Raw genomic sequence first — 57,671 nt, 5'->3', positions numbered from 1 at the left:
GCGTTTGTCTGTAAAGCGTAGCATCTCGTCGGAAATGATCCAGTCGCCACCCTTTATAAATATCTTTTGCCCGTTAACATTGATCTGCCTGCTTTCGGTGCGCTCGTTCCATTCACTGGTTAACTGGCGTACCCCGACTTCAATATTGTTTTGATCGGACACTTTACCCGCAGCAACAAACTGCAGGTTTAAGCTATACAAGTTTTGTGGGCCGTACCCATTTGGCCACCATAATTTGGGGTTCTTCAGGCTATAATCATCCAATTGTACCGTTTGTGTTGAATTAGCTTTCAGTGTGATGGTTTTACTTACTGCTTTACCATCCAGGTTGTACTGTAATGTGCCGGTAACAAGGGTGCTGGCTGCATTTTGCAGTTCTGCTGATACTTGTATAATAGCCGGCTGTTGTGGTCCTTCAGGCTGTCTTACACCCGACACCAAAGTGATCACATGCGGATCATTGATCTTTACTGCACCGGTCTTTTCAATGGTTACCTTATCCCAAATGCCTGTGTTGCGATCTTTGATAGGTTGTATCCAGTCCCAGCCTGCAGTATATTGTATGCTAACGTTACGGGCAATGGTACCATCGCCACCCTGACCGCCATTGGGGTTGCCCGCCACATCAGCCGGGTAAACTATAACGGCTACACGGTTATTGCCATCATTTGCCAGCCATTTGCTCACGTTGTAGCTCTGGCGCAAAAACATGCCCGAATGCAGTTTGGCATTGAGCTTATGCCCGTTTAAAAACACATCGCAGCTGTAATTTACCCCACGAAAATTTAAATAAACCTGGTTGTTGCCCTGTGGTTGTGCTTCTTTAAAATCTTTCACAAACCAGTAGGTATAATAGTCGCGACCGGTTTTGTAAATATCAGGAATGCGTTCATTATTCATCCCATAAAAAGGATCGGGAATTTGTTTGTTATTTAATTGGGTGGTAAGTACCGTTCCGGGTACGGTGGCGTTTTGCCATGTATTTATGGGGAAATTATTTTTTGATATCGACGCGCCATCGGTATGAATATCAGTCGCTTTTCCGCATTTCCAGCCGGTGTTTAATTCGTACTGTGATTGGGCAATTGCTTTGGTTTGAGATAGGAATGTTAAGAGTAAAACTGCTACAGAAGAAGCGAGGATATTTTTAATAGACATGGTGGTATCAGTAATGATATAATTAAAAGGATGGGAATATAGATATTCTAAAGAATAAATCAAAAATTAGCTTGCTAAAACCTTTTTCGTAATGGCGAAATTATAAGGGAATTATCAGTAAAATGTCAGTCTATGGCCCTTAAAACATCGTTTTGTCACGATTGAATGTTTGAACATTTATATCCGATAAATCATTATATTTTTGTGTCACAAAAGCATTAAAATATATGATCAAAATTTACAAAACCAATATTGAGAATGCGAAGAAAAAGAATCGCATTGCCGATATCCTGAATAACATCACAGGCCCTAAATTCTGGAACATTGATCTGGAAGACAGCGACAAGATTTTGAGGGTTGATGCTACCAGGCAGAAAGTTAAACAGGTGGAAAGCTTACTGAGAATGGCGGGCTTTTACTACGAGGAATTACCCTATCAACTATAATTTGAAAAAACACTACTAATAATAAATATCATGAGCATCCACAGCCTTATCCCCGAAAAAGTAATTGTAAAAGCAGTATTTGCTTTGGGCTGGTTATCGCAAACCATATTTGCGGCTGCACTGCCCGATATTTATCAATCAATGCCCAAGCAAATGGTCATAGTTTTCCTGGGATTAACGCCTGAAAGCTTAAGCCGTTTAAAATACTTTACCCCGGCATTGGTAGCCACATTAGTATGTTATCTGCAACAAAAATTTAGCTGGGTTAATACAAGTACACTGTACAGACAGCGGGAATTTAAATGCTGTCCAGGTAACTGATCCATTCTTTAGTGCCAGGTAATTTTTTTGTTATACTGATGATACATTTAACAGGCCATCAGTATCTTTATAGCATGAAAAGACTGCTTATTTTAACCTCATTTATAGCGCTGTTTGCATTTAAGGCATCAGCACAAACCACAATACCTGCAAAAGATGCCGCAAAGCATATTGGCGAAACTGTTACAATTTGCGATAAAGTTTACGGCACCAAATTGCTTGATGGCCCAAACATTACCTTTTTAGATCTTGGTGGAGCTCACCCTAACCAGGAGCTTACGCTTGTAATAAAAGGGGAGGACAGGAGCAAATTTACAGGTAAGCCCGAAGTTGATTATAAAGACAAAAATATTTGCGTTACCGGCGTACTGGTTGATTTTAAAGGCAAGCCTGAGATTGTTGTAAGCGATCCATCGCAAATAAAACTAGCTGCAGACGATTCAAAAAAGTAATCCCTTATTAAAAATATAAAGCTCCCGGGATATGAATATCCGGGAGCTTTTTTATGCAGATCAGTTTTCTATTTAAAGATGCCTGTTTGATGATTGGCCAATGAGGCGGCCTCGCTCAGCGTGATGCCAAAATGATCGGCAATTAATTGTGGCGGGTTTGAGTTTAGCCAGTCGTTCAATGATAGCTCCTGGTAAACAGGGCTGTTAAAAAGTACAATTAGTTTTAATGTTTCTGTCCCGGTGTTTTCAATATAGTGGCCATAACCTTGTTTGATAAAGGCTACCATCCCTTTGCTGTAAGGCATAGTTTTTACACGGCCATGCGAGCCGAAAATGCTCAGATTGCCGTTGCCGCTCATTACGTATTGCCATTCATCAGCATTGGGGTGCCAGTGCAATTCGCGGATAGCTCCCGGCTCAATGTTCATGCGCATGGAGGTTATGGTAGTCTGGATGGGAAATTCAAGCGATGAAACCAGTTTTACCGATCCGCCTTTAAATTGCTGGTACACGCCATCAGCTTCCATCCGGAATTTATGTGATGAATTGCTGTACGGGATGCCTGCATTTATATTCTGCGGTCTTGGTTCAACTGCAATTTTTCCTGTGCCTATGTAGAGTTCTTTTTTAGGCAGCGCTGTAAATACACGCTCAGGCAAGCCGGTATTGCGCGCCAATATTTCAGATGATGTATGGCTGATCCAATCTGTTATACTGAATGTGCCGAATTCAGAGAAATGCCCGTTATCAAAACCTAATAAAAAATGACAAGGTTTATCACCCAGGCATTGCAGCATATGGCCGTGCCCTTTCGGGAAATACCATATATCGCCCTTTTCAAAATCATCTGTTGAGGTTGTGCCGTCAGGCGTAATAACGGTTGTGCGGACCTGTCCCTCCAATATATAGGCCCACTCAGCCGCTATAGAATGCCAGTGTAGCTCCCGGAAACTACCCGGATTTAAGTGCATGGAAACACCCGCAATGCTTTGCGAGATAGGGAACTCTTCTACAGTAGCTTCTTTAGCTGTGCCACCCGGGCTCTCATAGCCTGTACTGCCATTTTCTATGTCGTAAACAAAGTCTTCCAGTTCTGCCTGTACTTTGTTAGCGGTTGATTTAGTGGTTTCTTTTGTGCCTGCTTTTGCTTTTTCAGGAATTAATGATCCAACGGTTGAAGCGGCTGCAACCAGGCCCAGTGATGACACTGATGCTGTAGATAAAAACTTGCGTCTTGTAGTTTCCATAATCTGTTTGATGAATAATATGGAACAAATCTAAATAACATATTTTGCAAATCCTAACAAAACATCATATGTTTTATTTAAACATATGATGTTTAAATATTCTGAATAGACCACTATTTATCTATTTTGCACTATAATTGAATGATTTATAGCGGCTTGCCATAATTAAAAGACCGAGAATACAGTTTTGGTTATTTGAATAGATATGAAAAACAAATTAAAAACATCGTATGTTTGTAATTAAACATCAGTGTAGCTTATGAAACTTTACGATAGGATAGTAACCCAGATAAAGGAAGATATTACCAGTGGTAAATATAAAGCAGGCGAAAAAATACCCGCCGAGCCTGAACTGATGCAATTGTATGGCGTAGGCAGGTCAACCATCCGTGAGGCCATAAAAACGCTGGCTATATCCGGGATTTTGAAGGTACAGCAGGGTTCCGGAACATTTGTAAATAATAGTTTTCAAGGGGTGAGCATGGAGCAGCGGCTTCGCCGGGCTGATTTTGATGAGATAAACGCAGTAAGGGCATTCCTTGAAAAAGAGATTGTAAAGCTGGCCACCGTAAACCATACCGATGAGCAGTTAGCCGAGATAGAACAAGCATTAGAAAGCCGTAAGTTGGCTATCCAATCAGAAAAACCACAGGAATGTGCTGATGCCGATATTGCCTTCCACATGGCTATAGCCAATGCTTCGGGCAATACCGTATTATCTGATCTGTATTACAGCTTTACCTTAATTATGCGCAATTTTTTTTCAGCAAGAGATCAGCAGGGCATAAGTCATTTTGCAATGAACCATCATTTGCATGAGCAATTGTTTAAGGCGATAAAAAGCAAAAAGACTAACCAATCGCAGCAGGTGCTGCAAAAGATTCTGGATAATAACTATTAACTAGTGTCGTGTCAATCATAAAATGTCGCTAATCGTAAGCCTAAGTCTTGAGTCAAAATTCAAAAAGAACGAAATATGTCTTTAGACTTACGACTAAAGACTGTTGACTTGACACTAGCTATTCACATAGCTCACCATCCACTGTATGCCGAACTTATCGGTAAACATCCCAAAAAACGAACCCCAGAATTGGTCGGCCATTGGCATCATTACTGTACCACCAACTGATAGTCCGTCAAATATTTTTGTAGCTTCTTCTTTGCTGCTGGTATCAAGCGTTACCATAAAGTTATTTCCCTGGTTAACCGTTCCACGACCTGCAGGCATATCCATCCCCATTAATATCGCGCCGCCTATTGGGAACGACATATGCAATATTTTTTCGCTTTCTTCGGCCGACATAGGGGGAGCGCCTGGTATATCTTTCATCCGCTGTAAATTGCTGAACTCACCGCCGAATACTGATTTATAAAAGTTAAATGCAGCCTCTGTTTGCCCATTATACACCAATGTAATGTTGATTGCTTTCATAATTATAATTGATTATTGATAAACAAACATACTCAAATGCATGCATTTGAATGGGGTATATTTAAGCCCTTTTATGGGGTATTTCGGGACAAAGTTTAAATATAAAATTCCGGCTTAAATCTTTTCGCCAGCAAACCGGTAGCCTTATCCAGGTCTATATCAGCCACAATAACACCGGCTTTTCCATAAGCTTGATTTGCCAAACATTTACCATCCGGTGCTATAATGGCGCTGCCTGATTCAGGGTATTGCATGGTGTAATTGGAACTGGCAAAATAGATAGTGTTTTCCATGGCCCGCATTATCATTGCCTTTTCGTAATAGGGATTATCCTTGTGACCCCACTCGGTAATTTGCCGCCCAATGGTGTCATTGCCTGTACAATGCGGATGAAAAACAATTTTTGCATCCCGTCTGGCAGCCCATCGGGTTGCTTCGGGGTAACGGAACCCTTCATGGCAGATTACAATGCCAAACTTTACGTCGTTTACTTCAAAAAGAGTTCGCTTATTGCCCGGGATGAACATATTATCTTCACTGGGGTCCAGTTGGTTTTTTGTTTGATAACCCATGATCTTGCCTTTGTTTGATATTACATAGGCCACATTGAGAATGCCTTCGGGATGGTCCCAGTCCATCGGTAAAATAACAGCAATAGCATATTCCTTTGCTATCGTGCATACTTCATGCAATGCTGCTTTCAATTTTTCAGGCGAGTGTTCCCCAACTTCCAACCGGTAACCGGGAATATACGACTCCGGGAAACATACAATCTCCGCCTGCTGCTCCGCGGCATCTTTTACCAGCTTTTCAATCCAGTACAATCCATCATCTATAGATTTTGGGAACGGGGGAGAGGCGATGGCAACTTTCATAGTTAAAGTTACAAATTATAGGCTAAGAATAGTATTTAAAGCAAAACAGCCCGGTAAATTCTTACCGGGCTGTTACCATTATATCTAAACCAGCTTAAACTGTTTTATCATCATTATTACTAACCGGCTTTTCCGCAGCTGCTTCATTTGCAGTTTGCAGCTTCTTAAACATTTCGCTGCCAATTAGGGCATCTATCATGCCGTTACCACCGCCGTCTTTACCGCTCACTAAAATATCAGGCACTAATTTAATGCCGTGACTGGCCAACGCCTCGGCAACACGTACTATGGCATACTGCTCGGTACCCATGGCCTGTGTTTTTTGCTTGGTTACTTCGGCCTCTGATAAACCTATCGCCTTGATCTTGGCGGCTTCGGCAATACCATTTACCTCAGTAGCGTTGGCATCGGCTTTAGCGTTAACAATCTTGGCTTCGGCATCAGCTTTGGCTATGGTTATCCTTACTTCGGCATCAGCCTTGGCATTAATAGTTTTGGCCTCAGCCTCACCCTTAGATGCGGCAACCTTTGAAGCAGCCATCTGCGTATTGATCTCTACCTGACGGGTTGATTTTACAACCTCCGGCTGCATATCGGCACCGGCTTTGGCGCTTTCAAATTCTTTACGCTCAATTTGCGCGTTGCGCTGTGTTTCATAAGTAACCTTTTCCTGCTCGGCTATTTTGCGGTCGGTTAAGGTTTTCATTAAGGCTGCAGGCGGTACAATGTCACCTATCAGGGTATCCACGCCAACTACGTTATAGTTATCCAATACCTTGCTGATGTGTTGTTTGGCATCATCCTGTCTTTGTATACGGTTTGCCAAAAATTCTATCACATCACTCTTTTGCGCCGAGTTACGGAAATAGTTGGCAATAGTCGGCTCCAGTACCTGCGATACCAGGTTTTTCATATTACCGAAACGGGCAATAACCTTTGGTGCCTCGTTGCGCGGTATGTGGATGATCTGCGATACGTCCAGATTAAATGTAAAGCCATCAGATGAACGCACGGTAATGGTACATAAATTCTTATCCAACTCATGCGCCTCTGTGCGACTATCAGCCCAGTTAAGTACAATGTTGGTTGTGGGTACTATTTCAACCGCATGGGTGTAAATATTCACCGGGTGCTTACCTGGGTCGAGGGGTTGGTCCCATACACCCTTTTCATTACGCTTAACAATGTTGCCATGTTTAAAGCCATCGCCGCTGGTGTCCTTACCCTCAGGGCCAACAAAGGAGTTAACCACACCCACATAACCGATAGGGATATAGATCATATCTACCTGCTCCACAATTACAAACCATGGGTTAAGGTAATAAGTACCTGCCAGTATCACATCCTCCTGCAAACCCTTATGGCCTCCGGCATTAATGAATGCAATCGGATCCTGGTAGTTTTTATGGCCAGCTACGGAGCCGCCTGCAATCTCGCCTTTTTCCAAAGGCTCACCATCAAGCGTGGTAACTATACCCACTTTGTTTTCGTGTATCTGTGTTATAGGCACCATCTCAATCTCAAACAAAAAGTTATTGATACGATAGCTACCCGGAGTCAGGAATGCTGCCTGCGGGCCTTTTTGGCCATTATTGTTCAGGAAAGCCATTGCATCCTGAAACTTGTCGCAGTCCACAGGTTTACCTAATACACGTCCGGTATCCATTGGTGCACCATCTTTAGCCTTTACCAGCCCCAGCTTACCCTGTTCAATAATAGTGAACGGCGCCATGGTAATGCCGTATTGCCACGGCCACATGCCCCAGTATAAACCCGGTGCAAGTGCCCGGCCCTGCATACCCGCTTCGCCATCAATAGCGATGATACGGCCATCGGGCAAACGCTTGCTGCCTGATAGGGTATACTTTTTAACCACTAAACCAATACGGTCGTCTGGTACGATGATCATACCAAAAAACACGCGCAAAACGAACTTGTACACCACAAGAACAACTATGATAGGCACAACCCACCATAGTGAAAAAATTAAATTAGCCATTTTTTATTTGATTGTTATATCCGGAACCCTTAAGGTGCGGGCCCTCACAATAACTTACAGCTTTAATCTGAAGTACCTTAGCTGTATAGTGATTATAAGATGGCAAGGGTTAGGGTTTGTTACAGTAATTTGTGAAAAAGTTTACCAAATATGGTTGATGGATTTTGGTTTTGCAAGGGTGTTAGGAAATAATAATTAAACAATTGTTGGGGATCAAAAAAAGTGTTTTCATCCTCTTTACGCGCAGCGGAGAGAGGGTCGACCAGCGTAGCGTAGTCTGGGTGAGTTGGCGGAGCGCGCAAAAGTTTGCGTTATATTGGTCGACCAATTGTCTGAACCGGAATTTTATGAATTTTTCGAATGAACAGAATTTCATAAATTCCTTAATTCTTAAAATTCGGGTTCTGATATTTTGGGCGTTGCCTGCGGCCCGTGCTGTTCAGGGCTTCGCTTCGCTCCGGCCCTCCTTCGTCGGGCTAAACCCTTACTATCACTAACGCGGAGCTTCGACGCGCTCCGTTTACCCCCTCCGTCTCCTTCGTCGACCCCCCCCCAAGTTTAGGGGGAGGCAGGGTGGAACTTCGACGCGCTCCGCCGACTCACCCGGTCATCGCTCAGCCGCTCGACCTGCCCTCTCTTCCGCAAGCGGTAAAGAGGGCAAGCAGCATTTTTTACCCTCTTTCCGCGCAGCGAAGAGAGGGTCGGCCAGCGTAGCGTAGCCGGGGTGAGTCAAACGGAGCGCGCAAAAATTCATCTTTCACCCACTTTTCGCAGTTTCCGGTTTATTAATTATCTTCGCAGCCCATAACGAATTTGTAGACTTCATGAAATTATTAGAAGGAAAGATCGCGCTGATCACAGGCGCGTCAAAAGGCATAGGCCGCAAAATAGCTGAAAAATTTGCAGAACATGGCGCTGATGTTGCATTTACCTATTTATCTTCTGTTGAAAAAGGACAGGCTTTAGAGCAGGAACTGCAAAAATTTGGAACTAAAGTAAAAGGCTATCGCTCCGATGCTTCTAAATTTGATGAAGCCGAAAAACTCATTACCGATATTGTTGCCGATTTCGGCACTCTGCATATCGTAGTTAACAACGCCGGTATCACTAAGGACGGTTTGCTTATGCGCATGACCGAAGAGAACTGGGACGAGGTATTGGATGTGAACCTGAAATCAGTATTCAACGTAACCAAAGCGGCATCAAAAATTATGATGAAGAACCGTAATGGTGTGTTCATTAACATGAGCTCGGTAGTAGGTGTACAGGGTAATGCAGGGCAGGCCAATTACGCGGCATCAAAGGCTGGTATTATTGGTTTCTCAAAATCTATAGCTAAAGAATTAGGCTCACGTAACATACGCGCAAACGTAATTGCACCGGGCTTTATTCGTACCGAAATGACTGAAGTGCTCGACTCTAAAGTTGTTGAAGGCTGGGCACAGGCCATCCCGCTTAAACGCGCCGGCGAAACTGAAGATGTGGCTAATGCCTGCGTTTTCCTGGCATCAGATATGGCAACTTACATTACAGGACAGGTAATTCCTGTTGATGGCGGGATGTTATAGGTAGAAATTATATACCACTGTCATGCTGAGGAACGAAGCATCTATTCTATAAGCGACAGAGAAATGTTTTTCCCGCTGTTTGTGTCCTCACAAACAGCTACCAGTAACAAGTTAACGGATTGTTTGTGAGGACACAAACAATGGGGTGAAATTATATGGAAGTTGATTTTAGTAATATAGCGGATCATATAATTCCAATAGCAGGGCATTCTTTAAATTGGCGTTTCACTGAGATACCAACAGAGCATTTAAATGAATTAAAGCCATTAGATAATCACGCGTCTAAATTTTTATCTGATTATATTATTGGTACAGGACTGCATAGTGATATACCTTTTAAAGACGGGTTCTTTAAAAGGATAGATAGTATCAATGTACAGAATGTAAAAAAAGAAGAAGTCGGAAAATGGCTTTTCGATCTTGATTTTCCAATAAATGATGAGATTTTTCTCTCATGGAGCCCAACAGAAGCAATGATTGTTCCCTGGAAGTCGTTGATTCAATATTTTGATTGTTTTTATCACCTCGTCAGCGATGATTTAACTGTATTCGATCAAACTTTGAATTGGTCGTTACTTTTCTTTCATGAGGGTGAAATCTATTACGGTACAAAATAAAATTTATAATATGTTGCACGTTTTCCCACTGTTTGTGTCCCTACCATAGGTGTTCGGAAGATTTGATTTCTTACAAATATTGAGCATAGGGTCACCCTGAGGCACTCGAAGGGTAAGCGTAAAGGCCTTTGCCCACATGCTTCGAGTGCCTCAGCATGACACTCTTTTTTAATCTTCCGAACACTTATAGTGTCCTCACATACAGTTGCCAATTAATATAATGTTTGTGAGGGCGCAAATAATAGGGCGAGGTTCTATCCACCTTGTCATGCTGAGGTACGAAGTATCTATTCTGCAAGCACCAGAGAAACGCGGATAGTTTCTTTGCTACCGCTCAGAATGACAATTTTTATTAAGGTCAACATAAAAAACAGCATATTTGGATACAGATATGCTGTTTTTATTTTCAATAACATGGGGAGCGGTTTCGGGATGGTGGGCATTGGCCTGCTTGTTGCTTGGCGTTTTGTATGCCTGGCTCATGTATCGGCAGCCGATAAACCTGGCCAATAAATTCAGGTATGTATTATCAGTTGTACGGGCTTTAACGGTAGCTATCATAGCACTGCTTTTGCTGGCGCCGATGTTAAAGTCGGTAGGTTATAAGTCTGAAAAACCGCTGGTTTTAATTTTGCAGGATAATTCGGAATCCATAAAATTATTCAACCCAAAGGGCTCGCAGTCATATAACGTATACAATCTCGCAATTGATTTAGACAAGGTTAAATCCACTCTCGGCGATAACTACGAAGTACACGAATTCAATTTCGATAAAACGCTTCATAACGGGTTATCTACTAAATTCAATGGCAAGCAAACCGATATATCCGCCGCACTTAAGCAAGTGAATGAGCAGTACGTAAACCAAAATATCGGTGCAATAGTATTGGCAACCGATGGCCTCTACAACCAGGGCAGCGATCCGCAATATGAGGCGCGTAATTTTAAAACTGCTATCTATACGGTTGCATTGGGCGATACTACGCCTAAACACGATCTGCTGATAGCTAACGTAAACTACAACAAAACCGCTTTCTTAGGTAACGACTTTGAGATAGAAGTTTTAGCCGAAGCCTACCAAAGTAAAGGCGAAACCATGCGTTTGTCAGTTACCGAGGATGGTAAACAGGTAGCTGCGCAAAATATCCCGGTAAATTCAGCTGCTTTTCAAAAACTGGTGCCTTTAAAGTTAAATGCTGATAGAAAAGGTGTCCGTAAGTTTAATATCAGTATTGCACCTGTTAGTAATGAGCTATCGACCCAAAACAACAGCGAGACTATTTATGTAGATGTACTGGATGCCAAACAGAAAGTATTGCTGGTTTATAACGGCCCGCATCCTGATGTAAGTGTGATAAAAAAAGGCATTGAAAGCAACCGTAACTTTGAGGTGAAAACAACGTTATTATCCGATCTATCAACCTTAAAGATCGGCGATTATAGTTTAGTTATTCTTTACCAGTTAACACCCGGTAATTCTGGCTTGTTGCAAAGTCTGGCAAAAACAAAAATGCCGGTTTGGTATATGCTGGGCGGGCAATCGGATCTGCAGGATTTTAACAATCAGCAACAGGCTATTAAAATAAGCAGTGGCAGGGCCGAAATGCAGGAGGTATTCGCGCAGCCGGTGCCAGAGTTTTCGGCTTTTACACTCACCGATTCAACCCGACAAAAGATAAGTACCTTTCCGCCATTGATGGCGCCTTTTGGCAGCTATACATCATCGCCGACTAACCAGATCTTACTCAAACAAAAGATAGGCAACGTTTTAACCACCTATCCGCTGTTGTCATTCAGCGATGAAGCAGGCAGGCGCACAGGTATCCTTACAGGCGAAGGCCTGTGGCGCTGGCAACTGGCCGAATATAAAGCTAATAGCAATCATCATGCTGTGGAAGAACTATTAAGCCAAAGTGTGCAATACCTTACCGCTAATGCAAACCGGCAGCAATTCAGGGTTTATCCGGCTAAAAACGTGTTTGATGAAGGCGAAAATGTGATCCTGAATGCAGAGTTATACAATGACGCATTCGAACTGATTAATACGCCAGATGTTAAGATCGACCTGAAAAGTGTTGATGGTAAAAACTATAGCTTCCTGTTCACCCGGAGCGGGCAAAGCTACCAGCTGGATGCTGGCGCATTGCCGGTAGGGGAGTATACCTATTCTGCCACAACAAAAGTGGGACCCCGTTCATTTACCGCAAACGGACAACTAACCGTAAAAGCCCTGAACCTTGAAACACGCCAAAGTGCTGCCAATCACCAGTTGTTAAACAACATCGCCAAACAATCCGGCGGACAAATGCTATTGCCGTCACAAATAAACCGGCTGGCCGATCTGATCCGCAAAAATGATAACATTAAAACCGTTGTTTACCAGGATAAACATTATAGCGATATGATAGATGTGAAATGGATTTTTATCGTAATTCTTGCCTTGTTAAGTACTGAATGGTTTATAAGAAAACGCGAAGGAGAGATTTAACGCTTTTTTTAAATTCCCTCCCTTGGGAGGGGTGCGCAGGATAGTGCAGTGGCAGGGAGGCGTTTCTACACCAGATGCGATTGCATAAACCCCTACCTTCCCTTCCCCTGGGAAGGAATCGCACAATCCACCTCACTTAAAAAAACAAAGAAATCTACTCCAGTTTATATCAAAAAAATTACCTGTGTACCAGCAACATTGGCTGGCAATTTGATAGATTTGTGTAGCGATTATTTTATTAAAAAATATTTAATTTAGTGGTTAAACCTTTTACAATAAAGTTGTCTAACCATATATAATTCAACGAGGGCTACGAACCATGAAAAGATCGATCTATTTAGGGCTGTTATTTTTAATCCTGTCGGGATTATCAGCCTGTACCAGTTACAACTACTACACCGCCGGCCTTAACAAAACAAATATGAGCGGTTACCGCACTTTTGCATGGATACCTGCAGGTACCGCAAAGGTTAATAATGTGGTTAGCCTTAACAGCACGGCAGATGCAAATATTAAAGATGCAACAACACTGGCACTGCAAAGCAAAGGTTTAAGCTTGCAGCAAAAACAGCCCGATCTGCTGGTTAGCTATACTACTACTGTTGGCCGAGGGTCAAGAACAACTTATTATACCAATTATGGCTTTTACGGTCCGTATGCCGGTTGGGGATTAGGCTGGGGTGGCTATTATGGTTGGCGCGGTGGTTTTGGTGGTTACTATGGTGGCTGGGGATATGGATACCGTCCGTATTACTATGCTTTCGGAGCTCCGTTCGCATACTCTGGAGGTATAACTTATGCCGATCAGGAACATTATAAAGAAGGTACTTTAATTATAGATCTGATAGATAGAAGAACAAGAAAAGTAGTATGGCGTGGCTTTGGCGTTGGCGAAGTGCATAGCGACCCTAAAAAGAATGTTGACGACCTCCCTAAGGTTGTTGATGGTATACTCAAACAATTACAAACTGCTCCACCAAGCAACGGTAATTATATGTACCATACCATGAGCTCTTAACTATTGATAAGCGACTCTACAGCAATTGGTAGCCCGGCCTGACGCCGGGCTATTTTTTTGCCCGGATTTTCTCTTTTTTGTAGAGACGCAATACTTTGCGTCTCTTTTTAGTTGCGGGAGACGCAAAATATTGCGTCTCTACAGAGAATGCTATTCACTAAAATACTTCATCGCCTCTTTCGCCGCCACTTGTCCCGATATTAATGCCGGTGGCACACCCGGCCCGGGTACGGTTAACTGTCCGGTATACAACAAATTTTTAATGTGCTTTGCCCGCATGGATGGTTTAAAGAACGCCGTTTGGCCTAATGTATTCGCTAGCCCATATGCATTGCCTTTAAAGGAGTGATAGTCGGCTTTAAAATCATTCATTGCATAGCTGCGCTTAACTACAATGTTGTGCTTTATACTTTCGCCGACGGTTTTTTCAAAGCGATTTACTATCAGATTAAAATATTGTTCGCGCAGGGTTTCACTATCTTCCAGTCCGGGTGCTAAGGGGATCAGGAAAAATAGGTTTTCGCAGCCTTCAGGTGCTACGCTATCATCAGTTTTTGATGGACAGCAAACATAAAACAGCGGTTTCTCGGGCCATTTGGGTGCGGTATAGATCTCTTTGGCATGCTGCTCAAAATCCTCATCAAAAAACAAATTGTGGTGCTTAATATCGCCCAGTTTTTTATTTATGCCGATGTAAAACAACAGTGCCGACGGTGACATAGTGCGGCTATCCCAATATCTACGATCATAATTGCGGTTGGGCTTTGCTATTAGCTGTTGATCTACATGCTCATAATCAGCGGCCGCTATTACAAAATCAGCATTAAAAATACCTTTGCTAGTTTGAATTTGGTTAACCAGTTTATCGGTTACATCGATCTTAGTAACCTCAGTATTTAGTTGAATATCAACACCCAATTCTTCGGCAAGCTTAACCATTGCTTTTACAATTTCATGCATACCACCCATGGGGTACCAGGTGCCCAAAACCAGGTCGGCGTAATTCATCATGCTGTACATGGCCGGGGTATCCTGTGGTTTTGCACCGAGGAAGAGTACTGGAAATTCCAATAGTTTTATCAACCTTGGATCCTTAAAATATTTGCGCACATGTTTGCTCATGCTGGTGAGCAATTGCATACTAAAGCTTTTGCGAATGAGGTTAAGATCAATAAACTCTCCGAGCGTGTGCGACGGGCGAAAAACATATTCACCCATGCCTACTTCATATTTGTACCGGGCCTGGACTAAAAACGCTTTTAAGTTATTGCTGCTGCCGGGTTCTATACTTTCAAAAAGTGTTTCCAGTTCAGGTATACCGGCGGGTATGTCCACTGCTTCATCTTTATCAAAATAAACACGGTAGGCTGGGTCGAGTCTTTTTAGCTCGTAGAAATCCTGCGGTTTTTTACCAAACAGAGCGAAGAAGTTTTCGAAAACATCGGGCATCCAGTACCAGCTTGGCCCCATATCAAACTTAAACCCATCCTGCTGCCACACCCTTGCACGGCCACCGGGCTGATCATTCTTTTCCAGTACTGTAACCCTAAAACCCGCTTTTGCCAGCACACATGCAGCCGATAATCCGGCGAAACCCGCGCCGATCACTATAACGTGTTTACCCTTATCCATTTGTTTTCAGCGCCTAAGGTAGTAAATAGTTTTGGGGCACTTTAAAAACAAATTCCCGCGTATTTTTGTAATATTGTATATAATGTGCATGCGAGAAAATGAACCTGTATAATGAAACCTGCTTTGAATGCAGCAAGTTGGTAACCAGCAAATACAGCACTTCATTCAGCACGGGAATAAAAGCTTTTGATAAAAAATTCAGGAACCCGGTTTACGCCATTTACGGCTTTGTGCGGCTTGCTGATGAAATAGTTGATACTTTCCACTATTACGATAAGCAACAGCTCATTAAAGATTTCAGGTTGGAAACCTTTAAGGCCATTGAAGAAAGGATCAGCTTGAACCCCATCTTAAATTCCTTTCAGATCGTAGTAAATGATTACGAAATAGCTCCGGAACTGATAGACGCCTTCCTGCTATCCATGGAAATGGATTTGGATAAAAAGACCTATAACACCGAGGCTTACAAAACTTACATTTTTGGTTCGGCTGAGGTGGTTGGACTGATGTGCCTTAAGGTTTTTTGTGGTGATGATGAGCAATTATACCGTAAGTTATTGCCTAACGCCTGCAGCCTGGGTTCGGCATTTCAAAAGGTTAATTTTTTGCGGGACGTAAAAGCCGACCTTGAAGAACGAGGCCGCACCTATTTCCCGGGTATCGATTTTAAGAATTTTACCGAAGCAGATAAACACCGCATTGAAGCCGATATAAAAAAGGATTTTGACGATGGTTTTGAAGGGATAAAAAGATTGCCGCATGGCTGCCGCCTGGGAGTTTATATCGCTTACTGTTATTATTTGCAGTTATTTAAAAAAATAGCCAGCATATCCGCTGTTACTTTGATGCAAAAACGCATACGTATTTCTGATACCCGCAAAATGTCTATCTATTGCACGGCGCTTATCAAGCAAAAGCTAAACACTATTTGATAAATTAGCATTTACAGCACCTAATGCTGTAAAATTTCCAAAAAATGCCTATATTAAGCTGTTAACCGTTTTTAATGAAGTTTACCTATTTACTGATTAATTTCTTTACACTACTTTTTCCAGTTGCTTTATCATTCGATAAGCGGGTACAATTTCACAAAAGCTGGAAATTCATCTGGCCGGGTATGGCCATTACGGGCCTCGTTTTCTTATTCTGGGATGTGCTTTTTACACTCAAAGGTGTATGGAGCTTCAATAGCAGTTATGTAACAGGTCCGGCTGTTTTAGGCCTGCCCATTGAAGAGATCCTATTCTTTTTAACCGTACCGTTTGCCTGTATATTCATTTACGCCTGCTTAAATTATTATGTAAAGCGGGAAATGGAAATGCGCCTTACCCGCGTCATATCAAACCTGATCATTATATTCTCTATACTGATACTTATATTTTATCATCATCGCATGTATACCAGGGTTGCTTTTACGTTGGTTGCTTTTTTGGTGATATTATTCCAGTTTATTTATAAGGTGCGCTGGCTTAGCCGTTTTTATGTAACGTATGCGGTAGCGCTTATACCGTTTTATATTATTAATGGAATACTTACCGGTTTGCCTGTGGTTATATACAATAACACTGAAATGTTAGGCAGGCGTATAGGTACAATACCTATTGAGGATCATTTTTATATGATGGCGCTGTTGCTCATGAACATTGGTTTTTTTGAGTATTTTAGAAAGAGGGCTATAAAAGTACATTATGACAAATTTGCCGGAGTACACTAAATCGCAACTGGCCCTGCGCAACGGGCAGGATAAGCCCGAAATATGGGTGGCGTATAAGGGTATAATTTACGATGTTACTGAAAGCCGCCTGTGGCGCAATGGCAAGCACTATGAGCACTGGGCAGGGCAGGACCTTACCGATGAGCTCATAGATGCTCCACACACGCATGAAGTTTTTGAAAAATTTAAAGCCGTAGCGAAGCTAAAATAATCCTATTTATTAACCATACTCATCGCGGCCTCAGTATATCGGGGGCCGGTGTTTGGATATTTCTTTACCACCGTTTCGATTGCTTTAAAATCAGTATCACCCAAAGTAATATCTACCGAGGCTGCATTTTCCTTTAAATATTTTGTCTTTTTTGTACCGGGGATAGGGATGATATCATCACCCTGGGCTAGAACCCATGCCAGCGCCAATTGTGCTGGCGTACAGCCCTTATCGTGAGCTATGCTCGCGAAATCTGCGGCCAGTTTGGTGTTGTTTTCATAATACTCACCGCTAAAACGTGGTATACTGTGCCTGAAATCATCGGCCTTAAACTCATTAGTATCCGTTGGCAAAGTAGCGCTGAATAATCCACGTGAAAGCGGGCTGAATGGCACAAAACCGATCCCTAATTTACGGCAAGCCGGGATGATCTGCGATTCAGCATCACGGGTTAACAGCGAATATTCGCTTTGCAGTGCGGCTATGGGGTGAATTTTACAGGCATGTTCCAGTGTTTCAGCAGATGCTTCGGAAAGGCCAAGATAGCGCACTTTACCTTCTTTAACCAGATCAGCCATGCCGCCTATCATTTCTTCAAGTGGTATAGTTGGGTCGATACGATGCGCGTAATACAGATCGATCACATCAACCTTAAGCCGTTTTAAACTTGCCTCAACAGCCTTTTTAGCATAAGCCGGAGAAGCGTCAAAACTACGTTCACCATCTTTTTGGGCAAGGAAACCAAATTTAGTGGCTATAAAAATCTTATCGCGGTTTGGTGCCAATACTTTTGATATCAGCTCCTCATTGGTATGCGGACCGTAAATATCGGCAGTATCCCAAAAGTTTATGCCCAGGTCGAGCGCCAGTTCCAGTACTTTTATTGATTCTGCATCATCGCGGTCGCCGTAGGCGTGGGTCATACCCATACAGCCTAAGCCAATAGCCGATAATTTTTCACCTGTGTTGCCAAGTTCCCTGTATTTCATAATTGTTTGCTATTATATAATCAGGAAACGGCTATATCTGCTGCTTGTTTTATAGTAATTGTAAGAATTACGCTATAATGGCAAACTGCGATAAGGTAACAAACTCATTTACCCTTGCTGCAATTTCTTCCTGTGAAAGGTTTCTGATCTTTTCGGTACCAAATTTCTCCACACAGAATGATGCCAGCGCCGAGCCGAATATGATAGCGTTTTTCATGTTGTTGAAGTTAATGGTGCCCACATTGGCTAGATAGCCAATGAAACCGCCTGCAAAGGTATCACCTGCGCCGGTTGGGTCGAACACATCAGCCAATGGCAATGCCGGTGCTGAGAATACCAGATCATCACTAAACAGCAATGCGCCATGTTCACCTTTTTTAATGATGAGGTATTTAGGGCCCATCTGTAATATTTTACGGGCGGCCTTTACCAATGAAAATTCGCCTGACAATTGGCGTGCCTCTGCATCATTAATGGTTAATACATCAACAAGCTTTATGGTTTCTAGCAGGTCGTCCATGGCAATGTCCATCCAAAAGTTCATGGTGTCCATTACAATAAGCTTAGGGCGGTTTTTAAGGCGTTTAATAACGGTTTGCTGTACCTGCGGGGTAAGGTTACCCAGCATCAGGTATTCGCAATCCTGGTAGCTTTCAGGTATGATAGGGTCAAAATCAGCCAATACGTTCAGTTCGGTTATCAGCGTATCACGACTGTTCATATCGTTATGGTATTTGCCCGACCAAAAGAAAGATTTTTCGCCTTCTTTTACTTGCAAGCCTTCGGTGCTGATATTGTGATTATGAAAATCCTCAATCTCGCTTTGCGGAAAATCATCGCCTACAACGGCTACAATTTTAACCTCATCATAAAAATATGATGCGGCTAAGCTGGCATAAGTGGCAGCGCCACCAACAATTTTATCCATTTTACCAAAGGGTGTTTCAATAGCATCAAATGCTACGGTACCAATAACAACTAAACTCATACTGAATGTGTAATTTTTTTCCGGGGGCAAATATTGTGAAATTACCGTAGAAATTAGCTGATGGCCTTAATTTATATTGACTAAATGTTAGTTTAAAATACAAACAGATAAAATTAAATGCCTGAATATTAATTGATATTAATTTTTTATGATTTTTTTTTGGAGAAATATTGTGAAATTTCAACAGAAATCCTACTTTTGCACACTCCAAACCGGAAAATGATTCCTGAGTAGCTCAGCTGGTTAGAGCATCTGACTGTTAATCAGAGGGTCGCTGGTTCGAGCCCAGCCTCAGGAGCCTGAAAATCAATAATTTAACCCAACTCTGGCGAGTTGGGTTTTTTATTTGCAGAAAATTTGCAGAAAAAATATCAGAACAGATGCAAACACCTTTTTGCGTAACTTTGTTCTACTTCCATTCTTTAGGCTAATTAAAGGCTGTTCTTAACGTATTTGCCTGTAGTTTTAATTTTTTCATTACAGAATAAGAACCCCTGACTATAGTTAAAGACTTAATTTAATTGCTCCGATTATGCAGCATCTCAAAGAATTTTTGACCCGCATTCAAACTTTTGATCTACGAATTATCGAGGATGATATTCACATGGAATGGGGAACGAATGAAAAGAAGCATGTTCAGGTCTATGACCTAAGTCATCAGACCCAATACTATGACAGTTTTTCTTATCGGAGCGAATTACGGGTATTAAAAGATATGGCCTTTATCGATCTTATGGCATTAGATAAAGAGCGCATCAAGTTACAATTGGAAGAACTCTCCAAAGTCCGGGAACGGTTTAAGGAATTTTGGAGAAATTACCACGACCACCATTCGGAAATGACACAGGTCTATGAACGCCACTTTATTTTTTCCGTCAACCTGGAGTATTTATTTATTGTTAACGGCCTGCAATCCACCAATGCAGAAATCGAAGTAAGTAGCAAATTTGCAGAAGACCTTGGCGAATCAGTCAAGCTGCGGGAGAAGTTTTTAAGAGAACTGATCTATGCTACTGAAACAGCCATTAAGCCAAAGCGGTCTGAAGCCGAATTTAAAGAATGGCTGGATGCCGAAAGAGCGAGACAGGAAGTGGCAACGGCTGAAACTACTAACAAGACTTTAATAACTCCTAAATCCGAAACAGCCGAGGCACCGGAAACAGCGGCGGTGCAGGAAGCACACACCGAGCCTGAACTAAGTGAAGAACAATTGGCTGCTGCTAAATTAGTGGGATACTATCCGACCTTTAAGGAGGGGGCAGCCCGGCAACTATTTGACTTATTGAAAACTTATTTTGTTCCTGAAGAACATTTTTCGCTGGAAAAATTGTTATTAGATGACGAGGCCCCTGCCAGTCCTTTGTTATTCCGTGGTTCCGCCACCCAACTGGCCGATGCATTTAAACAACTCAAAGAAGCCAACCTGATTGTAGGCTGCCGTATGAGCGACCTTGAAAGATGGATAGCCCCAAAATTCCTATATCTATCCCCGCAGTCCCAACCCAGGGAACTACCCGAGGACTATCTCAATGGATTAATGTCAACTAAAGGTCGTCCCTGTAAGTCCCCCATCCTGACAATTGAACAAAAGGAAGACAAGTTTTTTATTTTGCCCGCTCCCGCAGCAAAAAATAACAAAAAAATGAGGGGGTAGGCGCAGGGTTGCCGCTTACCTACTTGTAACCCTGCAAAACAGGCCCATACCATTGCAGCATTAAACAAAATTAATGCGCAATGAAAGATACACTCACCTTTGACCAGTTACCCGAAGCGGTAACTAAGATGCAAGAAAAGCTGGACATCATAGAACAGCTTTTACTTCAGCGACAAGTACAGTCGCCGGAGCAAGACGAAATTATGCCCGTTGCCAAGGCTGCAATATTTTTAGATCTTGCTGTTCCAACCGTTTACAGTAAAGTATGCCGAAAAGAAATCCCTGTTAATAAGCGCGGGAAACGCCTGTATTTCTATCGTTCGGAACTCACCGAATGGATCAAGTCTGGCCGGAAGAAAACGGCGGATGAAATACAGGAAGATGCGTTAAAGCATCTGACAACCGGAAGTAAAAAATCCAAAGCGTTTTAAGTCCAATGGAGCGCTTGGAAACTACTATCCTTATCATTAGCGGTAATATTAAGTTAACGGCATTATAGGGCGATCCTAAGTGCGTCAAAAAGTAAACGGCCTTTTGAACGCAGCCCGACACACCCGCCCTGATTGGGTAGCGTACCGATGAGGCACCAATGGCGCCCATCGGTAAAAGGATCGGCGGATCAGCGATACCGCGAGCGGTATGCTGAAAGCCCGACACCCGCAGGCGGGTGTAAAATAGACGCGGCGGCAAGCCGCCGGAGAGAATGGGCGGCACCTTTGGTGCCACCGTTTGAACAGACCGATAATCGCAATAGCGATTATCGAAGAACCGCGAAAGCGGCAAGCCGCTTTTGGCTGGGCAGCACCAAGGTGCTGCCCAAACAGCCTCTGTATATATGGCGATAGCCATATATACAGATAGCGGAACAGGCCTTTGGCCTGTAAGCGGAGCCAGCTATGTTTCGGCCCTGCCAAAACTCGCTGGCCCCCTTCATGCTATCGCATTTGGGGGGATTAGGAAAGAATTTATTAAGACAGATTGATGCTTTATCAGCCTTGATTTTAAAGTAAGTCAAATGGAGAAGGAAACACAGAAACTAAGAGTGGTAAACAAGGGTGGCCGCCCGAAGGCGCAAATAAAAAGAGATTGCCAATTGACGGTGATGTGTAATATTATCGAGAAAAAGATGATACAGTCCAATGCCAAACGCGCCAGGACAAACGTATCAATTTATCTCCGTCAAATAGGATTAAATGGCCGGATAACGGCGAAGACTTTGCCGAGGGAAGTGTTGAAATTTACCGGCACCTTAAATCACATGGCGGCCAATTTAAATCAAATCGCCAGGAAGCGGAACAAGGGTGAAGATTTAAATACACTTGACAGAGCATTGCTGAACCAGGAAGTCAGAAGCTTGCAGAGTGTAGTAAAAGAGGTTAAGAATTATTTGGCATGATCGGGAAAATCACTACAGGTAAAAGTTTTCGCGGCTGCATGAGCTACCTGCATGAAGGCCGGTTGCAGGAGAATGAGGAACTGCAAAAGCTGGAAATGGAAAAGAAGCAGTCGGAGGTCATTTACTATAACCAGTGCTTTGGCAACAAGAAAGAATTGATCCGGCAATTTGTAGAGGTAGCGCAATTGAACCCGAATGTCAGCAAGCGGGTGTTCCACGCCAGTATCAGTTTTGACCTGGCCGACAATGGAAAACTCAGCACACAGGACAAGATCGATATCGCTCAGAAGTTGGCCAAAGAGTTTGATTTTGCAGATAGACAATACGTAGTGATTACCCATGCCGATACCGAGCATGAACACCTGCATATTGTTGCCAACCGGATCGGTTTAGAGGGGCCGACCGGGAGCGACAGTAACAGCTATCGGCGCATGGCTGAATATTGCAGACGGATGGAGCAAGCTTACAAATTGACCAAAGTGCTGAGCCCTAACAAATTCCTGAAACCAGAGCAGAGGGTAGCGCAAAGCCAGCGGGTGGATCAGCGCAAGGAACACTTAAAAGCACATTTGGCTAAGGCGGTTAAGCAATGCAAAAGCGTAAAGGAAGTCAAAAGCTATATGGAGCAGAAAGGCTATCAGGTGGAACTTGGGCGAGGTATCGCTTTTACCGATCAGCAGCATGTCAGGTTCAAAGGCAGCCAGGTGGGTTACAGCCTGGCCGACATCGAAAAGAAAATTCGGCAGGAGCAGACACAGCGGCAGGTACAGCAAATGCAGGCTAAAAACCAGGCCCGCGATCAACGTCAAGCGTATGAGCAGGAACAACCCAAAAGTTTGGCCGATCAGTTACGGGAAGTGATTAGCGAGAATGAGCAAAAAGAGCAGAAAATCTATTTGAAGCGGGAACCGGAAACGCATTATTTAAGTGCAGCGCTGGCAACTGGCGGCGAATTGTTTGCTGGCCTGCTTCAAACCATGCCGGAAGAAGAACCGGAAACGCCAAGTAAAAAGAAGAAGAAAAAGTTAGGCCAGGATCAAAGCTACCACATAAGCAGGTAGGGAAATTGAATTGTAAAACCATTAATTAATGATAATATGAAGAATGAAGCAACAGTAATCGATGAAGTGACTATGACGGATATGCTCAAAAATATTTTCGAGCATGAAGAAAAAATGCAGAAATACATGGAAACTCAGGCAGTAGCGATTAAGGAAAAAGACACCGTGATCGAACGATTGCTCACCGAAAGCAAGAAGCAAAAAGAAGAATTTGCAACCAAGCTGGCCAATATGAAAGTGACTGCGCCAGCTCCTGATCTGTCCGTGGTAAAGGAAGCCATTACTGCCGGGCTTGCAGGCATCACTAAAAATATGGCTACAGACTTTGTTGCCATCAGAGAGATGATCAACAGAGGCCCGGCCCCGATCACACGGAAACTTCAGCTATTCACAGATGCCAAAACGCCTGAGCAATACAAAGCGGTGCTTTCATGGATCGTCTTTGGATTGATAGGTTTGGTAACATCGGTCGGCACCATTATGCTGATCTGGCACTATATGAATTTAACCCACGTCCGCTAATTCAATTCTGCCATGAACCCATTAAATATAGGGCAGCGGTTTTGGCGGCTGCCCTATCAAACAACCAAAAAAATTAGTAAATTTGATTAACGATGGATAAGAGTATGGAAACACAAATTTTGACAGACGAAAGCGGTGAACCGACAAGAGTGGTGATGGATTACCAAACCTACGTTGAAATGTACCGGCAATTAAACCTGCCGTTACCCCCTGCTAAAACCGTACAGGCGCGCAATCCGCTCGACTGGTATACCAGAACTGAAAGCGCTAACTCTATATTAAACGGATTGGTAGCACTGGCCTCGCGGGAAAAAATGAAAGAATCTGAAAAGGCCAATCCTGATCAGCAGCGCATCGAGGAATTGCTGGCTTTACGCAAAGAGGCTATTGAGGCGGTAAACAACAATGATAATTTTTCCAGCCTGGAGCGGATGGATCAGGTCATTGAAAAATACGGTCCTATCTTATTAGCGGAGAAAAAAAAAATCCCGATTTAAGTTCAGAGTATGGGGTAGACCGAACCGAGTCCTTAAAGAACTTGTACACGCTCTCTGAACAACGGTTTGACAAAATTCAACAGATCATTATTGAAGATAACACGGCTATTGCTAAAGCATCCGATAGCCCCGTGGTCATTATCTTAGGTGCCCAGCCTGGTGCGGGCAAAACAGAGTTAGAAAGAATCGCCAGGGCCGAATTAGGTGGTAATATTATTAATTGTAATGCAGACTTGTTCAGAGATTATCACCCTGACGCCCATGAGATCAAATCCCGCTTTGAATCCTACTATCCTTCACTTACTGCCAAATACGCGCAGGATTGGAATAATGGTTTGAGGGCTTACTGCGAAGACAACCGGCTTAACTATATACTGGAAACAACGTTTTCGTCCGGCCCAGAGATGAATAAGACCATAGATGAACTTCAACAAAAGGGCTACCGTGTAGAGATTAAGCTGCTGGCTATCCATCCCCGGCTGAGTTTGTTGGGCACCCACCTGCGCTTTGAGGACATGAAGTCCCAGGAGAAAGGTGGCAGAATGGTCGGCAAGGAAGTGCATGACCAAAAATATGAGATGGTTGTGCCCACCCTTTATACTGTACAATCTGCCGCATTGTACAACAAACTGCAAATGTATGGCCGTAGCGTTGAACCCGTTGAAGGTTCCTTTAAGTTAGGGGTTTATCTGATCGCTACCAATCCGCCTAATCCCTTGCAGTTGTTCCAGGATGAAATTGACCGGAAATGGTCGCCGGAGCTTTCAGCAAGTTTTAACCAGGGTGTTCAACATGCGGTTCATTTAATGCAGGCCAGGAACGCCGCTGAGCAGGAGATTAAAGGTTTCCTGAAAGACATGCAGAGTGAATATCCCACCCAAAAACAATTGCAGTTGCAAATGGAGCAACAAATAAAGGAGCAGGAATTTGCGGAGCAGCTTAATAAGCGCCTGGTGGGTGAATTGCCACATATTGACATTAATGGAACAGATTTTACCATAGACCTGCGGTTGGGCGAGTTACGTGAAACAAAAGCACCGGGAAACAGCATCCAATTGCACCAGATGCAGGCCGGGCGTGCAGGCGAAGCCTATCTCTTTTTCTATCATACGCAAAAACATACCGTTTACGATCCCCCGGCCAATATCAAATCACTGCCGAAAAATGTTGTTGTAGTCGAAATCCCCATTGAAGCAAAGCTCGATCCGGTAGCTACGGCAGAAATACTTGGGGTTGATATTAAAGAATTTGTCGAAGCCCACCCTATTCAAAACGAGTTGATTGCTGTGGTTAAACAGCTTTTTCAATCTGCCTTACCAGAACTGATCCAGCAAAATTTGAGGAAGGAGGAACAAAAAAGGCAAGAACAAGATCAAAAAAAAGGCAGGAACCCCGGCGAAGATTTAGACCAGGGACTTGACCGGGCTCCTAAAATAGGCCGGTGAAATAAGCTCACTATAACACGAAAGGGTTAATGGCTATTTCAATGAAATGAAGCAAATCACAACACGCGAAGCGCGTTCTGATTTGCTTTCATTCTTTGAACAACTGATATTTGCAACAACGGCGTTGATCTGGCTTCGATATGACTTTACCAATAATTGGTCTTTTATGCCTTTGGTAGGATTGCGTCATTTACCAGCTTGCTGTCGACAAACTGTTCAAACCTTATTATTTTTCCATCTTCCAATTTCCAGACATGGGCTACCCTGGCTTCAAAATATTTGCCGGTGATTTTGTAAGTGCCTGTGTAGGTACCGTAGGCAGCAACCTTATCATCACTTGCAACATAGTCTTCCGGTGTAAACTTATAATCCACCCATTCGCTTCCTAAGCGGCTAAAAACGTTTTTTGTAACGCTTTGCAAACCTATGTAAGTGCCTGCATAAGGAAAACCTTTGGCTTCGGTCCAGGAGATATCTTCGGCAGCATATTTGATTAAATTTTTGCCGTTTTCTTCTGAAGTCTTTCCTTCATAAGTGCTTTTTATAATTTCAAGATTTGTCATTTGCTTTTAATTTAAGGAACAACCTGGCAGCGCAATAAGCATTGCCAGGTTGAACAATATTTTCAATTTTACCATTTCATTTCTCCTGTGTTTACTTTTGCACCTATTTGTAAGGCTATATCAAAAGTAAGTGCAGGGTATTTTTCTTTTACTGCTGCAACCAGCGCTGCTGAAGTTTTGTTAGTTTTTAAAGCCTCTTCGTAAAATTCGATATAGGTTTTAGTATGTTTTACAGCACTAATGTCAAATGGACTTGCGTTATTGGCGTGGGCTGGAATCACGATAGCCGGATGTAATGCTTCAATTTTATCTAAAACATTGATCCATTGCTTACGCGCATCAGCGGTCTGCGCATCCGCCATCCAAAGATTGAAGGTGGTTCCAAAAACATTGATACCACCTACAACTGTTTTAATGGAAGGTATCCATACGAAGGTTTTATTTGGAAATTCTTCTAAGCCCACAATCTCCAATTTCTGTCCTTCCAGCTCAATGCTGTTGCCTTTTAAAACCTGCGGTAAAATGACATTTGAGGTTACCTTATTACCCAATTGCCCACCCCAAACTTCTAATTTCTTTTGAGCAGTCGCTTTGATATGTTCCACTGTCGCCGATGAGGCATAAGCAGTTACTTCCGGGAAGTATTTTTTGAAAACTTCCAGTCCGAAATAAAAATCAGGGTCGCCATAAGAAACATAAATAGCGGTTAATTTTTTGCCGGAATTTTTGATTTCCTGCGCTACTTTATCAGCATCTGCCAGGGTGAATTGCGCGTCAATTAAAACTGCGTCAGTTTTACCGGATATAATAACCGATGCTACACCAAAACTGTTTTCCGATGCGTTGTAAACCTGTAGTTTCAAACTGCTTGTTTCAATGGTTTTGAAACTTTGTGCTTGTGTGTCCATTTTGAATAAAATTAGAGTTGTTAATAATGTTATTGAAATAATTTGCCTCATCTTTAAGTGTTTTAAATGATAATGCAAAAGTGCATCCATCCATAGCGCAAAAAGATTGAACAAGTTCAATAAATAAAAGCTGCCTCTATTTTTGACCAGCTATCTTCTTTCTGATCTTACTCAGGAACTCATGGCTGATCCCTAAATAGGCAGCTATCTGCAGGTTAGAAAGGCGTTGGAATAATTCAGGATATTTCTCCATGAAGTCGAGGTAGCGCTGGTCTGCCGTTTTACTTAAATTGTCTATCATTCTCCTCTGTAAGGCCACATGCGTTTTTTGAGTCATTACCCTGAATAGCTTTTCTATTTTAGGCAGATTTGTATAAGCAAATTCTTTATCCTTTTTGGATATCAGTAACACCTCACTATCTTCAATTGCCTCTATATAAAGTTGCGAAGGCATGCCATTGGTAAAACTGTCAATATCAGTAATCCACCAATTCTCAGCTGCGAAGTATAATATTTGCTCAAAACCATTCTGGTCGATATGATAAACGCGAAAAAGTCCTTTGTTCACAAAGCCTTCAAACCTGCAAACTTCACCAGCTCTCAGCAAGAAACTTTTTTTACCAATGAGTTTTTGTTGAAATAAACTGCAAAATGCTTCAGTTTCCTCTTCGGAAAGCGCAATATGTTTGATGATATTTTGTTTGATTAGTTCTGTCATCGCTGATTAATTGTACTGGTACTAAGTTACCATTATATCTCTTGTAATGCCTCTTTGTTAAATGGGCAACCGTTTTGACAATTAATCCCATCGCAAATCAATCAACAAAGTATCACACCTTTTAGCTAATGCATTTATGTGCCTTTTTTAGTTTCCTTTAATGAACTTAGAGAAATGAATTCAATAATTTTAGCCGTTCGAAATTTGTACCATAATTGACCCCCTGTGCGTGCAGATATGTAAAATCGTATTATGCCATTTTTATTTTTGTGCAATTCGTTGTTTATCTGTTCTTTCGCGGTATCAATTAGTTTTAACTGTACATATTTTGTGCTGTTTCTCTTTCTTTTTTACCCGGTTTCCGAAAAATATTTTTGACATAGGTTGAATTGAGCCGATAAGGGGCTTTAGCATTTACCTTCTTTTAGAATGCCTCACCTATATGCTTTTGCTGTGCGCTTCATTTTTTTATAAATTAAATTTCACATCCTAATTCAATAAGCGGTCCTTAAATTTATTGGGAGCACTCCCTACCTCTTTTTTAAACAGACGCGAAAAATAAGTTGGATTCTCAAACCCAAGCGACGTCGAGATCTCCGATATGTTCATGTCGCCCCCTGTCAGCATATTTTTTGCCTCACCGATCAAAAAAAGGTGAATAAGTTCTAACGCTGTTTTTCCTGTTTCTTCTTTAAGCAGATCAGTTAAATAACGGGGAGATATATGCATCTTTTCTGCCATGGAAGCTACCGTAGGCAGCCCAATATCTTTCGATTTTCTTTCTTCGAAATTTGCAGCGAGTAATGCATTGAACCTGGTAAGCGTCGCTCCGGTTAATTCTGTCCGATGAATAAACTGTCTTTTGTAAAACCGCTGCGCATATTTTAGCATGGAATCAAGATGACTGATAATGATCGCTTTGCTATGTTCATCTGTATTATTATTATATTCCTTTTCTATACTGAAATACAGGTTCCAGATAATATTTTCTTCCGCGGGTGAAAGATGTAGCGCCTCATTCACCTCGTAGTCAAAATAGCTGTATTTTTTAATTTCATTGTAGAGGGACGTTCCAGGTAAAAAGTCCTTATGGATGATGATCAGAAACCCCTTTTCCTCCAATTCCATATTTCGGAAAGACACTTTCTGTTGCGGTTTGATAAATGACATGGAGCCAAGATCATGGTCGTACTTGGTTTTTCCGTAAAGCATTTGCCCCGATTTTAGCTTTTTGAATCCAATGATGTAAAATTCTGAAAAAAATTCAAGTTCGCTAATGCTGGTGCAATTATCCCGTTCACCATAAGCCACACTAAAAAGGGGGTGCTCAGGCGGCTTGACACCAAGAGCTTCATGCAGGTCGCTGATTTTTTTGAAATGCTTCATATTGTTCACAATTATAAAAACAGAACCCGGCAAATCCGGATCCTGTTAATTTAAACTTCTATTAACCATGTGCTGCCACAGAAACATCCTGCCATGATTCCCACGTTTTCAGGCGTTCTTCGTAAGTATATTTTACCCAGGGGTAAACAGTTTTACCCAATAACAATCTTAATGGCGGATTTTCCGAATCCACCAGGGTAAGTAGCGCATTGGCAGTTGCAGCAGGGTTACCAGAATCTTGCTCACTAGCGAGTTCATAAAAGTCTTTTCTTATGCCATCGTAAGCCGGTATCGATTCACTCAATGCAAGGGAATTGGTACCGAAGAAATCTGTAGAGAAACCACCCGGTTCCAATATGGTTACTTTAATGCCAAAGCCACTTACTTCGCCAGCCAGCGTTTCAGTAAGACCTTCAACTGCGAACTTGGATGCACTGTACAAACCCATTAATGATACTGTATTCAAACCCAAAGCGCTTGAAAGTTGAATGATATGCCCCGATTTTTGCTGACGCATGATAGGCACAACCGCTTGTATAGTCCATAATGAACCCAGTACATTAGTTTCAAATTGCGTCCTAACATCTTGCTCGTTTAACTCCTCTACAGATCCAATGTGCCCGTAGCCGGCATTATTTATTAATACATCGATGCGGCCAAAGTGGGTCTTTGCAGTTTCAATTGCTTCAAAACTTGCTTTTTTATCAGTTACATCAAGTTTTAGTACCAATAGATTTGAAGAAAATTCTTTTGTAAGTTCCGTTAATGTTTCAGGGGTTCGAACAGCCGCAACTACATTATCGCCACGTTGTAAAAACGCTTCTGCCCAAATCCGGCCGAATCCGCGGGATGCGCCCGTTATAAAAATTGTTTTTGCCATTATCTTATTGTTTAAATTTATAAGGACAAAGTTCTGCTAATTTAATATAGCTATTTTGATACAAAAGTAGGCAATAATGAAACGTTTATACGAAATCCAGATATGGACTAAGCCATTCATTATTCCCGGTCCATGACCTTTTTACGGTGATTCAAACCCCAGTCTTTCAGAGAATAAATGATGGGCGTCAGCGTATCAGCATATTGCGCCAATTGATAGGTGATCTTCACCGGATAATCATCAATCACGGTCCTGATGACCAAAAGGTGCTGTTCCAAGTCTTTCAGTTCTTTTGCCAAAACTTTGGGTGTAATGCCAGGGATACTTTCCAGTATATCGGTGAACCGATCGTTTCCAACACCTACAGAAATGATAATGGGTAGTTTCCATTTACCATTGATCACGTCGAAAGCATCCCTCACGGGCTTTATCGTTTTGATGCAATCACAATGTGCTTTTTTTGCTGGCATAAAACCTCATTTAAAACTATTCAACTTTCCTTAGGGAAAATGCTATACAAAAGAAAGTAATCACACTTGCTTGTTTAGAAGCAAAGTAGTCAAAAAGGGTTAAGTTGATTCGAGTTAATTCGTTTTTTAATATCTTTGAGTCGGATTTATTCCACGGCGCTGACACCGTAAAAACTTCACAACGTCAGGACTTTCATAATTATTTGTTGAGCTTCACGTAAAACCGTCACTATTCCGTCATGACGTTTTTTTACGTGGCCTAAAAAAACAAGATTATGGCAACTGTAAATGCTGTGATTTATGACCAATTTAAAAGGGAGGAGGGAACCTTCCATGTACAAATCAAAGTCTTTCACAAAGATGTCCGCCGGTTTATCGAAACCAACCAATATGTAACGGCCCGGCAACTTGATGAGAACTTAAAATTAAGGATAAACGTATCCTTAAATCGTTAGACGATACACTAACGGATTATCGAAAGACCATTGGCGACCTTGCTTAAATAATAAATCATTTTTTTTGCAACAAGTAAAATACTTTTTAAATATCTTATTTACAATTAGTTATATATCTTCGCACATTTGCGGTATATTCTCACACAAATAGGCTACCGCCTTTTTGCCCCCCCCCATTAGTTTTACCTCCCAATAATATGTGCTTTATACAGTTGACAAACGGTTCGCTGTAACTGTACATATTGACCAATTATAAAACCAACAAGCCAAATTTAATTTCTCGTTTTAGGCATTCAGCTATTGTTCGCTGTGGATGGCATTTTGCAAGGCTATAGGTCTTGCGCCGGATGGGACGAAATCTTTTTTGTGAAAGGTTTTATATGATTATAATCTTTTAAAAAATAAAATAAAAACTTTTTAGCAAAAAGAAGATGACCCAGTTACTAAAATTCATGTGTATATCGGATAACCTGTTTAAACACGAGTTTAGAACGATTTGACAAGATGCTTGAGTAGCTAAGTGCATTTGTATGATTTATAAAGCAAATAAGTCATCTATTTTACCGACAAGTTTACTTGCAATTAACCAATTTATTTATAGTGGCATGAAAAACCGCAAAACTAACCAATTTTTATGAAGAAAACTTTAATCAATCTTTTATGCATCTTGGCAGTCCTTGTATTAACAAGATGCAGCAAGCAAGAAATAGGTTCAGGCATTAAGCCGCTTATTACAAACAAAGTTAATAAGACATTCGCCGCATTGAGTTACCCAAGTTACAATACTTCACCACTTCCGCCCGATCAAACGGGGATGACCAGTACAGCGCCTCAAATAGCTGCAAATATGACGTTAGGTATTAATATTGGCAACACATTGGAAGCTCCTGGAAACGAAAACGCATGGGGAAACCCTAATATTACCCAGGCACTCATCGACGGCTATAAACAAAGGGGTTTTAACGCCATAAGGATCCCTTGTAATTGGGATTGGTCACATATAATAAACACATCAACCGAGCAAATAGACCCGGCCTGGCTTACCCGTGTGCAGCAGGTTGTGCAATACTGCATTAACGATGGGATGTATGCGATATTAAATATACATTATGACGGCGGATGGTTGGAGAACAATTGCACAACCACCGCGCAGCCCGCTGTTAATGCCAAACAAAAAGCACTTTGGGAACAAATTGCAACACAAATGCGTGGTTTTGACCAGCACCTGCTTTTTGCCAGCACGAATGAACCTAACTCCGCAACGGATACCACAGGGATGAGAGTTCTACTTTCTTATCATCAAACTTTTATCAACGCCGTGAGGTCAACCGGCGGGCACAACAGTTACAGGACGCTGGTTATCCAGGGCCCCAAAGGAGGTGATATGGTTTATACAGACAGTCTGATGAACACAATGCCAACTGACCCGGCATCCAACCGTTTGATGGTGGAAATCCATAACTACACTCCCTGGAACTTTTGTTTAATGACCGCGGATGCATCATGGGGCAATGCGTTTTATTATTGGGGCACAGGATATCACACCACCTTCGATGTTGCGCACAATCCTTACTGGGGCGAGGAATCGACCCTTAGCGGGTATTTCCAAAGGATGCAGAAAAAGTTTACAAGTAAAGGCATACCGGTAATAATGGGCGAGTTTGCAGTAATGGACCGAAGCCTTACAGGAGACTCTTTAAACTTCAATCTTGCTTCCAGAGCATATTGGTATAATTTTTGTATGCACCAGGCTTTGGCAAACGGTTTACATCCATTTCTTTGGGACACTGGATCGCTCATTAACAGATCGACTTACGCTGTAAAAGATCAACGGGATTTAGCGGCCCTTCTACAAGGAACACAAACTAGCGCGTCCCCTGCATTTCAGATTGGTGGTGTGTACCAGATTATCAATAGGTATAGTTTTAAGCCTTTAGAGATCGGTGGCTGGGCAAGTAATAATGGGGCGCTGGCAGATCAATGGGATTATGATGCTGGAGCAAATCAGCAATTTAAAGTGCAGGCTGCGGCAAATGGCAGCTACCTGTTAACGCCTATGCATGTTAGCGGGAAATGTTTGGAAGTATGGGGTGGGTCTGGCTCTAACGGCGGGGCCGTGGATATGTGGGATTATACAGGTACAGGCGGAGCTAATCAAAACTGGTTAATTCAGCCAACCTATGATGGATTCTATGAAATCATCAACGTAAATAGCGGAAAAGCCCTCGAAGTTACTTTAGGGACTAATCCCGCAATTCCATTCAGAAACGGTAGCGCGGCCGATCAATATGATTATTTTGGGGGCAAGAACCAGCAATGGGCGTTTGTGAAAATATAATAAAACCTCATAAGTTAAAATTACTATAAACCAATTTAGGGGATTATCACCAGCTTTGATTTGGTTTAAACACACAGGTTAATTGATGCGTTCGGTAGTAACATGCCGGGCGCATTTTTCGTTGAATGAATAAACCGGGCCTTGACCAGGAGAGGGAATGCAAAATGTCAGGTTTGTTAACAAAAATTGCCCGTTAAGGCAATTTTTATATTACCTTAGTTTACTGGCTTCAAAAATCAATCTGTTGATTTTTGTTTTTTCCAATAATGGGCCACATGCGCGTAAAATATTATTATCTCCTTGCTGTTACATTAATTTTTGGATGTGTAAATGTTTTTGGGCAACGCAGCCAATATCGGTTTTCGCACCTTGATATAAGTAATGGGCTGTCGAACAACCAGGTTAATTGCATATTTAAAGATTCCGAAGGCTTTATGTGGTTTGGCACGGAATCGGGCCTTAACCGTTATGACGGTTATAACTTTAAGGTATTTGGGCACGACGCAAATAATAAGAACTCTATTAAATTCGATAATATAAACAATATTTTTGAAGGCCCTGATAAAAAATTATGGATAGGAAGTGGTAACGGATATTGTTTTTATGATCCGGAAACAGAACGGTTTAATAGTGATATGTCATTATTGTCACGTCCTTTAAAGCTACCTGTTAAAAATCCTCAAAAAATTGAACGCACCACTGCTGCAGACTTTTGGTTTTTATATGCTGATTCGGGCATTTACAGATATAACACCATAAGCAAAAAGACGACGCATTATTATCACAGTGTTAAAGGTGCTCCCTCGTTATACTCAAGTTCTATTGCAGACATCACGCCTGACGTTAAAGGCAATATTTGGATAGTTTATACTGACGGAATGGTGGAGATGCTTGATGTTAAACTTAATAAGATCAGCTATCGCACTGGCGTATTTAACAAGGTAACCAATAATAAGAAAGAGCATTATACCTTGCTCGTCGATCGCGATGGTGATTTATGGTTTTATGCGTCATCGGCTAATTTAGGTGTATTTTATTACCAGCCATCAACAGGGACTTTCCGGTATATCGGCAAAGAATCATCCGGGATAAAGTTAAACACAAACATTGTTACCAATATTGTTCAGGCTGATGATGGCTTGATATGGATCGCCGCTGATCAAGGGGGTATAAATGTGCTGGATAAAAAGACGGCGAAAATTACCTATCTGCTAAACAAGGGAGATGACCCTACCTCATTAAGGGAGAACACAGTGAATCTATATAAGGATGACTTAGGTATTATATGGGCTGGTACTTACAAAAAGGGAATAAGTTATTATCATAAAAATATTATCAGGTTCCCTATTTTCAGGCATTTAGATTCTGATCCGGGTAGTTTAAGGTTTAACGATGTCAATAAATTTGCAGAAGACAAACTGGGGAATTTATGGATCGGGACCAATGGCGGCGGTCTCATTTATTTTAATCGTAAGACGGGTGTATACACCCAATACAAAAACAATCCGAATGATCGCAATAGTTTATCAAGCGATGTAATTATTAGCCTATGTATAGACCATGACCAAAAATTATGGATAGGTACCTATTTTGGCGGTTTAGATTGCTTTGACGGGAAAACGTTTAGCCATTATAAACACGACGATAACGTGGCCACCAGTATTGCTGATAACCGGGTATTTAGCATTTTGGAAGACTCGTCGCACCGTTTATGGATAGGAACGCTTTATGGTGGCCTCGAAGTTTTCGACCGGACAAAAAAAATATTTTACCACCCGTTAACCCAGGCCGACATCACGTCTACTTTTACGTCCTCGATCTTCGAGGATAAACATGGCAATATCTGGGTGGGCGGGTATTTGGGCGTAGATGTGATAATGAAGGAAGGAGGATTGGTAAGGCACTATACTTCAAAAAACGGGTTACTTGACGATTTAATAAGAAGTATAGATGAGGATAGCAGGGGTTTGATGTGGATAACGACCGCGGGTGGATTGAATGTGTTGGATTGTAAAACAAACACATTTATCTCGCTGACTAAAAAAGACGGGTTGCCCGACAACCAGGTTTTGAATATATTGGAAGATAACAGGGGGGCCATGTGGCTAAGTACATCAAACGGGCTGAGCCGGATAACGTTGATACCGGGCAATGGCACCTATAAGTTTCAATTTGAAAATTTCGACGAAACAGATGGTCTGCAAGGCAGGGAGTTTAACAAAAACGCAGCTTTAAAAACACGCGCCGGTGAATTGATATTTGGGGGCGCAGATGGTTTTAATCTGTTCGATCCGGCGAGCATTGAGCCCGAGACTTCCAAGCCTCAGTTAATCTTTACCGACTTTCAGTTGTTCAATAAGGGCATAACAGCAAATGAGGCCGTTAACGGGCATGTTATCCTTTCAAAAAGTATATCGGCAACGAATACAATAGTCCTTAATCACGACGAAAATATCTTTTCGATAGAATTTGCTGCCCTCGACTATATCAACCCGGGTAAAGTAAAATATCAGTATATACTGGAGGGTTTTAATAATGGATGGGTAAATGTTGATAATAAAACGAGGAAAGCCGGTTATACTAACCTCGACGCGGGAGACTATGTATTTAAGGTGCGCGTGTCCAATTCCGATGGTGTTTGGAATCCGCAAAGTATTTCTTTAAAAATTGAAGTATTGCCGCCGTTCTGGAAATCGACCGTAGCATACATTATTTATTTGGCACTCTCGATCGGTGTGCTCCTTATCATACGGCAACGGGGAATAGAAAAAATAAGGCGGCAATTTGCTGCTGAACAAGAAAAACGGGAAGCAGGCTTATTAATTGAACAAGAACGGCGTGAAGCAAAACTGTTAATTGAACAGGAAAGGCAGGAAGTTAAGCGTATACATGAACTCGACGAGTTAAAAATTAAATTTTTGACCAACGTGAGCCACGAGTTCAGAACGCCTTTGGCTTTAATTATGGGGCCGGTTGAAAAATTGCTTAAAATTTCATACGATATTGAATATCGTGCACAACTCGGTATTATCGGGAAGAACGCGCGGCGACTTTTGAATTTAGTAAACCAACTACTGGACTTTCGGAAAATGGAAGTGCAGGAGTTGAAATTACACTGTACACCCGGCGATATCGTCAGGTTTGTAAAAGAGAGCACCTTGTCTTTTCAAGATATTGCCGATGAAAAGAAAATTGCTTTAGCCTTCGATACTGATATTGAATCGTTAATAACGAGCTTTGATCACGACAAGATAGAAAGAATTTTATTCAATCTTCTGTCCAATGCATTTAAATTTACCCATAGTGGGGGCAACGTGACTGTATTACTCAGCAAAATTCAAACGCAATCAACAGACAAACACGAAACAATTGAAATGAAAATTATTGATACCGGTATTGGCATCGATAAGGATAAACAAGACAAAATATTTGAGCGTTTTTTTCAGTCGGATATGCCGAAATCATTAATTAACCAAGGCAGTGGTATTGGGCTGGCAATAACACGTGAATTTGTAAAGATGCACAACGGCGACATCACCATTGAAAGCGAGCCTGGTTATGGAAGTTGTTTCATCATTCGATTGCCCTTGCCTGTAAATGATAGTTTGTTGACATCCCTGAACCTACCAGATGAAATTGAAAATGAATGGGCAGATGTCGGGCAAACCGAAGAAGAAAAGGTTTTTCCTAAACTTCAACATCTCGATAAAAAGCCAGTAGTATTGTTAGTAGAGGATAATGAAGACTTTCGTTTTTATTTGAAAGACAACCTTAAAGGTATATTTTTCATTGTCGAGGCTACAAACGGTAAGGAAGGATGGCAAAAGGCTTTGTCGCAGCACCCGGATATTATGGTAAGTGACATCAGTATGCCTGAAATGAATGGTATTGACCTCTGTAAAAAGATGAAAGGTGATAAACGTACTTCGCATATCCCGGTTATTATGTTAACTGCTTTAACTGGTGAGGAGGATCAATTAAAAGGATTGGAAATTGGTGCTAATGATTATATGACCAAGCCTTTCAACTTCGAGATACTGCTTTCAAAGATCAGAAATTTATTGACGCTTCAGAACACATTCAAACAGACGTATAAAAAACAGATGAATGTTGGTTTAAATGAAGTGGTTATAGAATCTGAGGATGAAAAGTTTTTAAGAAACGTAGTTGAATATATTGAGCAGAACATTTCAAATGATAAACTTTCTGTTGAAGAATTAAGTCGCCAGGTGAACATGAGCAGGGGAACACTTTATAAAAAGCTGTTAACGGTTACAGGTAAATCACCTGTTGAATTTATCCGCTTGGTAAAGCTGAAAAAGGCAGTTTATTTGCTGGAGAATAGCCAGAAGACTATAAGCCAAATATCCTACGAAGTTGGCTTTTATGCGCCCAAATATTTTACAAAACTATTCAAGGAGGAATATAAAATCCTTCCGTCTGACTACGTCAATAACGTTCGTCAAAATAGAATTTCGACAAAGTCCGAAAATAAATAGTAAGTCAAATTTTATTCTTATTTATTTTTTCACGCCTGTTCCTAAATATCGTTATCCAGATAGCTGTTCGGTAATTTGTTTATTATTATTTTGATTAAAATAATATGTTTAAGTAATTATATATTTAACTATCTTATTTACAATTAGTTACCTGTATTCGTACATTTGCGGTACATTCCCGCACAAATAGGCTACCGCTTTTTTTGCCCCCGATGTAGTTTTACCTCCCGATAATATGCGCTTTCTGCCGTTAACAAACGGTTCGCTATAGCTGTGCATATTCATCAAATTATAAACAATAAACCGGACTAAATAAAATTCATAACAATAAAAATGCTACAGACCCAAAGTATAGGTTTTGTCTGCGTGCTTTTGGCGATCAATTGCTTGGATAAAAATAAAAAATTATACGGCAGCTTTTGCGGGGCTGTTTTTCAATCTTTCATTTATTAACCATGCAATAAATAATTGTCAACAATAAATTTTAAACCAAGTAAAGATCACCCTATTAAATTATGAAGAAAAAAATGAGATCAAAAACCTAACAAACACCAAACCAATTAACCTAATTATTAAAAAACTTAAAAATCCTTTATCAAATGGATAAAAATTTACAAAAGAGAATGAAACGTCATATTTCATTATTTATAGCAAGCATGTTGTTATGTCTTTCAGGATATGCGCAAACAGTCGCTATCACCGGAAAGGTAACAAGCTCCGACAATTCAGAACCGATTCCTGGAGCAAACATTAAAATTAAGGGTTCAGGAACCGGAGTTGCATCCGCTCTTGATGGTACTTATAAAATAATGGCAAAGCCGGGAGATATACTCGAATTTAGCTTTTTGGGTTATGAACATCAGATTATAACGATTAAACAAGCCGGTACAATTAATGTTAGGCTAAATCCTACATCCAGCGACTTAAACGAAGTGGTTGTTGTTGGATACGGTAAAAGAGCAAGAAAGGATCTTACAGGTTCTATCAGCTCCATAAAAGGGGACGACCTTCGCCAAACACAACCAACTACTTTTGACCAGGCACTGCAGGGAAAAGTTCCAGGAGTTATCGTCCAACAGATATCGGGCCAACCCGGAGGCGGCGTATCTATCCAAATAAATGGCGTCTCGTCAATAACTGGCTCTAATTCGCCACTGTACGTAATAGATGGTGTTATTATTCCACCGGTCGGCGATCCCGGAACCGGTTCAAATCCATTAAATACTATCAATCCTGCTGAAATTGAATCAATAGATGTATTGAAAGATGCTTCGGCAACAGCCATATACGGTTCGCAGGCAAACAATGGCGTGGTTGTAATCACCACAAAAAGGGGCAAAGCTGGGGCACCGCATATAACTTATGATTTCTATTCCGGTTTCCAGGAAATATCGAAGCGGCTGCCTGCAATGAATTTGCAGCAGTTTGCTACTTTCATTAATGCACGGGCAGTTGTCTGGGGCTTTGATTCCAGAGCCGATTTTGCTGCTCCCCAATATTTAGGCCTCGGTACCGATTGGCAAAATGCGCTATTCAGGAGAGCTCCCGAAAACAATCACACAATTACTGTAAGTGGTGGCGATGAAAAAACCCAATATTTACTATCAACCTCGTATTTTGACCAGGAGGGGATAGCGCTTGGATCTGATTTTAAAAGATACTCGGTACGATTAAATTTAGATAACCAAACCACCAAATGGTTAAGAATAGGGACCAGCCTTCAATTAGCGCATATTAATGAAAATGTAAATTCAACTTCCAGTAGTGTAATCAATACCGCGTTAAGCATTACCCCTGATGTTCCGGTCACTAACTCTGACGGCTCCTATGGCGGTGTTACCGATCCCAGCGGGGTGGTACAACCTGTTGCCAACCCGGTGGCATTAGCCCAAATTGTCAAAGACTTAAAAACGAGGAATCAAGTATTCGGCAATGTGTATGCCGAAATCAAATTTACCAAAGATCTGTCGCTGCGAAATGAACTATCCGGTAACTTCGATTTTACTACGGAAGATCAGTTTTCGCCAAGTTATACTTTTGGTAAAAGCACTCCCAGCCCTAGCTTCGTTTCCGCTGCCGCTGCCCAAAATTTTTATACTGTAATACGCAATTTTCTAACTTATAACCATAATTTCAATAAACTTCATATCGATGCTTTAGCAGGGCATGAATCGCAGGAGAACACTTTTCAAAATGTTAGTGGTACTCGAAGAAATTCTCCCTCAAACGATGTGCAAGGGCTTAATTCGGGGGATGCTACCACGGCCACAAACTCCGGCGATAATTCGCAATCTAACCCTACCGGCGGCTCTGCACTGGAATCCTGGTTCGGCCGTGTCAATGTTTCCTGGGATGACAGATACACGCTAACCGGCAATATACGGAGAGATGGTTCTTCAAATTTCCCAAGCTACAATCATTGGGTTACTACCTATTCTGGCGGTTTTGCCTGGAAAATTAATCATGAGGATTTTTTGAAAAGTGTGAAAGGTATAGATGAATTAAATTTAAGGCTTGGTTATGGGTTAACCAACAATCAGGCTATACCGGGCAATACCTTTGTAACGCAACTTGCAACGGTTTCAAGTAGCTTATCCGGTACAGCACAGTTTCAAAACAATTTGCCAAATCCGGATGTGAAGTGGGAATCAACAAATGATTACAACGCGGGGATTGACGCATCGTTTTTGAATGGGCGCTTAGGTTTTACAGTTGATGTTTATGATCGCGAAACACATGGCCTTTTATTACAGGTGCCGCTTCCTGAATACAGTGGTACTGTAGCGGGTTATGGGCCGGGGTCCATGCAAGCGCCTTATGCCAATGTCGGCTCGTTAAGCAACAAAGGGTTCGACTTCCAAATTAACTCAACCAATATTAAATCCCAAAATTTTAGTTGGAAAACCAGCCTTACCCTATCGCGAAACATTAACAAAGTGACCAGTTTAGGTGCCGGTGGCGACGATGCTAACTTAAGCGAGAAATCTTATGTAATTAACGATATAATCGAAAAAACAGTGGTGGGCCAGCCCATTGGCGAGTTTTATGGTTATGTATTTGATGGGATTTTTTCAAAGCCAAGTGATTTTAAGACACATGCCCTCCCTGCTGACCCAAACGGCAATCCTTATCCGGTTTCTCAGGCAGGCGGCGGTATCTGGTACGGCGACCGTATGTTTAAAGACTTGAATGGTGACGGTATTATCGACTCAAGGGACGAAACTGCTTTGGGGTCGCCGATTCCAAAATTTCAGTATGGTATCAATAATACATTTAACTACAAAAATTTTGATTTGAATATTTTCTTTAGCGGCAGCTATGGCAACAAGGTATTCAATCAAGTGGCTGTACCGGAAAACGATCCGCAAAATCATGCCGCTTTTTTTACATCGGTATTAAACTATGCGAAATTAGCTTTGGTAAATCCCAACGGCTCTGCATCCGATGTTAACAACGTATATGTTACCAACCCGAATACAACGATTGTAGGCTTGAGAAATGACAATACCAACGATAACAACCGGCCTAATAGTTTAATGATCGAGGATGGTTCATTCCTGCGGTGCAAAAACATCACCTTAGGGTACACGTTTTCACCGAAACTTTTATCAAAAATATCCGTGAATTCGGTTAGGGTATTTGCAACAGTAACCAACGTCTTTGTAATCACAAAATATAAGGGCATGGACCCTGAGATTGGTTCGTGGAACCCGCTTCAGTCAGGGTGGGACCAGGGTTATTATCCGCAGCCAAAAGTATTTACTATGGGTGCAAACATAGCCTTGAAATAATAAAACGATTATCGATTTAAAATATATGTTTATGAAATCAATTCACAAAATTATTATCATCCTGCTATCTGCAGCAGCAATTACCGGATGTAAAAAGAGTTTCCTTGACCGTCCATCCAACTCGCAGATAAGTTCTAATAATTTTTACAAATCCACGTCCGATTTACGGCTGGCTACGGCAAGTCTGTACGGCGGTTCGGAGTGGTGGCAATTTAATAATGAGGCCTGGTTGCAAATTGGCGATGTATTGAGCGGCACTGGTAGTTTTCAGTATAATCCCGATTTGGTACAACTTTTTACACGCACTATTACAGCGCAAAATGGTATTGTAACCAATGGTTGGGTGGGCTTGTACAATGTTATCGGGCAATGTAATGGCGTTATTAATGCCATACAGCAAACAGCATCTTCGTCCATTTCGGCAAAAGACAAAAATGCGGCCATAGGTGAGGCAAAATTTATTCGTGCCGTAGCTTATTATCATTTGGCGGTGTATTGGGGTGCCGTACCAATTATTGAGGACAACAGCAAACTGATAAAAAATCCGCTGCTTAACCGCAATATTGTTTCGGATGTCTATAAATTCGTTGCCAATGACCTGACTTATGCAGCAAATAATCTTCCAAAAACGGATGACAAAGGCCGGGTAACTACCTGGTCGGCTCAGGGAATGCTGGGCAAGGTGTATTTAACAATGGCAGGTTTAGGCCAAAGTGGCGGGCAACGCGACCAGAAATTGCTTGACAGTGCCATAAAGTATGCGGGCAACGTGTGCAAAAATAGCGGGTTACAGCTTTTTGAGCAGAATGATCCGAACCATCAAGGTTATTATGATCTTTTCAGGCCGGTTAACAATGATAGCCCTGAATCATTATTTTCTCTCCAATGGGTTGGGGGTGTGGGTTATGGAAATGGCAACGACCTACAACTTTATTTTTCGCCAACCCCCGCCATTCTTCCTGAAAAGGAAGGTGGATGGGAACCTCTGGCGCCAACCTACGATCTATACCAGATGTATTCTGCTAAGGATACAGTACGGCGCAAAGCTACTATTATGCTGAACGGAGATCTTTATCCGGAATTAGATCAAGCAGATGGTGGTTATAAGGCAACCGCTACGGGCCTGAAGAAACACATTATTGGCAACGAAAAAGATAACAATGCGCCAACAATGGATCCTTGGTCATCAATTGAACACACCATGATTCTTAGGTTGGCCGATGTTTACCTGGTGTATGCCGAGGCGATTCTTGGAAATAATACCACTACGGCCGATGGAGATGCTATTAAATATTTTAACCTGGTGCGGTCTAGGGCGGGCGTTGATCCTGTTCTTACGCTGAGCGCTACAACACTGCGTACGGAAAGAAGAGTTGAACTCGCTTTTGAAGGACAATACTGGATAGACCTGGTTAGGTATTCTTATTATGATCCGGCTAACGCTGTGAAGTTCCTTAATGATCAGGATGTCAATCATGGCCGTATTTCGTTTACTTATGATCCCACAACGAAAACAGCTACGAGGGACACTACTGCCACCCCACTTACGCTTCCGGCAACCATAAGTTCATTTACGCTGCCAATTCCGTCATCTGAGGTGACCACTGACCCTAAATTGGCACAGCCACCAGTACCCTACTATTAATTTTAACAAATTAAAAATATTATAATTATGAAAAATAATTTAGACATCCGCTTGTATTTTTTGCCACTATTCTTCGCGATGATGGCTTTACTACCAGCTTGTAAGAAGAGTAGCAACAGCGGCGCAGCTCCTATTGTTACAAGCATAAGAATGTATCATCCGTCACCTAAGGATACTCTTTTGAGTACTGGTAATCCTAAAACTGATCCTACCTGGGCCGGAGGAACAGGACAATATGTGGTTATAATTGGCCAGAACCTGCAAAATGCGACGGAAATTGATTTTGATGGCGTTCCCACCCAATTTAACGCTGCTTTATTTGCGCCGAACAGCGCGGTGGTACAAATACCGAATATAGTGTATTCAACAATTGATACCACTAAGCTATACACCTTACACTATAAAACACCGGCGGGTTCCACCACGTTTTCCTTTAAACTGGGTCCGCCAGCACCTATTATTATGTCCATTTCCGACGTTTTCGCTAACCCGGGCGATTCGGTTTATCTGTACGGTGCCAATTTAGTATTGGTTCAACAGTTTACATATGGCGGAACCAAAATTCCAAAGTTTAACTCAAGTACCGATGGTACCTCTCTTGGCTTTTTGATGCCGGCAACAACATCCAACAAACTGATCATGGTAACTACTAAATCTGGTACTGCCCTGGATACCATAAATGCGAAGCCGATCATTGCCGGCATTTCCAACTGTAATGCCAACCAGGGTGATTCGATTTATGTTTATGGTAGTTACCTTAAGACTATTCAGTCATTTTCTTTTGGCGGTGCTACTATTACAAATTTCACATCAAGCCCAACTGGCAGTTATGTTTCGTTTGTTGCTCCAGCTTCGAGCAGCTACTCTAGTGGACCAGTGACCATTGTTACCAGTTATGGAACGGCTTCTACTGTTTATAATGTAAATACTCAAAATGGCGTTACTAACGGTCTTTTAGCAAATTTTGAGTGGGGTAATTATTTTGGTTATTCCTGGTATGGAGATATTTCAATGGCTTTTTCCCCTGTGGCCGATTTTAATGGTCCGTTGGGAACAGATAATACTATGTATATATATTTTAATTCTCCTGTTTTAGCTGCCGGTGCTAGTAAGTACGCGCCATTGGGTAATGACAATGCAACTTCTAATCCTGCTAATTTCTGGATGCCTGTGGCAAATCTTACAGATCCTCCTTCAAACTGGGCCATTCAATTTGAAATAAGTGTGGCTAACCCATGGAATGGAGGTACTCTTTATATTGAAACTGCCTTTGCAGGTGACAGTTATGTTGCGCGTTATGAGCCATGGAAAAATACCGTTGCTTTTAAAACAAAAGGTTGGGAAACCGTAACTATTCCTTTAAGTAACTTCAAATCAACAGTTAACCAATTAGGGGATGGTGTATCAATTACTCAAATAAGCCAATTATTAGGGCCTACTGGTGCGAATAGTTATAATATGACCCTTAAAAATTTCGATACTTCGCCAACTACAACTGGTTTTTATGCCGCTATTGACAATATCAGGTGTGTGAAAATCAAATAGCCTATAGCCCCCACAGCGTCAAGGTGCCGTGGGGGCTTTTACTAATCAAAATTACTTTTTAGAAAGAGCAAATTTTTAGAACCAGGAAATAACGTAAAAAGGTCAACGTACAATTGAGCCTCATTATAAATGACAAAAAAAAGGTACCATGCCGATATTTTTTAGTGCGTAGGATGTGTATGCGATTTTTAATTAAACGATAGAACAAAATGAAAAAAAAGTATTTTTTTAAATCCGTAGTATTATTTACTGCGATTATTACCCTTTTCGCATGCAAAAAGGCGAAGAGTCCGGCACCGGAACTCACTGTTAGCGTGTCGACAATGAGTTTTGCGCCTGATGGTGGTACCCAGGACATAACCGTTACCAGCAATGCTGCCTGGAGCGTAAGCAACCCTGCTTCGTCATGGCTGCAATTAAGCGCAACTTCCGGTAACAGCGGTAGTACCGTTATTCATGTCACAGCCACATCGCCAAATGGCACAGGGGCAAGCCAGTCGGCAATTTTTGAAATAAGTGCGTCAAACGGGCAGGCAAGAAGGGTAACGGTTACCCAGGCCCCCACCATATACCCAGGTTATAATACATCGCCCATAGCGCCGGACATGACCGGAGTGACCAGTAATGCCGTGCAACTGGCGGCAAAAATGGGAACGGGAATGGGCATGAATTTTGGCAACACCATGGACTCCCCGAACGACGGTGATTGGGTGTCTGGTAAAATTACCGACGCGCAGGTAAAATTTGTAAAAAAAATAGGTTTCAGTGCGGTACGGATTCCCATGAATTGGGTTTGGACCCATTTAAGCGATCCGAAAAAGGCAACAATTGACCCTGTATGGCTTGCGCGGGTGAAACAAGTGGTTGGATATTGTGTGGCTAATGATGTGTATGTAATAATAAATGCCCACGCGGATCTTGGCTGGCTGGAAAATAATGTCAATGCCATAAAGAAAGATTCCGTTAACGCAATGCAAAAGGCGATTTGGGAGCAGATTGCTACAACCCTGCGTGATTTTGATGAGCACCTTTTATTTGCCAGTACGAATGAACCTGCGGTTGATAATGCCGAGCAGATGGCCATACTCAATGGTTACCACGAAACATTCATCAATGCAGTTCGCTCTACCGGAGGCAGGAACAGTTACCGTGTGCTGGTTGTACAGGGGCCTCACGCTGATCCTACTAAAACTGCTACTTTGATGACTACTATGCCTACCGACCCGGTGCCTAACAAGTTGATACTCGAGGTGCATGACTACACGCCTGCTCAATTTACGTTACTAACGGATGGAGATGCAAGCTGGGGCAACATGATTTACTACTGGGGCGCTGGGAATGTTTCTACTATTGAGCCATCGCGCAACGCCCCCCCCGCAGTAAACGAGAGTCAGATCACTACTGAGTTACAAGGGGTAAAACAGGATTTTGTTGACAAAGGTATCCCTGTAATTCTGGGTGAATATGCGGCCCCGAGGAGAAATAATCCCAACGAGCCTATGCCTTTGGATACGGCGGTGAGCAACAGGTCTGTGGATTACTGGAACACTTTTATGACCAAAACGGCTAAAACGGATGGTATGCTGCCATTTTTTTGGGAGACGGGGCAAATGTTAGACAGGGCTAATAATGTGGTAATAGACCAGCGTATGTATAATTCCCTTGTGGCTGGATATAAGTAAAAATTAATGTTGGATTAAAGCTTTTTATGAAATAGCGGTACTGTGAACAGATTACACAGTACCGTTTTCTTAACGTATATGATCGGTATTGATTGTGAAAAGATAAATTGAACTAACAAAAATGAACAATATAATAAATAGGAGAAAGAGTTATGGGATATTTTTAGGCTTACTATTCTTGTTTCCATCGCTTTCTTTTTCCTGTAAGAAGAAACAGGTTGCGCCTCAATCTCAATCCCAATTCACTGTTTCTTCCGCGCAGGTTGTTTTTGAGTCAGAAGGAAGTAGTTCTAATGTTTCCATCACCGCAAATGGTAATTGGACAGCGTCATCCAATAGCTCATCTATATGGTTCACGATAAGTCAGGCATCGGGAGGCTCGGGAAATGTTACGCTTAAATTAACCGCGAACGCTAACAACACAGGGGCTGGCCGCGAGGCGATAGTGACTATCAACGCTTCGAATGGTGATACCAGGCAAATTCAAGTTTCACAGCCAGACAATCAAAATCTGTTAGCAAAATTCGCAATGGTTTCGCCGAAACTTCTCACCAATAATGGGAATCCTTTATTAGATTTTATGTTTACGGCCGACCCAACAGCTATAGAATACAATGGAAGAGTTTATGTGTACACCACGAATGATCAACAACAGTATGACACGGTAGGACCGGGTGGGAAAAATACTTACGCGTATATCCGCACACTGGTCATGATGTCTTCCGCTGATATGGTCAACTGGACCTATCATGGCCTCATAAATACAGCAGTACTGGCGCCATGGACTGCTTCGTCCTGGGCACCTTCTATTGAATCCAGAATGGAAGCAGATGGTAAAACGCATTTCTATATGTATTATTCCAATAACGGCTTGGGCTCGGCCATGCTTACTTCCACCTCTCCCGTTGGCCCCTGGAAAGACCCATTAGGGAAGAACATAGTCGACCGCTCTGTGCCCGGTGTGGATGTCGGTGCTCCATTCGATCCCGGAGTTTTGATTGACAACCAGGGTACAGGCTGGCTGGTTTTTGGAGGCGGAACGCCTAAAACAAAATATATGCCAGATAATGCCAGAATCGTCAAATTAGGAGCAGATATGATCAGTTTGGCCGGCAATGTTTCTAAGATACCCGCTCCTTATATGAATGAGGCCAGCGACCTTAACTTTATCAATGGAACCTGGGTTTATAACTATTGTACGAATTGGGATCCACGCAATGTATGGCCTTATAGCAATATTCCTAAACCAACCGCATGCAACATATCTTATATGACGAGTAAAACACCCTTAGATTCGGGTAGTTGGAAGTATGGCGATAATTACTTTAGGAATCCTGGCGACAACGTGGGTGACAAAATAGGTCCTTTGACAAACAATCACTCTCATTTGTTCACGTTTCAAGGGAAATGGTATTTTGCTTACCATGCCATGTATTTACAGAATTATTTTAACACTACGGGTGGTTTTCGGAATGTTGGTATCGAAGAAGCACCGATGGATACAACTAATGGCGTGAACATCCCCATGATCAACGCAACTTTTAAAGGTCCGTCACAAACTAAGCTATTAAATCCGTTCGTTCTGCAGCAAGCAGAAACCACGGCAGGCACTTCGGGGCACGTCAAGTTCGATACTGCTGGTATTGTGGGTAATATGGTTGCCATAGGACAAATAGATAAACAAGTTCTCATGGTCCGGGGAGCCGATTTTAGCAAACAGATTCCTTCCAAATTCGAAGCCAGGGTGAAAGGAACAGGTCAAATCGATGTTTATGTAAATAATCTTAAAGGCCCGGCCCTTGTTTCCCTTAAATGTGATACGAAGGACTGGACTACGCTCTCAACGCAAATAACACAGAAGATACCTAATGGAGTAGGGAATATCTATTTTGTATTTTATGGAGACGGTTTTTTGTTTGATGATTGGCAATTCGAGTAATTCCGGTTGCTGGTTTATTGATGCTATTTATAAGTAGATGTGCGATTCAAACGGGCTGTTACTGCCGATTCGGCGAAACCGTTAAGCCTTTCTTTTGAGAGCAGGAGGCAAATAAACGTTGATTCAGCAAGCCGCGAATTATTTAAGACAATGACACTAAAACTGCCGGTATCATGAATAAGCGTTTATTCATGATACCGGCATAATTCCGCAAGTTCAAACTAATTTATACGATTAACTCTAAAGGGTATTAAAAAAAAGGGATTATGGAAGATCAAATTATTTCAAAAGCACAAGAATTAGATGAAAGTGAAATTAAAGCTTTGATAGAGAATTTTGAGACGATCGGTATTTTGCTGAAGGAGCACCCTGCTTACTTCAGTAACCCTATCATATCGCCTGAATCGAAAAAAATATTTAACGAGGGTTTGGTCCTTATTAAGAACTTCACAAAAAAATGTTTAGAGCATTATGGGCTGACGTACCTTTGAAATGAGATTTTCAACAATAGGTTTCATCATATCCAAGATGATAAATAAAACATTGGCTCCAATTATTTCAAGGCCAACAACACACGGAAGTTCGAGCAATATGATATAAAGTATATTTTTCCGTGCTACCTGCAAATTCCGGACATCCTTTGAAAGAGGGTTTCAAGAAAGTTATATATGATAGAAAAACTGACAAGTGGGAACTATTTGAAATTCAATTGGATGATTTGATTTTTAATAATATTATAAGCCATTAATTAATAGATGTTGTATAAAGCAGTGAAAAAGAGAAGGGCCTTTAGAATACCCGACAAGCTTCAGAAAAAATATAAACGGGTTTCTGAGGGGCAGATAAGGGTGCACTTTGAAGAGGCATATCTACAAACAGGGAATGAGAAATTCTTGGGTGAATTAATTGAGTATATCAAGCAGAACATATCAAACCCCAATCTTTCTGTTGAAACAACCAGTCGTGAGATGAAAATGTGCCGGGTATCGTTGTATAAGAAACTTAAAATGCTTACCGGTAAATCGCCTGTGGAGTTTATACAGACAATCCGCCTGCAGAAAGCTGCCCATTTACTCGAAAATACAGAAATGAAGATTAACCAGGTAGCCAGTGAAGTTGGGTTTGAAGCACCTCAATATTTCGCAAAGCTTTTTAAAAGAGAATACGATATCCTCCCCTCTGCTTACGTTCTTTTTATCCGCAAGGCTAAAACCCAGGTAATATTAAGTACTATGGGCTGGCCTGCGCCTAAAATAGCAGGGTTTAGCAAAAAGAATATGAACAATAAATTACAAACTAAATTTTAAATAATCAATGCGTATAAAATATATTATAGTACTAGGTGCTGCCCTGTTTTTGTTTGGAAACGCTTCGGCACAAAATAAAAACGAAGCTGCGCGACAGGCTAAGATCACTAGCATCTTAAAGAAGATGACACTGGAAGAAAAAATAGAGATGCTGCACGGTAATGCCCTATTTTCCTCAGCAGGTGTGCCGCGTTTGGGTATCCCCGAACTAACCTGCGATGACGGCCCATTAGGTGTGCGGGAAGAAATAAAACGCTTCGACTGGGCTTCAGCAAACTGGACAACTGATTCCGCCACGTTTTTACCCAACGGCTCGGCCATAGCAGCCACATGGAACCCTGCAATGGCAAATAAATACGGGGTAGTTATGGGCGAGGAAGCCAACGCTATGAAAAAGAACATCATGCTTGCACCCGCATTCAATATTTGCCGGATGCCGCTTTGCGGTCGCACCTACGAGTACTATTCTGAAGATCCATATTTAAACGGTCAATTGGCTATTCAATCAGTAAAAGGGATTCAAAGTCAGCATGTAGCAGCCTGTATAAAACACTTTGCTGCCAATAACCAGGAACTCAACCGCGATAGCGTAAACACGATAGTTGATGAGCGTACTTTGCGCGAAATATATTTCCCCGCCTTTAAAGCGGCGGTACAGCAAGGTAATGCTTATACGGTAATGTCGGCTTACAATAAAGTGAACAGTTACTGGTGTTCGGAGAATGACTTTTTACTAAATAAAGTGTTAAAAAAAGGCTGGGGCTTTAAGGGAGTGGTCATGTCCGACTGGAGCGGTGTACACCATACCGTTGCGGCCGCTAATAATGGCCTGGATATAGAAATGGGCTCAAGCGGGCCGTATGATCAGTGGTATTTTGCTAAGCCACTACTTGCGGCAGTAAAATCAGGCCAGGTTTCAGTAAAAACAATAGATGATAAAGTGAGGAGGATCTTATGGTTGATTTATCATACATCCATGAGTGCAAATCACCCAAAAGGGTCTATTGCCACACTAGCGCATGCCAAAGCCGCATATGATATTGCAACAGAATCTATAGTCCTGTTAAAAAATGATGCTCATTTATTACCATTAAAGGCAAGCAACATTAAAAGTATTGCCGTTATCGGTGATAATGCCACCCGTACGTTTGCATTAGGCGGGTACGGAGCAGGCGTAAAAGCGCAACACGAGATAACAGCTTTGGAGGGTATAAAATCACGGTTCGGCAAAACGGCGAGCATCAGTTTCGCCCAGGGGTACAAGGCGAATTATTTAGCAAACAATACGGATGCGCAGAATGCTGGTTATGATCACCCCGACCAAACTTTGATCGACCAGGCCGTGGCGCTTGCAAAAACAACCGACATCGCCATTTTATGCATCGGTTCTAATCGCGAGTTTGAAAGCGAAGGCCATGACCGCAAAAATTTGGAGCTGCCCTTTGGCGAGCAGGCATTGGTTAACGCGGTTAGTGCAGCTAACCCTAATACGATTATCGTAATAATGGCGGGCGCTCCGTACGATCTGAATGAAATCAAAAAATCAAATCAAACGATTGTTTGGTCGTGGTTTAACGGATCGGAAGCAGGGAATGCACTGGCCGATGTTTTAAAAGGTATAGTGAACCCGTCAGGCCGTTTACCATTTACCTTTCCTGTCTCGTTGGGTGACTCACCGGCGGCTGCCTTAAATACATATCCGGGTAAACACCTGACGGCTGATTATAAAGAAGGCATACTGGTAGGTTATCGCTGGTACGACACTAAAAACATAGAACCGCTGTATTGCTTTGGTTACGGGTTGTCATATACTCATTTTACTTATACTGATTTGGCCATTAACAAGAAAGCGTATAAAAGTGGGGATAAAATAACGGTTTCCTTAAAGATTAAGAACACCGGCGCCGTAGCAGGAAAAGAAGTTGTTCAACTTTATATCAGCAAACTAAACTCTTCAGTTTTGCGCCCTGGCAAAGAACTAAAGGCATTTAAAAAGATTATGATAGCACCGGGTCAAACGGCTCCTGTTTTAATAAACATAGCTATAAACGACCTCGCCTATTTTAACGATAAATTAAAAAATTGGGTGATTGAGCCTGGTCAATACAAGATACTGGCCGCTGCGTCATCGAGAGATATCAGGCAAACAGCAACGTTTAATATTAAGTAGGTTAACCGCGAGTCATAATGCAGGCTTCGGCAATTGTGAAATTTTCCAGTTGACAATCGAGGCACTTACGGCAAATGGCATACCCATACATGCTGAATAGTGTCTAATTATTTACAGGCCTCTGGCAACATAGGGCGCATATTTATAAAATGAAAAAGAAATATTTACTACTTGTTTTGGGAAGTTTATTTTTAAGCATAGCATTAGCACAAAACAAAGATGAAAAAGGCCATACAGGCACCGAAAGAATTATTCAGGTCGATTTTAATAAAGAAATAGGGCCCTTAAATACTTCATTTAAAGAATGCGTAGGTGCCGGGCGTGCAAATGAAGGGTTAAGGGCTGACTGGCAGCAGCAGCTAGCTATTGCGAGGAAAGAATGCGGCTTCAAATATATCCGCATGCACGGGTTGCTCACCGATGATATGGCTGTTTATAGCGAAGACCGTAATGGTAACCCGCAATATAATTACCAGTATGTTGATGCTTTGTATGACTACATTGTTAGTATAGGCATGAAGCCATTCGTAGAGTTAGGCTTCATGCCGGGAGCACTTGCCAGCGGGGGCAAAACAATTTTCTGGTGGAGAGGTAATGTAACACTGCCCAAAGATTATAAAAAATGGGCGGATTTAATTCGTAACCTGACCCAACACTTTACTGAACGGTACGGTGCCAAAGAAGTAAAAACCTGGTATTTTGAAGTTTGGAACGAACCGAACTTGAAAGATGGTTTCTGGACCGGTACGCAGGCGGATTATTTCAAATTATATCAATACAGCGCGCGGGCAATTAAAAGCGTCAACCCTGCTTACAGAGTTGGCGGTCCAGCCACGGCAGGGGCCGCCTGGGTGCCTGAAATGATAGACTTTTGTAAAAATAATTCCGTGCCTATCGATTTTATCAGCACACATGCTTACGGCGTAAAACAGGGATTTCTGGATGAACACGGATCAACGGGTACGGTGCTCGACAAAAACGAATGGAGCGTTAGCGGCGATGTTTTAAATTCACGCAAACAGATTCAAAATTCAGCCATTCCCGGGCTGGAACTACATTATACAGAATGGAGCTCGTCATACACGCCTTCAGACCCTCTTCATGATAGCTATCACGAAGCTGCATACATACTTAAAAAATTAAAACAGGTTGGATCGGCGGCCAATTCAATGTCCTACTGGACATTTACTGATATTTTTGAAGAGGCCGGACCTCGTTTTACCCCTTTTCACGGCGGATTTGGCTTAATGAACATCGAAGGGATCAAAAAACCCGCATTTTTTGCCTATTCCTTTTTAAACAAACTGGGAGGAACTGAATTAGCCAATCGAGACAGTTCTTCCTGGGCCTGTAAAGATAACAGAGGAGATGTTCAGGTTTTGTTGTGGGATTACACCTATACCTTGCCGGATTCTGTAAATAATCAGGCTTATTATATTAAAGACTTGCCAGCCAAAACTAAAGGCAAAGTAAGAGTTAATTTATCGCATATACCGGCAGGAAAATACACGATGGAAATTTATAAAGTAGGATACAGGGTGAATGACGCATATACAAGCTATGTGGATATGGGCAGGCCATCACAGCTAACATTGCAGCAGGTTAAAAAGTTAAAAGAACAAAATGGTTCTCCTATGGCAATACAGCAGATTGAAATAAAACCAAGCGGCGTGTTTTCCAGGGAATTGGATATACGCGAAAACGATGTTATTCTGATAAACCTGATTAAAAATTAACCAATGGATATATTAATGTCAAAATTGAAAATAATATATAAGTTTTTTTTGATGTTTTATATGCTATTGTTGGCCGGCCTGTCAGTTAACGCTCAATCAGGATACGCCCAAATAACTTTGCCAAAAGTGTTTGGCGACAATATGGTTTTGCAAAGAGGCATAGCCATTCCGGTTTGGGGAAAAGCAACTCCGGGTTCCTTGATTGTTGCAATGCTTGGCAAGGAAACTATAAAAGCAAAAACAGATAAGGAAGGCAAATGGATGTTGCATTTTACGAAGTTTAAGGCAGGAGGCCCTTATGACCTCAAGATTTTTGAATCAGGAAAGCCAGAATCCGCCATCAAACTAAAAGGAATTCTTATTGGAGATGTCTGGCTGGCTTCCGGACAATCCAATATGGAATTGCAGGTACAACAAGCGCGGGATGCTCCGAATGAAATTGGCAAAGCAGATTTCCCCCAAATCCGCTTTCTTATTGTAGAACACGATATAAAACTTACTCCTCAATCTGATTTTTTAGCGGGTAAGTGGAAACTATGTGACACAAATAATGTAAAGCAGTTTTCTGCAGTAGCCTATTATTTTGCACGTAAAATACATACAGAACAAAATGTACCCATTGGTATCATTCAAAGTACCTGGGGCGGAACGCCGGTACAAACCTGGACAAGCCGGGAAATGCTGCTTACCTCGACTGCTACCAGGGCAAAAATACTTGCGAATGATACGCTGAGTCAAAATAATGTTGTAAAAGATAGCCTGAATATGGTACATTTTTGGGACATCGTTTATCATCCGCAGGGCAGTTCAGATAAAATTGTTCCATTACCGGAATATGACGACTCTGGTTGGACGGCGGTTGAAATGCCCCACATGGTTAAAGATTTTGGGATTGGAAAATATGAAGGGATGATGTGGTTACGTAAGAAAGTTGTGCTACCACCGTCTTTTGCGGGAAAACAATTAGTACTCAATATTGGCCGCCCCGAAATGAATTACTCACTTTATTTTAATGGTGCTGAAATATGCAAAACTATTTGGAATAGCAATCCAAAACAATTTTATACTATACCTGCCAGCCTGGTTAAGAACGGGGAAAATACCATTTGCATCAGAGTGGCTATGCTGTGGGGCGGTGGCGGATTCAACCCTCCGGCCGAAAATATTTATATTACCGATGACGTTGCTAAGGTTTCTTTGGCAGGAAAATGGTTGTATAAAAAAGATGTTGAACCAGCCTTTCCTCAAATTCGCAATTATCAAAATTATTCCGCATTGCTGTTTAATGGCATGATTAATCCGTTAATTCCTTTTGGGGTCAAAGGGGTTATCTGGTACCAGGGCGAGGCAAATGATACGGAGGCTTACCGTTATAGAGAATTATTTCCCATGCTGATCAACGACTGGCGACAACGCTGGCACCTGGGTAACCTTCCTTTTTTATATGTTCAGTTGGCTAATTTCAAAAAAGTAGATCCGCTTCCTTCTGAAAGCGAATGGGCCGAACTGAGAGAAGCCCAAACATTAACCCTGTCGCAACCCAATACAGGCATGGCGTGCATAATAGATGTCGGGGATGCCAACAGTATTCATCCGTTAAACAAGCAGGAAGTTGGACGCAGGCTGGCGTTGATAGCAGATAAAAAGGTATATAATAAAAATGTTATCGCTTCGGGGCCTATGTATAAAAGCTATGTTATCAAGGGAAAGGACATCTCCATAACTTTTACCGATACCGGTGCGGGACTTGCAACCCGCGATACAGCTTCACTAAAAGGATTTGCAATTGCCGGAGATGATAAAAAGTTTTATTGGGCGTCTGCCCGGATCGAAGGTGACAAGGTAATTGTGAGTTCGGATAAAGTAGCTGTTCCGGTAGCAGTGCGTTACGCCTGGGCGGACAACCCGGTTTGTAACCTCGTTAATAAAGAAGGGCTGCCAGCCGTACCATTCAGAACAGACGAATGGAAGGGGATTACTCAAAAGTGAGTTTGTTTAAAAGCCCAAAATAGCGTTTGATGAAAATAACCAGTCTAATTAATAGCGTAATAAAAATGATTACAGCTAACTCTAAGACCAGTTATGGCGTTGGTCTTGTATAATAAGTGTAAAAAAAACAATTAATAAAATTAACTTTCATGATAAAAAAATTATTACCCATTTCAGGTTTGTGCCTGTTCCTGTTCACTGCAACAAGCTTGAAAGCACAAAACCCTAAGCTTACGCTTGATGTAACTAAACCCGGCGCAAACGTAAGTCCGCAACTGTATGGGTTGATGACCGAAGAGATCAACCATTCGTATGATGGTGGTTTGTATGCCGAGCTGATCAAAAACAGGATATTTAAGGACAACCCAAATACGCCGGAAGCATGGAGTCTGATCAGGGAGGGAGGTGCGAAGGCCACGATTCAATTAGTTGCCGCAAACCCCGGCAATGTACCTACTGATCAGCAGCGCCAGGCAATTAATGGCGCGTTAACTACTTGTTTAAGACTTGTGGTGGATACCGGCGGTGGCCGGGCCGGTATTGCAAATGAAGGTTATTGGGGCATACCTGTTTTGCCTAATACAACTTATAACGCTTCTTTTTATATTAAGGGTACGGACAACAAGCCATTCCCCCCCCACCCCTGGGATCCCAAGCCTACAGTTCCTATTCCGGTAATTGCTGATAACACGGCCGGGCCCATAACCGTAAGCATAGAAAGCAATGACGGTAAAACGGTATATGCCTCGGGCACTGTTAATTTGGTAAAAAGCACCTTTTGGAAAAAATATGAACTTAAATTAACAACAGGCGCTAATGTTAAACCGACATCTGCCGCCCGTTTTGTTATTTCAACAAACCGTACAGGGGTTTATTATTTTAACCTGGTCTCGTTATTTCCGCCAACTTATCACAACCGTCCCAACGGGAACCGGAAAGATATAATGAAGTTATTGGCTGATATGAAGCCGAAGTTTTTGCGTTTCCCCGGCGGTAATTTCCTTGAAGGCCCGAAATTGAACGATGCATTTCCATGGAAGACCACTTTGGGGCCGCTTGAGGGGCGGCCCGGACATACCGGCTCATGGGGCTACCGCCCCACTGACGGAATGGGATTACTTGAATTTTTAGAATGGTGCGAAGACCTTAAAATGGAACCGCTGCTTGCCGTTTATGCCGGCTATTCACTTGATGGTGACCATGTGGACGCGGGGCCGCTTTTAAAACCATATGTAGATGATGCGTTGGATGAAATTGAATATGTTACCGGCGACGTACACACATACTGGGGCGCTAAGCGCGCAGCAGACGGGCACCCGGCGCCTTTTAAACTCAGCTACGTGGAGATTGGTAACGAAGACGGGTTTGATGAGTCTGGTAGTTACGACGGACGTTTTGCCCAGTTTTGTGATGGCATTAAAGCCAAATACCCTAACCTGTACTGTATTGCAAGCATCGGCGGTAAGGATTGGCTTGGAGGAAGGGGTAAATTAGCAATTCGCAAGCCCGAAGTTGTAGATGAACATTACTACCGCGATGCCTGGGGGATGGAAGCGGACGCGGCACATTATGATAACTACGACCGCAATGGATATAAAGTATTTGTAGGTGAATGGGCAACAACGGAAGGCAAGCCCACCACCAATTTGAATGCTGCCCTCGGTGATGCTGCCTGGATGACCGGTATGGAACGTAACTCGGACCTCGTTATCCGCTCATGCTATGCGCCTTTATTTGCAAATGTAAATAATGCTACTCCAACCGCGCCGAAAGCATGGCAATGGGAATCAAACCTGATAGGTTATGATGCATTGACAAGTTTTGGGTCGCCATCATATTATGTGCAGAAGATGTTTAATAGCTATATCGGCGATAAGGTAGTCCCTGTATCCGGCATCAATATTCCTACCCAAACGAGGC

48 protein-coding genes and 1 tRNA gene (2 of these 49 only partly in view) are annotated in these 57,671 nt (G+C 42.0%); 34 read left to right on the top strand and 15 right to left on the bottom strand.

The features are described from left to right. Positions 1 to 1,158, bottom strand: the 5' portion of a protein-coding gene (locus BLU33_RS17340; RefSeq protein ID WP_091375829.1) for a glycoside hydrolase family 2 protein. The gene continues 1,497 nt to the left of window position 1, outside the view; only the first 1,158 of its 2,655 coding nucleotides appear in the window; its start codon is at positions 1,156 to 1,158; its stop codon lies off the left edge, out of view. Between the two features lie 227 nt (positions 1,159 to 1,385). Between BLU33_RS17340 and BLU33_RS17335 the strand changes: the two genes are divergently transcribed. The 3 genes from BLU33_RS17335 to BLU33_RS17325 all read left to right on the top strand — a co-directional run bounded on the left by BLU33_RS17335 (position 1,386) and on the right by BLU33_RS17325 (position 2,377). Then, positions 1,386 to 1,604, top strand: a complete 219-nt coding sequence (locus BLU33_RS17335; protein ID WP_091375826.1) for a hypothetical protein — start codon at positions 1,386 to 1,388, stop codon at positions 1,602 to 1,604. A 30-nt stretch (positions 1,605 to 1,634) separates the two neighbouring features. Further along, positions 1,635 to 1,925: a hypothetical protein gene (locus BLU33_RS17330; RefSeq protein WP_091375823.1), complete on the top strand. Its 291-nt coding sequence runs from the start codon at positions 1,635 to 1,637 to the stop codon at positions 1,923 to 1,925. A 74-nt stretch (positions 1,926 to 1,999) separates the two neighbouring features. Continuing rightward, positions 2,000 to 2,377, top strand: coding sequence for a DNA-binding protein (locus BLU33_RS17325; protein WP_157682212.1), 378 nt, complete (start codon positions 2,000 to 2,002; stop codon positions 2,375 to 2,377). 68 nt (positions 2,378 to 2,445) lie between these two features. On the opposite strand, the gene BLU33_RS17320 is transcribed toward BLU33_RS17325, so the two are convergent. Beyond that, positions 2,446 to 3,624: a cupin domain-containing protein gene (locus BLU33_RS17320; RefSeq protein WP_091375818.1), complete on the bottom strand. Its 1,179-nt coding sequence runs from the start codon at positions 3,622 to 3,624 to the stop codon at positions 2,446 to 2,448. A gap of 259 nt (positions 3,625 to 3,883) precedes the next feature. Here BLU33_RS17320 and BLU33_RS17315 point away from each other — a divergent pair, with 259 nt between their 5' ends. Beyond that, on the top strand, positions 3,884 to 4,525 hold the full coding sequence (locus BLU33_RS17315; protein WP_091375815.1) for a FadR/GntR family transcriptional regulator: 642 nt from the start codon (positions 3,884 to 3,886) through the stop codon (positions 4,523 to 4,525). 114 nt (positions 4,526 to 4,639) lie between these two features. On the opposite strand, the gene BLU33_RS17310 is transcribed toward BLU33_RS17315, so the two are convergent. From BLU33_RS17310 to BLU33_RS17300, 3 genes are all read right to left on the bottom strand, one after another. After that, positions 4,640 to 5,056, bottom strand: a complete 417-nt coding sequence (locus BLU33_RS17310; RefSeq protein ID WP_091375814.1) for a VOC family protein — start codon at positions 5,054 to 5,056, stop codon at positions 4,640 to 4,642. Positions 5,057 to 5,151: 95 nt separating this feature from the next. Further along, positions 5,152 to 5,931: a carbon-nitrogen hydrolase family protein gene (locus BLU33_RS17305; protein ID WP_091375811.1), complete on the bottom strand. Its 780-nt coding sequence runs from the start codon at positions 5,929 to 5,931 to the stop codon at positions 5,152 to 5,154. A 94-nt stretch (positions 5,932 to 6,025) separates the two neighbouring features. Next, positions 6,026 to 7,930 carry an SPFH domain-containing protein gene (locus BLU33_RS17300; protein ID WP_091375809.1) on the bottom strand — a complete coding sequence of 635 codons (1,905 nt, stop codon included), beginning with the start codon at positions 7,928 to 7,930 and terminating at the stop codon, positions 6,026 to 6,028. Positions 7,931 to 8,754: 824 nt separating this feature from the next. Here BLU33_RS17300 and fabG point away from each other — a divergent pair. From fabG to BLU33_RS17280, 4 genes are all read left to right on the top strand, one after another. Then, positions 8,755 to 9,498 carry a 3-oxoacyl-[acyl-carrier-protein] reductase gene (gene fabG, locus BLU33_RS17295; protein WP_091375807.1) on the top strand — a complete coding sequence of 248 codons (744 nt, stop codon included), beginning with the start codon at positions 8,755 to 8,757 and terminating at the stop codon, positions 9,496 to 9,498. A gap of 155 nt (positions 9,499 to 9,653) precedes the next feature. Further along, positions 9,654 to 10,115, top strand: coding sequence for a hypothetical protein (locus tag BLU33_RS17290; protein ID WP_091375804.1), 462 nt, complete (start codon positions 9,654 to 9,656; stop codon positions 10,113 to 10,115). Between the two features lie 391 nt (positions 10,116 to 10,506). Next, on the top strand, positions 10,507 to 12,603 hold the full coding sequence (locus BLU33_RS17285) for a vWA domain-containing protein (protein WP_157682211.1): 2,097 nt from the start codon (positions 10,507 to 10,509) through the stop codon (positions 12,601 to 12,603). A 319-nt stretch (positions 12,604 to 12,922) separates the two neighbouring features. Beyond that, the gene (locus tag BLU33_RS17280; RefSeq protein ID WP_091375798.1) at positions 12,923 to 13,621 is read left to right on the top strand and encodes a DUF4136 domain-containing protein; all 699 of its coding nucleotides are present in this window, start codon (positions 12,923 to 12,925) and stop codon (positions 13,619 to 13,621) included. A 150-nt stretch (positions 13,622 to 13,771) separates the two neighbouring features. Here the strand turns inward: BLU33_RS17280 and BLU33_RS17275 are convergent, their stop codons facing one another. After that, positions 13,772 to 15,253: a phytoene desaturase family protein gene (locus tag BLU33_RS17275; protein WP_091375795.1), complete on the bottom strand. Its 1,482-nt coding sequence runs from the start codon at positions 15,251 to 15,253 to the stop codon at positions 13,772 to 13,774. Between the two features lie 98 nt (positions 15,254 to 15,351). Here BLU33_RS17275 and BLU33_RS17270 point away from each other — a divergent pair, with 98 nt between their 5' ends. The 3 genes from BLU33_RS17270 (at position 15,352) to BLU33_RS17260 (ending at position 17,178) form a co-directional block, all read left to right on the top strand. Next, positions 15,352 to 16,185 carry a phytoene/squalene synthase family protein gene (locus BLU33_RS17270; protein ID WP_091375793.1) on the top strand — a complete coding sequence of 278 codons (834 nt, stop codon included), beginning with the start codon at positions 15,352 to 15,354 and terminating at the stop codon, positions 16,183 to 16,185. 74 nt (positions 16,186 to 16,259) lie between these two features. Then, on the top strand, positions 16,260 to 16,967 hold the full coding sequence (locus BLU33_RS17265) for a lycopene cyclase domain-containing protein (RefSeq protein ID WP_091375790.1): 708 nt from the start codon (positions 16,260 to 16,262) through the stop codon (positions 16,965 to 16,967). Next, positions 16,942 to 17,178 carry a cytochrome b5 domain-containing protein gene (locus BLU33_RS17260; RefSeq protein WP_091375787.1) on the top strand — a complete coding sequence of 79 codons (237 nt, stop codon included), beginning with the start codon at positions 16,942 to 16,944 and terminating at the stop codon, positions 17,176 to 17,178. The genes BLU33_RS17265 and BLU33_RS17260 overlap by 26 nt, the downstream gene beginning before the upstream one ends. Before the next feature lie 2 nt (positions 17,179 to 17,180). On the opposite strand, the gene BLU33_RS17255 is transcribed toward BLU33_RS17260, so the two are convergent. After that, the gene (locus tag BLU33_RS17255) at positions 17,181 to 18,167 is read right to left on the bottom strand and encodes an aldo/keto reductase (protein WP_091375784.1); all 987 of its coding nucleotides are present in this window, start codon (positions 18,165 to 18,167) and stop codon (positions 17,181 to 17,183) included. 67 nt (positions 18,168 to 18,234) lie between these two features. After that, a complete protein-coding gene (locus tag BLU33_RS17250) occupies positions 18,235 to 19,155 on the bottom strand; it encodes a PfkB family carbohydrate kinase (protein ID WP_091375781.1) in 921 nt (306 codons plus the stop codon). Between the two features lie 224 nt (positions 19,156 to 19,379). Between BLU33_RS17250 and BLU33_RS17245 the strand changes: the two genes are divergently transcribed. From BLU33_RS17245 to BLU33_RS17205, 9 genes are all read left to right on the top strand, one after another. Next, a tRNA-Asn gene (locus tag BLU33_RS17245) sits at positions 19,380 to 19,453 on the top strand. 234 nt (positions 19,454 to 19,687) lie between these two features. Beyond that, a complete protein-coding gene (locus BLU33_RS17240) occupies positions 19,688 to 20,809 on the top strand; it encodes a hypothetical protein (RefSeq protein WP_091375779.1) in 1,122 nt (373 codons plus the stop codon). 80 nt (positions 20,810 to 20,889) lie between these two features. Continuing rightward, complete coding sequence (locus BLU33_RS17235) at positions 20,890 to 21,240, top strand: helix-turn-helix domain-containing protein (RefSeq protein ID WP_091375777.1); 351 nt, start codon at positions 20,890 to 20,892, stop codon at positions 21,238 to 21,240. A gap of 147 nt (positions 21,241 to 21,387) precedes the next feature. Further along, positions 21,388 to 21,654: a hypothetical protein gene (locus BLU33_RS17230; RefSeq protein WP_157682209.1), complete on the top strand. Its 267-nt coding sequence runs from the start codon at positions 21,388 to 21,390 to the stop codon at positions 21,652 to 21,654. 170 nt (positions 21,655 to 21,824) lie between these two features. Then, positions 21,825 to 22,205 carry a plasmid mobilization protein gene (locus BLU33_RS17225; RefSeq protein WP_091375771.1) on the top strand — a complete coding sequence of 127 codons (381 nt, stop codon included), beginning with the start codon at positions 21,825 to 21,827 and terminating at the stop codon, positions 22,203 to 22,205. Continuing rightward, positions 22,202 to 23,266, top strand: a complete 1,065-nt coding sequence (locus BLU33_RS17220; RefSeq protein ID WP_091375770.1) for a relaxase/mobilization nuclease domain-containing protein — start codon at positions 22,202 to 22,204, stop codon at positions 23,264 to 23,266. The genes BLU33_RS17225 and BLU33_RS17220 overlap by 4 nt, the downstream gene beginning before the upstream one ends. Positions 23,267 to 23,302: 36 nt before the next feature. Then, complete coding sequence (locus tag BLU33_RS17215) at positions 23,303 to 23,788, top strand: hypothetical protein (RefSeq protein ID WP_091375766.1); 486 nt, start codon at positions 23,303 to 23,305, stop codon at positions 23,786 to 23,788. Between the two features lie 104 nt (positions 23,789 to 23,892). Continuing rightward, entirely contained in the window at positions 23,893 to 24,285 is a 393-nt protein-coding gene (locus tag BLU33_RS17210) for a hypothetical protein (protein ID WP_091171724.1), read from the top strand. A gap of 41 nt (positions 24,286 to 24,326) precedes the next feature. Then, positions 24,327 to 25,730, top strand: a complete 1,404-nt coding sequence (locus tag BLU33_RS17205) for a zeta toxin family protein (protein ID WP_157682207.1) — start codon at positions 24,327 to 24,329, stop codon at positions 25,728 to 25,730. A 164-nt stretch (positions 25,731 to 25,894) separates the two neighbouring features. On the opposite strand, the gene BLU33_RS17200 is transcribed toward BLU33_RS17205, so the two are convergent. The 6 genes from BLU33_RS17200 to BLU33_RS17175 all read right to left on the bottom strand — a co-directional run bounded on the left by BLU33_RS17200 (position 25,895) and on the right by BLU33_RS17175 (position 30,607). Further along, positions 25,895 to 26,293 (bottom strand): nuclear transport factor 2 family protein, encoded by a 399-nt coding sequence (locus BLU33_RS17200; RefSeq protein ID WP_091375761.1) that lies wholly within the window; start codon positions 26,291 to 26,293, stop codon positions 25,895 to 25,897. Between the two features lie 68 nt (positions 26,294 to 26,361). Continuing rightward, positions 26,362 to 27,201 carry an MBL fold metallo-hydrolase gene (locus BLU33_RS17195; protein ID WP_197684517.1) on the bottom strand — a complete coding sequence of 280 codons (840 nt, stop codon included), beginning with the start codon at positions 27,199 to 27,201 and terminating at the stop codon, positions 26,362 to 26,364. Positions 27,202 to 27,337: 136 nt separating this feature from the next. Next, on the bottom strand, positions 27,338 to 27,919 hold the full coding sequence (locus BLU33_RS17190) for a Crp/Fnr family transcriptional regulator (RefSeq protein ID WP_091375757.1): 582 nt from the start codon (positions 27,917 to 27,919) through the stop codon (positions 27,338 to 27,340). 489 nt (positions 27,920 to 28,408) lie between these two features. Continuing rightward, a complete protein-coding gene (locus BLU33_RS17185) occupies positions 28,409 to 29,305 on the bottom strand; it encodes a helix-turn-helix domain-containing protein (protein ID WP_091375753.1) in 897 nt (298 codons plus the stop codon). A 61-nt stretch (positions 29,306 to 29,366) separates the two neighbouring features. Beyond that, positions 29,367 to 30,185, bottom strand: coding sequence for an SDR family NAD(P)-dependent oxidoreductase (locus tag BLU33_RS17180; protein ID WP_091375751.1), 819 nt, complete (start codon positions 30,183 to 30,185; stop codon positions 29,367 to 29,369). A gap of 119 nt (positions 30,186 to 30,304) precedes the next feature. Continuing rightward, complete coding sequence (locus tag BLU33_RS17175; RefSeq protein ID WP_232009322.1) at positions 30,305 to 30,607, bottom strand: winged helix-turn-helix transcriptional regulator; 303 nt, start codon at positions 30,605 to 30,607, stop codon at positions 30,305 to 30,307. A 323-nt stretch (positions 30,608 to 30,930) separates the two neighbouring features. Between BLU33_RS17175 and BLU33_RS17170 the strand changes: the two genes are divergently transcribed. The 3 genes from BLU33_RS17170 to BLU33_RS17160 all read left to right on the top strand — a co-directional run bounded on the left by BLU33_RS17170 (position 30,931) and on the right by BLU33_RS17160 (position 37,947). Continuing rightward, the gene (locus BLU33_RS17170) at positions 30,931 to 31,110 is read left to right on the top strand and encodes a hypothetical protein (protein ID WP_091375745.1); all 180 of its coding nucleotides are present in this window, start codon (positions 30,931 to 30,933) and stop codon (positions 31,108 to 31,110) included. A gap of 634 nt (positions 31,111 to 31,744) precedes the next feature. Further along, positions 31,745 to 33,448 (top strand): cellulase family glycosylhydrolase, encoded by a 1,704-nt coding sequence (locus BLU33_RS17165; RefSeq protein ID WP_091375742.1) that lies wholly within the window; start codon positions 31,745 to 31,747, stop codon positions 33,446 to 33,448. A 275-nt stretch (positions 33,449 to 33,723) separates the two neighbouring features. Further along, on the top strand, positions 33,724 to 37,947 hold the full coding sequence (locus BLU33_RS17160; protein ID WP_091380755.1) for a hybrid sensor histidine kinase/response regulator transcription factor: 4,224 nt from the start codon (positions 33,724 to 33,726) through the stop codon (positions 37,945 to 37,947). A gap of 147 nt (positions 37,948 to 38,094) precedes the next feature. On the opposite strand, the gene BLU33_RS25600 is transcribed toward BLU33_RS17160, so the two are convergent. Continuing rightward, positions 38,095 to 38,226: a hypothetical protein gene (locus tag BLU33_RS25600; protein WP_262493819.1), complete on the bottom strand. Its 132-nt coding sequence runs from the start codon at positions 38,224 to 38,226 to the stop codon at positions 38,095 to 38,097. Positions 38,227 to 38,570: 344 nt separating this feature from the next. Between BLU33_RS25600 and BLU33_RS17155 the strand changes: the two genes are divergently transcribed. From BLU33_RS17155 to BLU33_RS17105, 11 genes are all read left to right on the top strand, one after another. Then, a complete protein-coding gene (locus tag BLU33_RS17155) occupies positions 38,571 to 41,738 on the top strand; it encodes a SusC/RagA family TonB-linked outer membrane protein (protein WP_232009321.1) in 3,168 nt (1,055 codons plus the stop codon). 31 nt (positions 41,739 to 41,769) lie between these two features. Continuing rightward, positions 41,770 to 43,383 carry a RagB/SusD family nutrient uptake outer membrane protein gene (locus tag BLU33_RS17150; RefSeq protein ID WP_091380753.1) on the top strand — a complete coding sequence of 538 codons (1,614 nt, stop codon included), beginning with the start codon at positions 41,770 to 41,772 and terminating at the stop codon, positions 43,381 to 43,383. 27 nt (positions 43,384 to 43,410) lie between these two features. Continuing rightward, positions 43,411 to 44,928, top strand: a complete 1,518-nt coding sequence (locus tag BLU33_RS17145; protein ID WP_157682204.1) for a glycan-binding surface protein — start codon at positions 43,411 to 43,413, stop codon at positions 44,926 to 44,928. Between the two features lie 209 nt (positions 44,929 to 45,137). After that, positions 45,138 to 46,610: a cellulase family glycosylhydrolase gene (locus BLU33_RS17140; protein WP_091375733.1), complete on the top strand. Its 1,473-nt coding sequence runs from the start codon at positions 45,138 to 45,140 to the stop codon at positions 46,608 to 46,610. 121 nt (positions 46,611 to 46,731) lie between these two features. Further along, positions 46,732 to 48,549 (top strand): family 43 glycosylhydrolase, encoded by a 1,818-nt coding sequence (locus tag BLU33_RS17135; protein WP_172829261.1) that lies wholly within the window; start codon positions 46,732 to 46,734, stop codon positions 48,547 to 48,549. Between the two features lie 266 nt (positions 48,550 to 48,815). After that, complete coding sequence (locus tag BLU33_RS17130; RefSeq protein ID WP_091375730.1) at positions 48,816 to 49,040, top strand: hypothetical protein; 225 nt, start codon at positions 48,816 to 48,818, stop codon at positions 49,038 to 49,040. A 279-nt stretch (positions 49,041 to 49,319) separates the two neighbouring features. Then, the gene (locus BLU33_RS17125; protein ID WP_157682202.1) at positions 49,320 to 49,856 is read left to right on the top strand and encodes a helix-turn-helix domain-containing protein; all 537 of its coding nucleotides are present in this window, start codon (positions 49,320 to 49,322) and stop codon (positions 49,854 to 49,856) included. A 7-nt stretch (positions 49,857 to 49,863) separates the two neighbouring features. Next, positions 49,864 to 52,026: a glycoside hydrolase family 3 C-terminal domain-containing protein gene (locus tag BLU33_RS17120; protein WP_091375724.1), complete on the top strand. Its 2,163-nt coding sequence runs from the start codon at positions 49,864 to 49,866 to the stop codon at positions 52,024 to 52,026. A 149-nt stretch (positions 52,027 to 52,175) separates the two neighbouring features. Next, the gene (locus tag BLU33_RS17115) at positions 52,176 to 53,762 is read left to right on the top strand and encodes a GH39 family glycosyl hydrolase (protein WP_091375721.1); all 1,587 of its coding nucleotides are present in this window, start codon (positions 52,176 to 52,178) and stop codon (positions 53,760 to 53,762) included. Between the two features lie 3 nt (positions 53,763 to 53,765). After that, positions 53,766 to 55,751, top strand: coding sequence for a sialate O-acetylesterase (locus BLU33_RS17110; RefSeq protein WP_232009320.1), 1,986 nt, complete (start codon positions 53,766 to 53,768; stop codon positions 55,749 to 55,751). Positions 55,752 to 55,900: 149 nt separating this feature from the next. After that, on the top strand, positions 55,901 to 57,671 hold the 5' portion of the coding sequence (locus tag BLU33_RS17105) for an alpha-L-arabinofuranosidase C-terminal domain-containing protein (RefSeq protein ID WP_091375719.1). Its footprint extends 347 nt past the window's final position; 1,771 of the gene's 2,118 nt are visible here — the first part of the coding sequence; the start codon lies at positions 55,901 to 55,903; its stop codon lies beyond the right edge, outside the window.

Origin of the sequence: Mucilaginibacter mallensis (assembly GCF_900105165.1) — a bacterium.
GTDB classification, from domain to species: domain Bacteria; phylum Bacteroidota; class Bacteroidia; order Sphingobacteriales; family Sphingobacteriaceae; genus Mucilaginibacter; species Mucilaginibacter mallensis.
This window is presented reverse-complemented; position numbering and strand designations above follow the sequence as displayed.

Coding starts and splice junctions, on each gene's coding strand:
- BLU33_RS17150 (WP_091380753.1), top strand. CDS start 41,770: ATGAAATCAATTCACAAAATTATTATCATCCTGCTATCTGCAGCAGCA.
- BLU33_RS17120 (WP_091375724.1), top strand. CDS start 49,864: ATGCGTATAAAATATATTATAGTACTAGGTGCTGCCCTGTTTTTGTTT.
- BLU33_RS17170 (WP_091375745.1), top strand. CDS start 30,931: ATGGCAACTGTAAATGCTGTGATTTATGACCAATTTAAAAGGGAGGAG.
- BLU33_RS17300 (WP_091375809.1), bottom strand. CDS start 7,930: ATGGCTAATTTAATTTTTTCACTATGGTGGGTTGTGCCTATCATAGTT.
- BLU33_RS17115 (WP_091375721.1), top strand. CDS start 52,176: ATGAAAAAGAAATATTTACTACTTGTTTTGGGAAGTTTATTTTTAAGC.
- BLU33_RS17155 (WP_232009321.1), top strand. CDS start 38,571: ATGAAACGTCATATTTCATTATTTATAGCAAGCATGTTGTTATGTCTT.
- BLU33_RS17260 (WP_091375787.1), top strand. CDS start 16,942: ATGACAAATTTGCCGGAGTACACTAAATCGCAACTGGCCCTGCGCAAC.
- BLU33_RS17290 (WP_091375804.1), top strand. CDS start 9,654: ATGGAAGTTGATTTTAGTAATATAGCGGATCATATAATTCCAATAGCA.
- BLU33_RS17330 (WP_091375823.1), top strand. CDS start 1,635: ATGAGCATCCACAGCCTTATCCCCGAAAAAGTAATTGTAAAAGCAGTA.
- BLU33_RS17230 (WP_157682209.1), top strand. CDS start 21,388: ATGAGGCACCAATGGCGCCCATCGGTAAAAGGATCGGCGGATCAGCGA.
- BLU33_RS17185 (WP_091375753.1), bottom strand. CDS start 29,305: ATGAAGCATTTCAAAAAAATCAGCGACCTGCATGAAGCTCTTGGTGTC.
- BLU33_RS17135 (WP_172829261.1), top strand. CDS start 46,732: ATGAACAATATAATAAATAGGAGAAAGAGTTATGGGATATTTTTAGGC.
- BLU33_RS17235 (WP_091375777.1), top strand. CDS start 20,890: ATGAAAGATACACTCACCTTTGACCAGTTACCCGAAGCGGTAACTAAG.
- BLU33_RS17280 (WP_091375798.1), top strand. CDS start 12,923: ATGAAAAGATCGATCTATTTAGGGCTGTTATTTTTAATCCTGTCGGGA.
- BLU33_RS17240 (WP_091375779.1), top strand. CDS start 19,688: ATGCAGCATCTCAAAGAATTTTTGACCCGCATTCAAACTTTTGATCTA.
- BLU33_RS25600 (WP_262493819.1), bottom strand. CDS start 38,226: ATGCACAGCTATAGCGAACCGTTTGTTAACGGCAGAAAGCGCATATTA.
- fabG (WP_091375807.1), top strand. CDS start 8,755: ATGAAATTATTAGAAGGAAAGATCGCGCTGATCACAGGCGCGTCAAAA.
- BLU33_RS17335 (WP_091375826.1), top strand. CDS start 1,386: ATGATCAAAATTTACAAAACCAATATTGAGAATGCGAAGAAAAAGAAT.
- BLU33_RS17310 (WP_091375814.1), bottom strand. CDS start 5,056: ATGAAAGCAATCAACATTACATTGGTGTATAATGGGCAAACAGAGGCT.
- BLU33_RS17315 (WP_091375815.1), top strand. CDS start 3,884: ATGAAACTTTACGATAGGATAGTAACCCAGATAAAGGAAGATATTACC.
- BLU33_RS17200 (WP_091375761.1), bottom strand. CDS start 26,293: ATGACAAATCTTGAAATTATAAAAAGCACTTATGAAGGAAAGACTTCA.
- BLU33_RS17110 (WP_232009320.1), top strand. CDS start 53,766: ATGGATATATTAATGTCAAAATTGAAAATAATATATAAGTTTTTTTTG.
- BLU33_RS17275 (WP_091375795.1), bottom strand. CDS start 15,253: ATGGATAAGGGTAAACACGTTATAGTGATCGGCGCGGGTTTCGCCGGA.
- BLU33_RS17140 (WP_091375733.1), top strand. CDS start 45,138: ATGAAAAAAAAGTATTTTTTTAAATCCGTAGTATTATTTACTGCGATT.
- BLU33_RS17250 (WP_091375781.1), bottom strand. CDS start 19,155: ATGAGTTTAGTTGTTATTGGTACCGTAGCATTTGATGCTATTGAAACA.
- BLU33_RS17320 (WP_091375818.1), bottom strand. CDS start 3,624: ATGGAAACTACAAGACGCAAGTTTTTATCTACAGCATCAGTGTCATCA.
- BLU33_RS17285 (WP_157682211.1), top strand. CDS start 10,507: ATGCTGTTTTTATTTTCAATAACATGGGGAGCGGTTTCGGGATGGTGG.
- BLU33_RS17225 (WP_091375771.1), top strand. CDS start 21,825: ATGGAGAAGGAAACACAGAAACTAAGAGTGGTAAACAAGGGTGGCCGC.
- BLU33_RS17160 (WP_091380755.1), top strand. CDS start 33,724: ATGCGCGTAAAATATTATTATCTCCTTGCTGTTACATTAATTTTTGGA.
- BLU33_RS17325 (WP_157682212.1), top strand. CDS start 2,000: ATGAAAAGACTGCTTATTTTAACCTCATTTATAGCGCTGTTTGCATTT.
- BLU33_RS17130 (WP_091375730.1), top strand. CDS start 48,816: ATGGAAGATCAAATTATTTCAAAAGCACAAGAATTAGATGAAAGTGAA.
- BLU33_RS17195 (WP_197684517.1), bottom strand. CDS start 27,201: ATGGACACACAAGCACAAAGTTTCAAAACCATTGAAACAAGCAGTTTG.
- BLU33_RS17180 (WP_091375751.1), bottom strand. CDS start 30,185: ATGGCAAAAACAATTTTTATAACGGGCGCATCCCGCGGATTCGGCCGG.
- BLU33_RS17255 (WP_091375784.1), bottom strand. CDS start 18,167: ATGAAATACAGGGAACTTGGCAACACAGGTGAAAAATTATCGGCTATT.
- BLU33_RS17165 (WP_091375742.1), top strand. CDS start 31,745: ATGAAGAAAACTTTAATCAATCTTTTATGCATCTTGGCAGTCCTTGTA.
- BLU33_RS17270 (WP_091375793.1), top strand. CDS start 15,352: ATGAACCTGTATAATGAAACCTGCTTTGAATGCAGCAAGTTGGTAACC.
- BLU33_RS17220 (WP_091375770.1), top strand. CDS start 22,202: ATGATCGGGAAAATCACTACAGGTAAAAGTTTTCGCGGCTGCATGAGC.
- BLU33_RS17190 (WP_091375757.1), bottom strand. CDS start 27,919: ATGACAGAACTAATCAAACAAAATATCATCAAACATATTGCGCTTTCC.
- BLU33_RS17265 (WP_091375790.1), top strand. CDS start 16,260: ATGAAGTTTACCTATTTACTGATTAATTTCTTTACACTACTTTTTCCA.
- BLU33_RS17305 (WP_091375811.1), bottom strand. CDS start 5,931: ATGAAAGTTGCCATCGCCTCTCCCCCGTTCCCAAAATCTATAGATGAT.
- BLU33_RS17145 (WP_157682204.1), top strand. CDS start 43,411: ATGAAAAATAATTTAGACATCCGCTTGTATTTTTTGCCACTATTCTTC.
- BLU33_RS17210 (WP_091171724.1), top strand. CDS start 23,893: ATGGAAACACAAATTTTGACAGACGAAAGCGGTGAACCGACAAGAGTG.
- BLU33_RS17215 (WP_091375766.1), top strand. CDS start 23,303: ATGAAGAATGAAGCAACAGTAATCGATGAAGTGACTATGACGGATATG.